The organism is Actinoplanes sp. NPDC049598 (assembly GCF_040675435.1).
Classification (GTDB): domain Bacteria; phylum Actinomycetota; class Actinomycetes; order Mycobacteriales; family Micromonosporaceae; genus Actinoplanes.
Window position 1 is genome coordinate 59,465 of the sequence record NZ_JBFAOX010000029.1, and the last position, 53,826, is coordinate 113,290.

56 protein-coding genes are annotated in these 53,826 nt (G+C 72.4%); 30 read left to right on the plus strand and 26 right to left on the minus strand.

The features are described from left to right. Positions 1-551: 551 nt before the first annotated feature. The 4 genes from AB0J66_RS41500 to AB0J66_RS41515 are packed head-to-tail and all read right to left on the minus strand — an operon-like array spanning position 552 to position 3,872. Positions 552-1,331 carry an HAD-IIA family hydrolase gene (locus tag AB0J66_RS41500; protein ID WP_364672865.1) on the minus strand — a complete coding sequence of 260 codons (780 nt, stop codon included), beginning with the start codon at positions 1,329-1,331 and terminating at the stop codon, positions 552-554. Then, positions 1,331-2,356 (minus strand): ferrochelatase, encoded by a 1,026-nt coding sequence (locus AB0J66_RS41505; RefSeq protein ID WP_364672866.1) that lies wholly within the window; start codon positions 2,354-2,356, stop codon positions 1,331-1,333. The genes AB0J66_RS41500 and AB0J66_RS41505 overlap by 1 nt, the downstream gene beginning before the upstream one ends. Positions 2,357-2,376: 20 nt before the next feature. Further along, entirely contained in the window at positions 2,377-3,144 is a 768-nt protein-coding gene (fabI, locus tag AB0J66_RS41510) for an enoyl-ACP reductase FabI (protein ID WP_364672868.1), read from the minus strand. A 23-nt stretch (positions 3,145-3,167) separates the two neighbouring features. Further along, positions 3,168-3,872, minus strand: a complete 705-nt coding sequence (locus tag AB0J66_RS41515) for a beta-ketoacyl-ACP reductase (RefSeq protein ID WP_364672870.1) — start codon at positions 3,870-3,872, stop codon at positions 3,168-3,170. 88 nt (positions 3,873-3,960) lie between these two features. Here AB0J66_RS41515 and AB0J66_RS41520 point away from each other — a divergent pair, with 88 nt between their 5' ends. The 3 genes from AB0J66_RS41520 (at position 3,961) to AB0J66_RS41530 (ending at position 6,860) form a co-directional block, all read left to right on the plus strand. After that, entirely contained in the window at positions 3,961-5,160 is a 1,200-nt protein-coding gene (locus AB0J66_RS41520) for a histidine kinase (protein WP_364672872.1), read from the plus strand. Next, entirely contained in the window at positions 5,157-5,804 is a 648-nt protein-coding gene (locus AB0J66_RS41525) for a response regulator transcription factor (protein WP_364672873.1), read from the plus strand. Before AB0J66_RS41520 ends, AB0J66_RS41525 begins: the two co-directional genes overlap by 4 nt. Positions 5,805-5,867: 63 nt before the next feature. Continuing rightward, complete coding sequence (locus AB0J66_RS41530; RefSeq protein WP_364672875.1) at positions 5,868-6,860, plus strand: alpha/beta hydrolase; 993 nt, start codon at positions 5,868-5,870, stop codon at positions 6,858-6,860. 394 nt (positions 6,861-7,254) lie between these two features. On the opposite strand, the gene AB0J66_RS41535 is transcribed toward AB0J66_RS41530, so the two are convergent. Genes AB0J66_RS41535 through AB0J66_RS41545 form a run of 3 tightly spaced genes read right to left on the minus strand, consistent with a single transcriptional unit; the run spans position 7,255 to position 10,321 of the window. After that, on the minus strand, positions 7,255-8,205 hold the full coding sequence (locus tag AB0J66_RS41535) for a VWA domain-containing protein (protein ID WP_364672876.1): 951 nt from the start codon (positions 8,203-8,205) through the stop codon (positions 7,255-7,257). After that, positions 8,202-9,209, minus strand: a complete 1,008-nt coding sequence (locus tag AB0J66_RS41540; protein ID WP_364672878.1) for a DUF58 domain-containing protein — start codon at positions 9,207-9,209, stop codon at positions 8,202-8,204. The genes AB0J66_RS41535 and AB0J66_RS41540 overlap by 4 nt, the downstream gene beginning before the upstream one ends. Beyond that, positions 9,191-10,321 carry a MoxR family ATPase gene (locus AB0J66_RS41545; RefSeq protein WP_364672880.1) on the minus strand — a complete coding sequence of 377 codons (1,131 nt, stop codon included), beginning with the start codon at positions 10,319-10,321 and terminating at the stop codon, positions 9,191-9,193. Before AB0J66_RS41545 ends, AB0J66_RS41540 begins: the two co-directional genes overlap by 19 nt. Positions 10,322-10,592: 271 nt before the next feature. Here AB0J66_RS41545 and AB0J66_RS41550 point away from each other — a divergent pair, with 271 nt between their 5' ends. The 4 genes from AB0J66_RS41550 to AB0J66_RS41565 all read left to right on the plus strand — a co-directional run bounded on the left by AB0J66_RS41550 (position 10,593) and on the right by AB0J66_RS41565 (position 13,517). Next, a complete protein-coding gene (locus AB0J66_RS41550) occupies positions 10,593-10,820 on the plus strand; it encodes a hypothetical protein (RefSeq protein WP_364672881.1) in 228 nt (75 codons plus the stop codon). 10 nt (positions 10,821-10,830) lie between these two features. Further along, positions 10,831-11,346, plus strand: coding sequence for a PH domain-containing protein (locus AB0J66_RS41555; protein WP_364672883.1), 516 nt, complete (start codon positions 10,831-10,833; stop codon positions 11,344-11,346). A 134-nt stretch (positions 11,347-11,480) separates the two neighbouring features. After that, positions 11,481-13,073 carry a PH domain-containing protein gene (locus AB0J66_RS41560; RefSeq protein WP_364672963.1) on the plus strand — a complete coding sequence of 531 codons (1,593 nt, stop codon included), beginning with the start codon at positions 11,481-11,483 and terminating at the stop codon, positions 13,071-13,073. A gap of 51 nt (positions 13,074-13,124) precedes the next feature. Then, positions 13,125-13,517, plus strand: a complete 393-nt coding sequence (locus AB0J66_RS41565; RefSeq protein WP_364672885.1) for a hotdog domain-containing protein — start codon at positions 13,125-13,127, stop codon at positions 13,515-13,517. Here the strand turns inward: AB0J66_RS41565 and AB0J66_RS41570 are convergent. Next, positions 13,514-14,452 carry a carbohydrate kinase gene (locus AB0J66_RS41570; RefSeq protein ID WP_364672886.1) on the minus strand — a complete coding sequence of 313 codons (939 nt, stop codon included), beginning with the start codon at positions 14,450-14,452 and terminating at the stop codon, positions 13,514-13,516. The genes AB0J66_RS41565 and AB0J66_RS41570 overlap by 4 nt on opposite strands. Before the next feature lie 104 nt (positions 14,453-14,556). Here AB0J66_RS41570 and AB0J66_RS41575 point away from each other — a divergent pair, with 104 nt between their 5' ends. Then, the gene (locus tag AB0J66_RS41575) at positions 14,557-15,204 is read left to right on the plus strand and encodes a superoxide dismutase family protein (protein ID WP_364672888.1); all 648 of its coding nucleotides are present in this window, start codon (positions 14,557-14,559) and stop codon (positions 15,202-15,204) included. 94 nt (positions 15,205-15,298) lie between these two features. Next, positions 15,299-16,792 (plus strand): aminopeptidase P family protein, encoded by a 1,494-nt coding sequence (locus AB0J66_RS41580; RefSeq protein WP_364672890.1) that lies wholly within the window; start codon positions 15,299-15,301, stop codon positions 16,790-16,792. A gap of 6 nt (positions 16,793-16,798) precedes the next feature. Here AB0J66_RS41580 and AB0J66_RS41585 read toward each other — a convergent pair whose 3' ends face one another. After that, entirely contained in the window at positions 16,799-17,521 is a 723-nt protein-coding gene (locus AB0J66_RS41585; protein ID WP_364672891.1) for an aminoglycoside adenylyltransferase domain-containing protein, read from the minus strand. A 74-nt stretch (positions 17,522-17,595) separates the two neighbouring features. On the opposite strand from AB0J66_RS41585, the gene AB0J66_RS41590 reads away from it, so the two are divergent. After that, positions 17,596-18,336: a metallophosphoesterase gene (locus AB0J66_RS41590; RefSeq protein WP_364672893.1), complete on the plus strand. Its 741-nt coding sequence runs from the start codon at positions 17,596-17,598 to the stop codon at positions 18,334-18,336. Here AB0J66_RS41590 and AB0J66_RS41595 read toward each other — a convergent pair. Together AB0J66_RS41595 and AB0J66_RS41600 are read right to left on the minus strand one after the other, a co-directional pair. Beyond that, a complete protein-coding gene (locus AB0J66_RS41595) occupies positions 18,318-19,217 on the minus strand; it encodes an SDR family NAD(P)-dependent oxidoreductase (protein WP_364672895.1) in 900 nt (299 codons plus the stop codon). The genes AB0J66_RS41590 and AB0J66_RS41595 overlap by 19 nt on opposite strands. A gap of 34 nt (positions 19,218-19,251) precedes the next feature. Beyond that, positions 19,252-19,746: a hypothetical protein gene (locus AB0J66_RS41600; RefSeq protein ID WP_364672897.1), complete on the minus strand. Its 495-nt coding sequence runs from the start codon at positions 19,744-19,746 to the stop codon at positions 19,252-19,254. A 246-nt stretch (positions 19,747-19,992) separates the two neighbouring features. Between AB0J66_RS41600 and AB0J66_RS41605 the strand changes: the two genes are divergently transcribed. Then, positions 19,993-20,412, plus strand: a complete 420-nt coding sequence (locus AB0J66_RS41605; RefSeq protein WP_364672899.1) for a YciI family protein — start codon at positions 19,993-19,995, stop codon at positions 20,410-20,412. After that, positions 20,385-21,632 (plus strand): sigma-70 family RNA polymerase sigma factor, encoded by a 1,248-nt coding sequence (locus tag AB0J66_RS41610; RefSeq protein WP_364672901.1) that lies wholly within the window; start codon positions 20,385-20,387, stop codon positions 21,630-21,632. The genes AB0J66_RS41605 and AB0J66_RS41610 overlap by 28 nt, the downstream gene beginning before the upstream one ends. Here AB0J66_RS41610 and AB0J66_RS41615 read toward each other — a convergent pair. From AB0J66_RS41615 to AB0J66_RS41625, 3 genes are all read right to left on the minus strand, one after another. Beyond that, on the minus strand, positions 21,629-22,381 hold the full coding sequence (locus AB0J66_RS41615; RefSeq protein WP_364672965.1) for a methyltransferase domain-containing protein: 753 nt from the start codon (positions 22,379-22,381) through the stop codon (positions 21,629-21,631). The genes AB0J66_RS41610 and AB0J66_RS41615 overlap by 4 nt on opposite strands. A 92-nt stretch (positions 22,382-22,473) precedes the next feature. Beyond that, positions 22,474-25,686, minus strand: coding sequence for a pullulanase-type alpha-1,6-glucosidase (gene pulA / locus AB0J66_RS41620; RefSeq protein ID WP_364672903.1), 3,213 nt, complete (start codon positions 25,684-25,686; stop codon positions 22,474-22,476). Between the two features lie 113 nt (positions 25,687-25,799). Further along, positions 25,800-26,189, minus strand: a complete 390-nt coding sequence (locus AB0J66_RS41625) for a hypothetical protein (protein ID WP_364672905.1) — start codon at positions 26,187-26,189, stop codon at positions 25,800-25,802. 191 nt (positions 26,190-26,380) lie between these two features. Here AB0J66_RS41625 and acnA point away from each other — a divergent pair, with 191 nt between their 5' ends. The 3 genes from acnA to coaD all read left to right on the plus strand — a co-directional run bounded on the left by acnA (position 26,381) and on the right by coaD (position 31,487). Continuing rightward, the gene (gene acnA / locus AB0J66_RS41630; RefSeq protein ID WP_364672906.1) at positions 26,381-29,155 is read left to right on the plus strand and encodes an aconitate hydratase AcnA; all 2,775 of its coding nucleotides are present in this window, start codon (positions 26,381-26,383) and stop codon (positions 29,153-29,155) included. A 99-nt stretch (positions 29,156-29,254) separates the two neighbouring features. After that, on the plus strand, positions 29,255-31,075 hold the full coding sequence (locus AB0J66_RS41635; RefSeq protein ID WP_364672908.1) for an ATP-binding protein: 1,821 nt from the start codon (positions 29,255-29,257) through the stop codon (positions 31,073-31,075). 4 nt (positions 31,076-31,079) lie between these two features. Then, positions 31,080-31,487 carry a pantetheine-phosphate adenylyltransferase gene (gene coaD / locus AB0J66_RS41640; RefSeq protein ID WP_364672910.1) on the plus strand — a complete coding sequence of 136 codons (408 nt, stop codon included), beginning with the start codon at positions 31,080-31,082 and terminating at the stop codon, positions 31,485-31,487. Here coaD and AB0J66_RS41645 read toward each other — a convergent pair. Continuing rightward, the gene (locus AB0J66_RS41645) at positions 31,484-31,900 is read right to left on the minus strand and encodes a DUF6069 family protein (RefSeq protein WP_364672912.1); all 417 of its coding nucleotides are present in this window, start codon (positions 31,898-31,900) and stop codon (positions 31,484-31,486) included. The genes coaD and AB0J66_RS41645 overlap by 4 nt on opposite strands. A gap of 133 nt (positions 31,901-32,033) precedes the next feature. Here AB0J66_RS41645 and AB0J66_RS41650 point away from each other — a divergent pair, with 133 nt between their 5' ends. The 3 genes from AB0J66_RS41650 to AB0J66_RS41660 are packed head-to-tail and all read left to right on the plus strand — an operon-like array spanning position 32,034 to position 34,168. After that, on the plus strand, positions 32,034-33,179 hold the full coding sequence (locus AB0J66_RS41650; protein WP_364672914.1) for a histidine kinase: 1,146 nt from the start codon (positions 32,034-32,036) through the stop codon (positions 33,177-33,179). Beyond that, entirely contained in the window at positions 33,176-33,865 is a 690-nt protein-coding gene (locus AB0J66_RS41655; RefSeq protein WP_364672916.1) for a response regulator transcription factor, read from the plus strand. The genes AB0J66_RS41650 and AB0J66_RS41655 overlap by 4 nt, the downstream gene beginning before the upstream one ends. A gap of 57 nt (positions 33,866-33,922) precedes the next feature. After that, positions 33,923-34,168 (plus strand): DUF2630 family protein, encoded by a 246-nt coding sequence (locus AB0J66_RS41660; RefSeq protein ID WP_364672917.1) that lies wholly within the window; start codon positions 33,923-33,925, stop codon positions 34,166-34,168. Between the two features lie 52 nt (positions 34,169-34,220). Here the strand turns inward: AB0J66_RS41660 and AB0J66_RS41665 are convergent, their stop codons facing one another. Continuing rightward, the gene (locus AB0J66_RS41665) at positions 34,221-35,105 is read right to left on the minus strand and encodes an RIO1 family regulatory kinase/ATPase (RefSeq protein WP_364672966.1); all 885 of its coding nucleotides are present in this window, start codon (positions 35,103-35,105) and stop codon (positions 34,221-34,223) included. Positions 35,106-35,319: 214 nt separating this feature from the next. Continuing rightward, positions 35,320-35,970, minus strand: a complete 651-nt coding sequence (locus tag AB0J66_RS41670; RefSeq protein WP_364672918.1) for an HAD family hydrolase — start codon at positions 35,968-35,970, stop codon at positions 35,320-35,322. A 165-nt stretch (positions 35,971-36,135) separates the two neighbouring features. Here AB0J66_RS41670 and AB0J66_RS41675 point away from each other — a divergent pair, with 165 nt between their 5' ends. From AB0J66_RS41675 to AB0J66_RS41690, 4 genes are all read left to right on the plus strand, one after another. Continuing rightward, the gene (locus tag AB0J66_RS41675) at positions 36,136-36,714 is read left to right on the plus strand and encodes a helix-turn-helix domain-containing protein (RefSeq protein ID WP_364672920.1); all 579 of its coding nucleotides are present in this window, start codon (positions 36,136-36,138) and stop codon (positions 36,712-36,714) included. A gap of 136 nt (positions 36,715-36,850) precedes the next feature. Further along, entirely contained in the window at positions 36,851-37,768 is a 918-nt protein-coding gene (locus AB0J66_RS41680) for a TIGR04222 domain-containing membrane protein (RefSeq protein ID WP_364672922.1), read from the plus strand. Then, complete coding sequence (locus AB0J66_RS41685; RefSeq protein ID WP_364672924.1) at positions 37,761-38,579, plus strand: DUF692 domain-containing protein; 819 nt, start codon at positions 37,761-37,763, stop codon at positions 38,577-38,579. The genes AB0J66_RS41680 and AB0J66_RS41685 overlap by 8 nt, the downstream gene beginning before the upstream one ends. A gap of 101 nt (positions 38,580-38,680) precedes the next feature. Further along, positions 38,681-39,277, plus strand: a complete 597-nt coding sequence (locus AB0J66_RS41690) for a hypothetical protein (RefSeq protein WP_364672925.1) — start codon at positions 38,681-38,683, stop codon at positions 39,275-39,277. A gap of 1 nt (position 39,278) precedes the next feature. Here AB0J66_RS41690 and AB0J66_RS41695 read toward each other — a convergent pair whose 3' ends face one another. Beyond that, positions 39,279-39,689 carry a hypothetical protein gene (locus AB0J66_RS41695; protein ID WP_364672927.1) on the minus strand — a complete coding sequence of 137 codons (411 nt, stop codon included), beginning with the start codon at positions 39,687-39,689 and terminating at the stop codon, positions 39,279-39,281. A 149-nt stretch (positions 39,690-39,838) separates the two neighbouring features. On the opposite strand from AB0J66_RS41695, the gene AB0J66_RS41700 reads away from it, so the two are divergent. Further along, positions 39,839-40,567 (plus strand): SDR family oxidoreductase, encoded by a 729-nt coding sequence (locus tag AB0J66_RS41700; protein ID WP_364672929.1) that lies wholly within the window; start codon positions 39,839-39,841, stop codon positions 40,565-40,567. On the opposite strand, the gene AB0J66_RS41705 is transcribed toward AB0J66_RS41700, so the two are convergent. Beyond that, positions 40,564-40,902 carry a nuclear transport factor 2 family protein gene (locus tag AB0J66_RS41705; protein ID WP_364672930.1) on the minus strand — a complete coding sequence of 113 codons (339 nt, stop codon included), beginning with the start codon at positions 40,900-40,902 and terminating at the stop codon, positions 40,564-40,566. The genes AB0J66_RS41700 and AB0J66_RS41705 overlap by 4 nt on opposite strands. A 112-nt stretch (positions 40,903-41,014) precedes the next feature. Here AB0J66_RS41705 and AB0J66_RS41710 point away from each other — a divergent pair, with 112 nt between their 5' ends. Genes AB0J66_RS41710 through AB0J66_RS41725 form a run of 4 tightly spaced genes read left to right on the plus strand, consistent with a single transcriptional unit; the run spans position 41,015 to position 43,617 of the window. Beyond that, entirely contained in the window at positions 41,015-41,719 is a 705-nt protein-coding gene (locus AB0J66_RS41710) for a helix-turn-helix transcriptional regulator (protein ID WP_364672932.1), read from the plus strand. A gap of 22 nt (positions 41,720-41,741) precedes the next feature. Further along, positions 41,742-42,503 carry an SDR family oxidoreductase gene (locus AB0J66_RS41715; protein WP_364672934.1) on the plus strand — a complete coding sequence of 254 codons (762 nt, stop codon included), beginning with the start codon at positions 41,742-41,744 and terminating at the stop codon, positions 42,501-42,503. Then, complete coding sequence (gene mug, locus AB0J66_RS41720) at positions 42,500-43,039, plus strand: G/U mismatch-specific DNA glycosylase (protein WP_364672936.1); 540 nt, start codon at positions 42,500-42,502, stop codon at positions 43,037-43,039. Before AB0J66_RS41715 ends, mug begins: the two co-directional genes overlap by 4 nt. 20 nt (positions 43,040-43,059) lie before the next feature. Beyond that, complete coding sequence (locus AB0J66_RS41725) at positions 43,060-43,617, plus strand: TIGR03086 family metal-binding protein (RefSeq protein ID WP_364672938.1); 558 nt, start codon at positions 43,060-43,062, stop codon at positions 43,615-43,617. Here AB0J66_RS41725 and AB0J66_RS41730 read toward each other — a convergent pair. The 4 genes from AB0J66_RS41730 to AB0J66_RS41745 all read right to left on the minus strand — a co-directional run bounded on the left by AB0J66_RS41730 (position 43,614) and on the right by AB0J66_RS41745 (position 48,695). Continuing rightward, the gene (locus AB0J66_RS41730) at positions 43,614-45,536 is read right to left on the minus strand and encodes an ABC transporter ATP-binding protein (RefSeq protein ID WP_364672967.1); all 1,923 of its coding nucleotides are present in this window, start codon (positions 45,534-45,536) and stop codon (positions 43,614-43,616) included. The genes AB0J66_RS41725 and AB0J66_RS41730 overlap by 4 nt on opposite strands. Positions 45,537-45,632: 96 nt before the next feature. Continuing rightward, the gene (locus AB0J66_RS41735; protein WP_364672939.1) at positions 45,633-46,427 is read right to left on the minus strand and encodes an enoyl-CoA hydratase/isomerase family protein; all 795 of its coding nucleotides are present in this window, start codon (positions 46,425-46,427) and stop codon (positions 45,633-45,635) included. Continuing rightward, a complete protein-coding gene (locus AB0J66_RS41740) occupies positions 46,424-46,651 on the minus strand; it encodes a helix-turn-helix domain-containing protein (RefSeq protein ID WP_097322431.1) in 228 nt (75 codons plus the stop codon). Before AB0J66_RS41740 ends, AB0J66_RS41735 begins: the two co-directional genes overlap by 4 nt. A gap of 439 nt (positions 46,652-47,090) precedes the next feature. Next, positions 47,091-48,695: an ABC-F family ATP-binding cassette domain-containing protein gene (locus AB0J66_RS41745; protein WP_364672941.1), complete on the minus strand. Its 1,605-nt coding sequence runs from the start codon at positions 48,693-48,695 to the stop codon at positions 47,091-47,093. Between the two features lie 211 nt (positions 48,696-48,906). Here AB0J66_RS41745 and AB0J66_RS41750 point away from each other — a divergent pair, with 211 nt between their 5' ends. After that, entirely contained in the window at positions 48,907-49,818 is a 912-nt protein-coding gene (locus AB0J66_RS41750) for a neutral zinc metallopeptidase (protein WP_364672943.1), read from the plus strand. Here AB0J66_RS41750 and AB0J66_RS41755 read toward each other — a convergent pair. Then, complete coding sequence (locus AB0J66_RS41755; RefSeq protein ID WP_364672945.1) at positions 49,815-50,447, minus strand: acVLRF1 family peptidyl-tRNA hydrolase; 633 nt, start codon at positions 50,445-50,447, stop codon at positions 49,815-49,817. The genes AB0J66_RS41750 and AB0J66_RS41755 overlap by 4 nt on opposite strands. Before the next feature lie 32 nt (positions 50,448-50,479). Between AB0J66_RS41755 and AB0J66_RS41760 the strand changes: the two genes are divergently transcribed. Further along, on the plus strand, positions 50,480-51,160 hold the full coding sequence (locus AB0J66_RS41760; RefSeq protein ID WP_364672947.1) for a DNA alkylation repair protein: 681 nt from the start codon (positions 50,480-50,482) through the stop codon (positions 51,158-51,160). On the opposite strand, the gene AB0J66_RS41765 is transcribed toward AB0J66_RS41760, so the two are convergent. Further along, a complete protein-coding gene (locus AB0J66_RS41765) occupies positions 51,157-51,750 on the minus strand; it encodes a LysE family transporter (protein WP_364672949.1) in 594 nt (197 codons plus the stop codon). The two genes, AB0J66_RS41760 and AB0J66_RS41765, sit on opposite strands and share 4 nt — an antisense overlap. Before the next feature lie 159 nt (positions 51,751-51,909). After that, positions 51,910-52,641 (minus strand): MBL fold metallo-hydrolase, encoded by a 732-nt coding sequence (locus tag AB0J66_RS41770; RefSeq protein ID WP_364672950.1) that lies wholly within the window; start codon positions 52,639-52,641, stop codon positions 51,910-51,912. 117 nt (positions 52,642-52,758) lie between these two features. Between AB0J66_RS41770 and AB0J66_RS41775 the strand changes: the two genes are divergently transcribed. Continuing rightward, the gene (locus AB0J66_RS41775; protein WP_364672952.1) at positions 52,759-53,736 is read left to right on the plus strand and encodes a helix-turn-helix domain-containing protein; all 978 of its coding nucleotides are present in this window, start codon (positions 52,759-52,761) and stop codon (positions 53,734-53,736) included. Positions 53,737-53,826 lie beyond the last annotated feature (90 nt).

The following is a 53,826-nucleotide window of genomic DNA, read 5'->3' on the forward strand; positions in this document are numbered from 1 at the left end:
GCGGGAGGGTCCCGCGCAACAGGGGGCCGCCCGGGCGGGAGGGTCCCGCGCAACAGGGGGCCGCCCGGGCGGGAGGGTCCCGCGCAACAGGGGGCCGCCCGGGCGGGAGGGTCCCGCGCAACAGGGGGCCTCGTGGCGGGGAGGTTCCGCGACCCGGAGGCCGCCGGGGCGCGGAACGGGTGCGCGGGGCGGACAAGGCACCGAAAGGCGTTCGCTGAACAATGCCGGCGCCATTGCCGACGAGACCTCGTCCGCCGACGGAGGCGCCCGGGTAGGGCCGTGGCCGGGAGTTCAGGCACGGGGCGGCCGGTGGCTTCCGGTCGGCCGGGCGGCGAGGTTGGGTTTGGTCTTGGGCGTAACCACTTACGCACGTCGCCGTGGTGGGGTGAGCGCTCTGGGCGCGCCAGCGCCCTGCTCGGCCCGCCGCGGCCCTCGGCGTGAGCGACGGTCTGTACCCACCACCCCGCCACGACCGCGGTCCTGTGATCTTTATCGGTCGTGACGGGAGCAGAGACGGTGAGTAGAGACCGTGCGCTTGCCGTCGAGGAGGGTCAGATCTCGGGGATCAGGTCGGCCACCGAGTTGACGACGCGGGAGGGGCGGAACGGGTAGCGGTCGCTCTCCTCGCGGGTGCTGATGCCGGTCAGGACGAGGATGGTCTCGAGGCCGGCTTCGAGGCCGCAGAGGATGTCGGTGTCCATCCGGTCGCCGATCATGGCGGTGCTCTCGCTGTGGGCCTCGATGGTGTTCAGGGCCGAGCGCATCATCATCGGGTTGGGCTTGCCGACGAAGTACGGGTCGACGCCGGTGGCCTTGGAGATCATGGCGGCCACGGAGCCGGCGGCGGGGAGGGCGCCCTCGTTGGACGGGCCGGTGGCGTCGGGATTGGTGCAGATGAAGCGGGCGCCGCCGTCGATGAGCCGGATGGCCTTGGTGATGGCCTCGAAGCTGTAGGTGCGGGTCTCGCCGAGCACCACGTAGTCCGGTTTGAAGTCGGTCAGCACGTAGCCGGTCGCGTGCATGGCCGTGGTCAGGCCGGCCTCGCCGATGACGTAGGCCGTGCCGCCGGGGCGCTGGTCGTGCAGGAACTGGGCGGTGGCCAGGGCGGCGGTCCAGATCGACTGCTCGGGGACGTCGAAGCCCATCCGGTTGAGCCGGGCCTGCAGGTCGCGCGGCGTGTAGATGGAGTTGTTGGTCAGGATGAGGAAGGGCTTGCCGGACGACTTCATCTTGTTGACGAACTCGGGCGCGCCCGGGACCGGCACACCTTCGTGGACGAGCACGCCGTCCATGTCGGTGAGCCAGCTCTCGATGGCTTTGCGCTCAGGCATCATGCTCCTCGTCGCCGTGGTGGTGGGCAGCAGTTCACCGGGCAGTCGTCCCAGACCGGCAGCGTACCGAGCCGCTGGAGCGGGGCGCCGTCGGTGCGCTCCCGGACCAGCTCGCGAACCATCGCGACGAAACGGGGGTCGGTGTTCGGCGTCGCGGCGCGGGCGTAGCCGAGGCCGAGCTTCTGGGCGGTCTCGGCGGCCTCGTTGTCGAGGTCCCAGAGCACCTCGAGGTGGTCGGAGACGAAGCCGATCGGGCTGACCACGACGTCGGTGACGCCCTGCTCGGTCAGGGTCTCGAGGTGGTCGTTGATGTCGGGCTCGAGCCACGGCACCTGCGGCGGGCCGGAGCGGCTCTGCCAGACCAGGTCCCAGGGCAGGTCGGCGGCGGCGCGCTCGTGCACCAGCTTGGCCGTCTCCTGCAGCTGCGCGGTGTAGCGGCCGCCGGTCGGCCCGGCCGTCTCGGCCATGCTCACCGGGATGGAGTGGGCGGTGAAGACGAGCTTCGTGGTGGCGCGGCGCGACTCGTCGAGGGTCGCGAGGGCCGCCCGCACGGCGTCGACGTTGGGCTCGACGAACCCGGGGTGGTCCCAGAACTGGCGGATCTTGGAGATCACCGGGGCGCCGGGGCCGACCTTGGCCCGGGCGTCGGCGATGTCCTCCCAGTACTGCTTGCAGGAGGAGTAGCCGCCGTAGGCGCTGGTGGCGAACCCGAGCGCGTGCTTGATGCCGTCGTCGCGCATCTGGGCGACGGTGTCGGTGAGCATCGGCTGCCAGTTCCGGTTGCCCCAATAGGTCGGCAGGTTGATGCCGTTGGCCGAGAAATCGGCGTTGATATGAGCCAGCAGGTCGCGGTTCTGCTGGTTGATCGGCGAGACCCCGCCGAAGTGGTAGTAGTGCTCGGCCACTTCGGCCAGGCGCTCGTCGGGGACGCCGCGCCCGCGCACCACGTTGCGCAGGAACGGCATCACGTCATCGGGCTTCTCGGGCCCGCCGAAGGACAGCAGGACGAAGGCGTCGTAAACCACTCGCCAATACTGTCACCGGGTCACGCACCGAGCGCGTGGTAACCCCCGTCGACGTGCACAACCTCACCCGTGGTGGCCGGGAACCAGTCGGAGAGCAGCGCGCAGACGGCCTTGCCGGCGGCCGAGGTGTCGTGCAGGTCCCAGCCGAGCGGCGCCCGGTCGGCCCACGCGTCCTCGAACTGCTCGAAGCCGGGGATCGACTTGGCCGCCATCGTGCGCAGCGGGCCGGCCGAGACCAGGTTGCTGCGGATGCCCTGCTGGCCGAGGTGCAGCGCCAGGTAGCGGGAGGCGGACTCGAGACCGGCCTTGGCCACGCCCATCCAGTCGTAGACCGGCCACGCCTTGGTGGCGTCGAAGGTCAGGCCGACGATGCTGCCGCCGGTCTGCATCAGCGGCAGGCAGGCCACCGCGAGCGACTGGTACGAGTACGTGGAGACCTGGATCGCCTTGGCCACGTCCTCCCACTTGGCGTTGAGGAACTCGCCGCCGAGCACGCTCTGCGGCCCGAAGGCGATCGAGTGGACGACGCCGTCGATGCCGTCGACGTGCTCGCGGACCTTGCCGGGCAGCGCGGCCAGGTGATCAGGATCGGTCACATCGAGCTCGATGACCGGGGGCGGCGACGGCAGGCGCTTGGCGATGCGCTCGACCAGGGACATCCGGCCGAAGCCGGTCAGCACGACGGTGGCGCCCTGCTCCTGCGCGATCTTGGCCACCGAGAACGCGATCGAGGCGTCGGTGATCACGCCGGTGACGAGCAGCCGCTTGCCGGCCAGCAATCCAGACACGAGAAAACTCCTTAAGAAAACCGTCAGTGGCCCATGCCGAGGCCGCCGTCGACGGGGATGACCGCCCCGTTGATGTACGCCGCCGCGTCGCTCGCCAGGAACGTCACCGCCGCCGCCACCTCATCGGGGCTGGCGAGCCGCCCCGCCGGAACCGCCTTGATGATCTCCGCCTGGCGGGCCTCGGACAAGACCGCTGTCATCTCCGTCTCGATGAAGCCGGGCGCCACCACGTTCGCCGTGATGTTGCGGCTGCCGAGCTCACGGGTGATGCTGCGGGCCATCCCGACCAGGCCGGCCTTGCTCGCCGCGTAGTTCACCTGACCGGGGCCGCCGTAGAGGCCGACGACGGACGAGATGAAGATCATGCGGCCCCACTTGGCCCGCAGCATCTTGGAGCTGGCCCGCTTGGCCACCCGGAACGAGCCCTTGAGGTTGGTGTCGATCACCCGCTCGAACTGCTCCTCGCTCATCCGCAGCAGCAGGGTGTCGTCGGTGACGCCGGCGTTGGCGACCAGGACCTCGACCGGGCCGAGCTCCTTCTCGATCTCGGTGAAGGCCGCGTCGACCTGGGCCGGGTCGGTGATGTCGCACTGCACGCCGAACAGTCCCTCGGGCGCTCCGGTGCCCCGGTGGGTCACGGCGACCCGGTCACCCTGCTTGGCGAACGCCCGCGCGATGGCGAGGCCGATGCCCCGGTTGCCGCCAGTCACCAATACCGTGCGAGCCACGACGAAACGCTCCTCATACCCAGGTAGGGGGTGCCGGGTGGCACCTCGGGGGCACGACGGCGCCTCATCAGCGCCGTAACCTGCCGGGATGGAGACTATCGGCCCGGCCGCGGGGCGCAACGCCATGGGGCCGTTACGCCGGCTGGTCTGGGCCCAGGAGGTGCCGCGGCCCACTCCCCGTGGTCCGCTCTGGCTGTACGCCGTGCCGCTCGGCCTTCTCGCGCTGGCCGGCCTGGCCCTGATCGCGGGCGCGTACCTGCAGGAGAACCGGGATCTGCCGCTCTGGCTCATCGTGGTCATCGCCATCGGCTCGGTCCTGCCCGTGGTGGTGACCGTCCGGCGGCCCGTGCTGGCCTGGCGGCTGGGCTTCCTGATGATGTTCGTCGGCTCGATGTCACCCGGCCGGACCGAACCGTGGCCGTGGAACACCGTGGAGATCCTCGGCTTCCTGGTCGTGCTGGGCCGATTCGCGGTCACCCAGGACTCGTCGATCACGGCCTGGGCCACCGCCCTGAGCCTGGTGCCGGTCTTCGTCTACGCCCCGGACGCCAACGCCTGGGGCGCCGCGGTGCTGCTGGTGGCGATCGCCGCGCTGGGCGACATCGTGTCCCGGCGGCGGCGCACCCGCCAGCTGCTGGCCGAGAAGGAGGAGCTCACCGAGCTCGAGCGGGCCAAGCGGGCGGTGCTGGAGGAACGCACCCGGATCGCCCGCGAGATGCACGACGTGGTGGCCCACCACATGTCGATGATCGCCGTACGGGCGGAGACCGCGCCCTACCGGCTCGACGCGCTGCCGCCGCAGGCGCGGGAGGAGCTGGCGTCGATCGCCACGGCGGCCCGCGAGGCGCTGACCGACATGCGGCGGCTGCTGGGCGTGCTGCGGGCCGAGGGCGGCCAGGCGCCGACCGCGCCGCAGCCGGGCTTCGCCCAGATCAACGAGCTGGTGGCGACGGCCCGGGCGGCCGGGGTCGAGGTCTCGCTCTCGTCCTCGGGCGTGCCCGCGCTGCCGGAGACGGTGGGCCTGGCCGCGTACCGGATCGTGCAGGAGGCCCTGGCCAATGCCGCGCGCCACGCGCCGGGGGCGGCGGTGCGAGTGGTCGCGCGGGGCGTTCCCGACCGGCTGGAGCTCGAGGTGAGCAATCCCGCCGACGGCCCGGCCGGCGACGCCGGGCACGGCCTGTCGGGGATGCGGGAACGCGCCACACTGCTCGGTGGCACGCTGACCGCCGGGGTGGCCGGCGGGGCTTTCGTGGTGCGGGCGGTCCTACCGGTGGAGGCGGGCGAGTGATCAAGATTCTGATCGCGGACGACCAGGCGATGGTCCGCGAGGGCTTCGGCGCGCTGCTCGGCGCCCAGCCGGACATCCTCGTCGTGGGCGACGCGGCCGACGGCTCGCAGGCGGTGGCCCGCTGCCGCGAGCTGCGGCCCGACGTGGTGCTGATGGACGTGCGGATGCCGGTCATGGACGGCCTCGAGGCCACCCGGCAGCTCTCCGCCGGCCACTCGAAGATCATCATCCTGACCACGTTCGACCTGGACGACTACGTGTACGCCGCGCTGCGCGCCGGCGCGAGCGGCTTCCTGCTCAAGGACGCCCCGGCGGCGGATCTCATCCAGGCCGTACGCATCGTGGCCGCCGGCGAGGCGCTGCTGGCCCCCTCGGTGACCCGCCGGCTGATCGCCGAGTTCGCGGCCCGCCCGGCCACCGACCGGCCCCGGCCGGCGGCGCTGAACGCGCTGACCCCGCGCGAGACCGACGTGCTGCGGCTGATCGCCCGTGGACTGTCCAATCAGGAGATCGCGGCCGATCTGGTGGTGGCCGAGCAGACCGTGAAGACCCACATCGGCCGGATCCTGGCCAAGCTGGGCCTGCGGGACCGGGCCCAGGCCGTGGTCTTCGCCTACGAGACGGGCCTCGTGATACCGGGGTAGGACATCGATGTCCGGTCCGTGGGGTGACGATCCGGGGGCCGTCGCCGCGGGACGTTGCGGCCCATGCGAATCCTGCCGCTCGCCCTGGTCCTGTCCGCCCTCGCCGTTTCGGTCCCGCCACCTGCCGGCCCCTCCCCCGCGGCCCGGCTCACGGGCGCCGCGCCGGTCCCCGCCTCCCAGCCGCCGGCCGCCGGGCCGGCGCCGCTCCGGTGGGCCTTCGCCGGCGCGTACCGCGAGACCGCGGTGCGGATGCTCGCCGCCGGGTGCCCCTACGCCACCTGGGCCGCTCAAGGACGTCACTTCCTCTCCTTCGACCCGGCCGGCGACGGGCGGGCGGTGGAGGTGCTGGGCGACCTCGCCACGGCATCGAGGATCGCCGTTCTCGTGCCCGGGGTCGGCACGACGCTGGCCGACTTCGACCGCGGGCTCGGCGGGGTGCCGCGCCGGGCCCCCGGCGTTCAGGCCCGCGCGCTCTTCGAGCATCTCAGCAAGCGCTATCCGCACACGGCAGTGATCGCCTGGCTGGGCTACGACCCACCGGAGGGCCTCGGGACGGCCGCCGCCACCTACGGGCGGGCCCGGGCCGGCGCTGCCGCGCTGGTGGCCTTCGTGCGGGATCTGCTACGGCAACGACCCGGGCTCGCCGGGCCGGCCGGCCATCAAGCCGGGGGCGCGGGCGCGGTGACGCTGATCGGGCACAGCTACGGCGCGCTGGTGGCCGGGCTGGCCGCGCCGGACCTCCCGGCCGTCCGGGATGTGATCACCCTGGGCGCCCCCGGCATAGGCGCCGGCCACGCGGCCGATCTGGGTGGCGCGCGGGTGTGGTCGGCGCTCGCCCCCACCGACTGGATCCGCCGGATCCCCGAGGTGCGCTTCCTCGGCGTGGGGCTCGGCCGGCGCCCGTCGAATCCCGGCTTCGGAGCGTTTCCGCTGCCCACGGATGGGGTGGCCGGGCACGACTACTACCTGACGCCGGGCAGCGCGACCCTGCGCGCGGTCGGCGATGTCATCCTGTCGGGTGTTGCGCGCCACGACGCGACGGGGGATGTTTCTTAGCGGAACCTTAAGGGGTATTGTGCCATCCGGCCCTGACGCCGAAACGACTCTCGGGAGGTGATCGCTGTGCGAGATAGCGATCCTCCTAGTCGCGGCCGGGCCGTTGGTCAGCCCCGCCGCTGACCCCGTTCCTTCACCGCCCCGCATCCACCGGCGCCGTCACGTCCCGTGCGGCCCCGGTCCAGTCGTGTGCACCGCGACGCCGGATGCGCGGGTGCCGGCCGCGACGTGACCGTGTGCGCTTCCCATCGCCCGTCACCGCGCGGAAGTAGCCCCCGACATGAAGAACTTCGTCGCCCCCCTGAGCTTCACCATCGCCGCCGTCTGGGTGGTCGTCCTGTTCGTCCTCGTGCACGGCAACCCGTGACCCGCCGGCCGCCCGTGACCGCCTCGGTCAGGGCAGCCGGGACGTCCACAGCAGGCTCGAAGCGGCCGCCGTCAGGCCGAGCAGCAGCGCCACCCCCGCGTACCACTGGGTGACCTCGCGCGGCTCCACACGGTGGCCGATCGAGCTGCCCATGTCCTCGTAGACCTTCTTGAGCTCGCTGACCGACGCCGCCTCGTAGAAGTAGCCGTCGGTCTTCTCCGCCAGCTGCTGCAGCGACAGCCGGTCGACCGGCACCCGCTGCAGCGCGCCGCGGATGTCGACCACACCCGTGTCGGTGCCGAAGGCGATCGTCGAGACCGGCACGTTGGCCTGCGAGGCCGCCGTCGCCGCGTCCTCGATCGAGCGGCCCGAGGTGCGGTAGCCGTCGGAGAGCAGCACGATCCGGGCCGGCGGGGCGCCGTCGGCCCCGTCCGCGGGCACCGAGCGGATGGCGTCGAGCGAGGTGAAGACCGCTTCACCGGTCGCGGTCGCCTCGGCCAGGGTCAGCCCGTCGATGCCGGAGACCACCTCGGACCGGTCCTTGGTCGGCGACACCAGCACGTTGGCCGACTTCGCGAACGACACCAGGCCCAGGTTGTAGGTCGGCGGCAGCTCGTTGACGAACGCCTTGGCCGCCTCCTGGGCCGCCTCGATCCGGTTCGGGGCGACGTCGTCGGCCTCCATCGACAGCGACACGTCGATGGCCAGCATCACCGTGGCCCGCTCCAGCGGCTCCTGCTTGTCGACCGACGGGCGGGCCAGCGCGGCCCCCAGGGCCAGCAGGGAGAGCAGGAACGCGGCCGCCGAGACGTGCCGGCGCCAGCCCAGGCCCTTGGGGGCGAGGCTGCGCAGCAGGTTGACGTTGGTGAAGCGCATCGCGTACTGCTTGCGGCGGAACTGCCGGAACACGTAGACGCCGGCCACGATCAGCACGGGCAGCAGGGCCAGCAGCCACCAGGGCTCCAGGAAACGGATCATCGCGTGGTCCCCCGGGTGCGTGCGTGTCGCTGGGCGGCCACGAATCGGACCACGTCCAGCAGCCAATCGGTATCGGTGCGAAGGCGCAGGTGGGCGGCGCCGGCGGCGCGCAGGGCGCGGGCGATGTCGCCGCGCTGCTCGGCGGCCGCCTCGGCGTAGCGGGCGCGCAGTTTCGGGTCGGCCGTCTGCACCTCGTGCAGCTCGCCCGTCTCGGGGTCGGCCAGGGTGAGCACGCCGACGTCGGGCAGCTCCAGCTCGCGCGGGTCGACCACCTCGATCGCGAGCACGTCGTGCCGCACGGCCAGCTTGCGGACCGGGCGCGACCAGCCGTCCACCGGCGCCATGAAGTCGCTGATGACCACGGCCACGCCCCGGCGCCGCGGCGGCCGGTTGAGCATGTCGATCAGCGCGCCCAGGTCGGCCCGGCCGGGCCGGATCTCGGTGCGGGCGACCGCGCGCAGCAGCCCCTGCGCCTCCTTGCGGCCCGGCCGGGCCGGCATCCGGACGACCTCGCTGCCAGCCTCCGGTTCGGGCGCCCGCTTCCGGCCCCACCGGCGGCCGCTCGACGCGCGCACGCCGGAGCCGGTGCCGACGACCGCGCCGATGCGGTTGCCGCCGCGCACGGTCAGGTGGGCCATCGCGGCCGCCGCGGCCAGCACCAGATCGCTCTTGAGCCACTGGGCCGTGCCGAACTCGAGGCTGGCGCTGAGGTCGACCGCCATCCACGTCTCCAGCTCGCGGTCGGCGACCGTCCGGCGGACGTGGGGCAGCGTCGTGCGCGCGGTGACCGGCCAGTCCATCCGGCGCACGTCGTCGCCGGGGCGGTACTCCCGGGACTCACCGGCCTCGCTGCCCGGGCCCGGCAGCAGCCCGACGTAGTCGCCCTGCAGCAGGCCGTCGAGCTTGCGGGTGACCAGCAGCTGCAGCCGGGAGAGCACCGCCTCGGCGCGGGCTGTCCCGGTCTCGCCCTCGGGCGCCAGCCCGGCTAGTGCTGGGCCGGCCATGCCGCTCCGTTCTGCGCGGGCGCGCCCTGCGGAACTCCGCTCACCGGCGCCGCTGACGGGTGGGTGCCGTTGGGCGAGGTGCCCTGGCGGGCCGCGACCGAGGGCAGCGGCACGCTCTGCATGATGCGGGCGACGATGTGGTCGGCCGGGACGTCGTCGGCCAGCGCGTCGTAGCTGAGCACCAGGCGGTGACGCAGGATGTCGGGCGCGATGTCCTGCACGTCCTGCGGGAGCGCGTAGTCGCGGCCGCGCAGCAGGGCCAGGGCGCGGGTGGCCCGGACGATGCCGAGCGAGGCGCGCGGGCTCGCGCCGTACTGGATGAGCTGGGCGACGTCGGGCATGCCGTGCTGGGCCGGGGCGCGGGTGGCCAGCACCAGCCGGACCGTGTAGTCGACCAGGGCGTTGTGCACGAACACCTGGTCGGCCCGGCGCTGCAGGCCGAGCAGGTCCTCCGGGGTGAAGACCGGCTTGGGCTCGGGGGCGCTGACGCCCATCCGGTAGACGATCTCCCGCTCCTCGGCGTCGGTCGGGTAGCCGACCAGGATCTTCATCAGGAAGCGGTCGCGCTGGGCCTCGGGCAGCGGGTAGACACCCTCCTGCTCGATCGGGTTCTGCGTGGCCATGACCAGGAACGGGTCGGGCACGGCGTGCGACTGGCCGCCGATCGACACCTGGTGCTCGGCCATCACCTCGAGCAGCGCCGACTGCACCTTGGCCGGCGCGCGGTTGATCTCGTCGGCCAGCAGGAAGTTGACGAAGACGGGGCCGAGCTCGACGTCGAACTTCTCGCTGCTCTGCCGGTAGATGCGGGTGCCGACGATGTCGGCCGGCACCAGGTCGGGGGTGAACTGCACCCGGGAGAACGTGCCGCCGACGACCCGGGCCAGGGTCTCCACGGCGAGCGTCTTGGCCACGCCCGGCACGCCCTCGAGCAGGCAGTGGCCGCGGGCCAGCAGGGCCACGAACATGCGCTCGACCATCCGGTCCTGCCCGACGATCACCCGCTTGACCTCGAACATCGCGCGCTCGAGCTGCGAGGCGTCCTGTGCCGGGGGCACCGGCGCAACCGCGCCGTTGTTGGTCTCGGTCTCGGGCGTGAGCGGCTGAGCCACCGGTCCTCCACAGCGGTCGAAAATGCCATCGACTCCTCGCGCCGGCGTGCTGCCGACGCTCAAGACTTACACGACCGACCTGAGAGCGCGCTCGTGGTGTCGCATTACGCGCCGTCCCGGACCGCCACCATGGTCCAGACGTGTCGATCTTTCTGCGCGATGCGCCGGATCGGGCACCCGAGCCGGGTGGATGCATCACGCCGTGAACCGTGTAACATTCATCGCGTCGCCGGGCGACTTCCCCCGTGGTCGCCCGGCGCATAATTCTTCGGTGAGTTCCCCCGAAGTTCTTGAGCCCCAGTGCTCGGCCAAAGGCTGCCGCGCCGACGCCGTCTGGCAGCTGCGGTGGAACAACCCCAAGCTGCACGCCCCCGATTACCGCAAAACCTGGCTGGCGTGCGCCGAACACCGCGAATCGCTGGGCAACTTCCTCGATCTCCGGGGATTCCTGCGCGAAGTGGCGCCCTTCGGTACGGCGTCCGATGCATCCATCTCCTAGGCTCACTGGTGTGACCGAGCCGGAGTACGCCGCCGCCGTCGATGCCCTGGAGCCGTGGCCCGACACCGTCGAGTGGCGCCCGGTCTCCCCCAAGCTGATCACTGTGGAGCTGATCGTCCGCGTCACCTGGTCGCTGGTGCTGATCGCCGGCCTGGCCGTGGGCTGGGTGTGGCAGGGCCACTGGCTGTGGCGCCTCGGCATCGCGCTGGTCGTCCTCAACGCGATCTGGCGCTCCTTCGTCACCGTCCGGGCGGTGCGCGCCTGGGGCTACGCCGAGCGCGACCAGGATCTGCTGGTCCGCCACGGCCTGCTGGTCCGCCGCCTCTCCATCGTCCCGTACGCGCGGATGCAGTTCGTCGACGTCACCGCCGGCCCCCTGGAACGGGCCTTCGGCCTGGCCACGGTGCAGCTGCACACGGCCGCGGCGGCGAGCGACGCCCGCATCCCGGGCCTGCCGCCGGCCGAGGCGGCCCGGCTGCGCGACCGGCTGACCGCCCTCGGCGAGGACCGGGCCGAGGGCCTGTGACCACCCCCGGCTCCCACCCGCCCGGCCCGCCCGCCACGCCCGGCGACCAGCTGCCCGGCCCGGCCGGCCCATCCGCCACCCCCGGCTCACAGCTGCCCGGCCCGGCCGGACCGCCCGCCATCCCCGGCGCCCAGCTGCCCGAGCAGTCCGCCGCTTCCAGGGGGCCGGAGCCCACGTCGCCCGCGCCCGCCGGTGAGGCCGAGCCGCGGCGGCGGCTCCACCCGCTCAGCCCACTGCTGCACGGGGCCAAGAGCATCGCGGTGATCGTGGCGGCGCTGTCCTGGCAGACCCTGTCGCGGGTCGGTCTCGAGCGGTTCTCGCTGGTCGTGGCCGTCATCGCGGTCGGCGTGGTCATCTTCTCCCTGGTCGGGTGGCTCACCACCGGCTATCAGGTCGTCGGCCGTGAGCTGCGCATCTCCGACGGCGTGATCTGGCGCCGCAACCGGGCCATCCCGCTCGAGCGGCTCCAGGCCGTCGAGCTCCGCCGCCCGCTGCTGGCCCAGCTGACCGGCCTGGCCGAGCTGCGCCTGGAGGTGATCGGCGGCGGCAAGACGGAGGCCCCGCTGTCGTTCCTGACCGTGCGCGAGGCCTCGGCGCTTCGGGAGCGCCTGCTCGCCCTGGCCGGCCGCGCGGCCGGCGGCCGGCCCTCCGCGGCGGCCCCGCCCGCCGACGGCACGGCGCCGGTCTTCGAGGCCCCCGCCGTCGAGCGCCCGCTGCTGCGGGTCGGCAACCGCGACCTGGTGGTGAGTCAGCTCCTCACCCCGCAGGCGTTCTTCCTGCCGGTCGGCGTCGCCTTCGTGGTCATGCAGTTCGTGCTCGAGGGCTCCTGGAGCTTCATCGGGATCGCCAGCACGGTCACCGCCATGGCCGGCGTGCTGCTGCAGCCGGTGCGCCGGGTCCTGCAGGACTGGGACTTCCGGCTCGGCCGCGACCCGGACGGCCGTCTCGTGGTGCGGTTCGGGCTGCTCGAGACCCGCAGCCAGATCGTCCCGCTGAACCGGGTGCAGGCCGTGGGCGCCACCTGGCCGCTGCTGTGGCGCGCCCAGGGCTGGCTGCACCTGCGCCTCGACATCGCCGGTTACGCGGGCGAGGGCGGCGGCGAGAACAAGAGGTCCGACCGTCTGCTGCCGGTCGGCGACTTCGCGACGGCCCGGGCCCTGGTCTGGGACGTGCTGCCCGGCGTCGACCTGGCCACCCTGGCCACCTCCCCGCCACCGAAACGGGCCCGCTGGCTCAACCCGGTGTCGCTGCGCTACATCGGCGTCGGCCTGGCCCCGGAGGTCTTCGTCAGCCGCTGGGGCCTGCTCACCCGCGAGATGCACATCGTGCCGTACGCCCGCCTGCAGAGCGTCCGCGTCGTCCAGGGCCCGGTGCAGCGCCTGCTCGGCCTGGCCACCGTCTACGCCGACACCGCCCGCGGCCGCTCCGGCCAGGCCAAGGACCGGGATCTCGCCGAGGCCTGGGCCCTCGCCGGCGAGCTGGCCGAGCGGGCCCGCCGAGCTCGGCAGCCGGCCCCGCTGACCACCGACCGCCTCGACCCGTCCGCCGTCCCCGTGCCGTCATCGGGCTCGGGCGCGGTCTCCGGCGCGCCCGCCTCCCCGGGCCTGCCTGTCGGTCCCCCGCCCCAGGTGCCGTGGTCGACGCCGGCCCCGAGCCCGGCCCCCGGCGCCGCGCCGTCACAGTCCACCGAGGATGACGCGTATTGGCGGCGGCCCGAGCAGCCTTGAGCCCTCCCGCCGGCTCGGCGTGACCCACCCGGCAGGCCCTAAGCTCGGGACATGGAGCTTCCGGAATTCTCGCCCGGTCTCAGTGCCCGCGTGGAGTTGACCGTCACCGACGCCGACACGGCCCAGGCGATGGGCTCGGGGGACGTGCCCGTGCTGGGCACGCCGCGGGTGCTGGCGCTGGCCGAGGCGGCCACCGTGGTCGCCACCGCCCGGATCCTGCCGGGCGGCCTGACCACGGTCGGTACCCGGGCCGAGGTGGAGCACCGGGCGCCCACCCCGCTCGGCCACCGGGTCACCGCGCTGGCCACCCTCGCCAAGGTGGACGGGCGCAAGCTGATCTTCGATGTGGCCGTGCGCGACGGCGAGGACCTGGTGGCCGAGGTCCGGGTCGAGCGCGTGATCCTCGACCGTCAGCGCTTCATCGCCAAGGCGCTGGGTGATTAGGCCAGCGTCCCCCAGCGGGCGTTGACCTCCTCGTGGGTCGGCATCGCCACCGCGCCGCCGCGGCGCTCGCAGACCAGCCCGGCCACGGCCAGCGCGAACCGCACACTGCGCTGCCAGCTGTCGAGGTCCTTGGGCAGGCCGTCGGCGAGCAGCCGGCGGATCAGGGCCCCCATCACCGAGTCGCCGGCCCCGGTGGCGTCGATCGCGTCGACCTTCGGCGCGGGCAGCGTCGCCGCGCCGTCCTCGGCGGCCACGTAGGCGCCCTGCGAGCCCCGGGTCACCACCACGGCCTTGGCGCCGAGCCCGCGGATCCGCTCGGCCGCGACCTCCGGGGCCGCCCCGTCGTAGAGCACCTCGGCGTCGGCCGCGCTGAGCTTGACCAGGTCGGCGGTGGCGAAGAACTCCTCCGACAGCTCCCGCAGCGCGGTCACCGCGGCCCCGTCGGGCAGCAGCGTGGGCCGGGCGTTGGGGTCGAAGACCTTGAGCGGGCCGGGCACGGCCCAGGCGGCCCGGGCGGCGGCCCGGAACGGCTCGCGCAGCAGGCAGATCGACCCGGCGTAGAGCACGTCGGCCCCCCGGACCGCCGCCGTGTCGACGTCCGAGGGGGCGAGCAGGGAGTACGACGGAGGCTCGCCGTAGAAGGTGAAGGTCGGCTCGGCCCCGACGAACGTGGTCACCGCGAGGGTGGTCGGCACGGCGACCCGCTTCACCCCGCCCACGCCGACCCCGGCCTCGCCCAGGAAGGCCGCGATCCGGTCGCCGAGCACGTCGTTGCTGAGCGAGCCCACGTAGCGCACCTCGCCGCCGAGCCGGGTCGCGCCGACCGCGACGTTGAGCGGCGCCCCGCCGATCGCCTGCCGGTAGACCACCCCGCCGTCGTGCTCGGCCTCCTGCAGGTCGATGAGCGCCTCACCGAGCACCACCGCATAGCCCATGCCGTCACCCCTGTTGACTTCGCCGTCGTTACCGCCAGCCTTGCGCCCCGGAACGCGCAGCGCCAGTACTCGCCCGATAAGTACCTTTTTGAGAGGATTGCCGGATGATCCCCCGCGTCCTCGTCCTCGCCCTCCCCGCCGCCCTGCTCACCGCCTGCACGAACTCGGTCGAGGTCGGCCCGGCTGCCTCCGGCCCGGCGACCGTCTCGGCCTCCGCCTGGACCATCTACCAGGGCGGGGCCAGCCCGTCCCCATCGCCGTCGTGGGCGCCCGACACCGTCGCCGCCGGCACTTTCCTGCCCTACCGCCCCGGCTCCACGGCCATCACCTACGAGCCGACCGTGGTCCCGCCGGGCGCGCGGGCCGAGGTCGGCATCGCCCGCAACACCGCCGGCATGATCGTCCGGCTGACCACCAGCGGCCTGATCCCCCGCCGGTCGTACGGCGCCCACCTGCACACCGCGCCCTGCACCGCCGCGCCGGACGGCGCCGGCCCGCACTACCAGCACTCCAAGGACCCGAAGACGCCGTCGGTCAACCCGTCCTACGCCAACCCGCGCAACGAGATCTGGCTGGACTTCACCGCCGACGCCGCGGGGGCGGCCACCGTCACCAGCGAGCAGCGCTGGAGCTTCGCGGCCGGCAATGCGCCCCGCTCGCTGGTCGTCCACGCGCTCACGACCCGTACCGCCGCCGGAGTGGCCGGAACGGCCGGCGAGCGAGTCGCCTGCCTCAGCCTGCCCGCCCGCTAGACCGCGCCCTGTTGATCATCGTCTGCCCGGGACTGCCTCCGGCCGGAGGCAGACGGTAACGTCGGGGGCGGATCGACGATCGGAGGCATCACCCATGGCCGACCAGGGCACCGCCCAGACCCAGGGCACCGCCAAACCCCAGGCGCCGGCGAGGACGGAGTCCCACGACCCCGGCTTTCCCGAGGCGTTCCTGCAGTTCATGCGCACCGGGTGGCGTGAGGACCCGATCGCCGTGACCCCGCGGCCCGAGGCGCCGAACTACGCCAAGCGCCGGGCCGCGCTCTCCGAGGCGTTCCCGGGCGAGACGCTGATCATCCCGAGCGGCAACGAGAAGGTGCGCGCCAACGACACCGACTACCCGTTCCGCCCCGGCAGCGACTTCGTCTACCTGACCGGCGACCGGGACCCCGACAGCGTGCTGGTGCTGCGGCCGAGCGGCTCCGGCCACGACGCCGTGCTCTACACCCACCAGCGCAACTCGAAGGACACCGACGCCTTCTTCCGCAGCCGCAACGGCGAGCTGTGGGTCGGCCGCACCCACACCCTGGCCGAGAAGTCGACCGAGCTGGGTCTCGAGACCGCCCCGCTGGGCGAGCTCGGCGCCACCCTGGCCACCTCGGCCCCCGGCCGCACCAGGGTGCTGCGCGGCTTCGACGCCAACGTCGACCGCGCGATCCTGGCCTACGAGCCCGACCGGGACAAGCCCCGCGACCGCGAGCTGGCCTGGGTGCTCTCCGAGCTCAAGCTGGTCAAGGACGAGTGGGAGATCGCCCAGCTGCAGGCCGCCATCGACGCCACCGTCCGCGGCTTCGAGGACGTCGTGCGTGTCCTGCCGGCCGACCGCGGGGTCAAGGAGCGTCTGCTCGAGGGCGTCTTCGGCCTGCGCGCCCGGCACGACGGCAACGACGTCGGTTACGGCTCGATCGTCGGCGCCGGCGCCCACGCCACGATCCTGCACTGGGTGCGAAACACCGGGGTGACCAAGCCCGGCGAGCTGCTCCTGATGGACATGGGTGTCGAGGGCGACAACTTCTACACCGCCGACGTGACCCGCACGGTCCCCGTCTCGGGCACGTTCACGCCGCTGCAGCGCCAGGTCTACGACATCGTCCACGCGTCACAGCAGGCCGGCATGGACGCGATCCGGCCCGGCGTCGAGTTCCGCGAGGTGCACAAGACCTGCATGCGGGTCCTGGCCGAGGGCCTCGACGACCTCGGGCTGCTCCCGGTCAGCGTGGACGAGGCGATGAGCGAGGAGAGCACCGTCTACCGCCGGTGGACCCTGCACGGTTTCGGCCACATGCTCGGCATCGACGTGCACGACTGCAGCAACGCTCGCAACGAGACCTACCGCGACGGCGAGCTCAAGGAGGGCTACGTCCTCACGGTCGAGCCGGGCCTGTACTTCCAGCCCGAGGACGACCTGGTCCCCGAGGAGCTGCGCGGCGTCGGCGTCCGCATCGAGGACGACGTCCTGGTCACCGCCGACGGCTGCCGCAACCTGTCGGCCGGCCTGCCCCGCACCTCGGCCGACGTCGAGGCGTGGATGACCTCCCAGCGCGAGGCCGGCCCCCGGCTCCCGGGCTGAGGGCCGCTACGCCGTCTCGCGCAGGACGGTCTCGAGCACGACGGCGACTCTCGCCGGGTCGAACGGGGTGGGGTCGTCCCGCTCGATCCGGCGGATCGCCTGCCGGACCGCGATCAGCGACGGCCGCCGCCCGAGGGCCCAGCGGCCGGCGGCCACCTTGGGCAGATGTGAGCCCTCGGCCGCGAGGTGCCAGATGCGGCAGGCGGTCAGGACCATGAAGGCGGCGTGCTCGTCGTCCTCGGTCAGCCCCAGCCAGGTCCGGAGCCACTGCCGGCCACGCTCCACGATCCACCGGACCGGCACCTCCCCGATCACCTCGGCCGGCGGCGCTCCCCGGAGCGCCTTCCCGTCGGCGCGGGCCATGGACAGCTCGGCCAGCAGGTCGGGCGCCGCGGCCGCCCTCCGCTCCACCTCGACCATTCCGGTGTGCCGGCTGGCGTGCAGCTCAAGGGGCGGCTGCCGGGCCGGCGCGGCGGCGGCCGCCGCCAGCACGACGTCGAGGTCGATGCCGGACGCCTCGCTGCCGAGATCGGCGTCACGCACCAGGCGCTCCAGCGCGTCCATCTGCCCGTCGGTGATGGGCTCGGCGGTGACGGCGAGCAGATCGATGTCGCTGCGGCCCGGCCGGAAGCCGCCGGCGGCCAGCGAGCCGTGCAGGATCACCGAGCGGGTGGCCGGTCCGAGAACCCCGGCCACGGCCGCCGCGATCTCCTCGACGGGAACGGTCATCGGCGAGGTTTGTTGCCGGTAAGCCGACAGAGCGAGCAGTCCACAACGACGCAGCCTAGCCATACGATTGCGGCGTGAAGGTGATTGCCCACATCAGCGACGTCCACATCGACAGCGAGGACCGCAGCGTCGACCGCGCGGAGCGGGTCATGCGCTACCTCGCCGGCCTTCCGACCCCGGTCGACGTCCTGCTGGTGACCGGTGACATCGCCGATCACGGCGTCGCCCAGGAGTACGAGCGGGCCCGCCAGGTGCTCGACCTGCCGGTGCCGACGCTGCTGCTGCCCGGCAATCACGACGTCCGCGAGGCGTACCGCAAGATCCTGCTCGAGGAGACGCCCAGCGGCGAGCCGATCAACTCGGCCCACCGGGCCGGCGGCATGTTCTTCGCGATGTGCGACTCCAGCATCCCGACCCGCAACGACGGCCTGCTGGCGGCGGAGACGCTCGACTGGCTCGAGGCCGAGCTGACCGCCGCCGCCGACCTGCCGGCGTTCGTGTGCTTCCACCACCCACCGGTCAAGCTCCAGGTGCCGTTCATCGACGAGATCCGGCAGTTCTCGACCGAGCGGCTGGCCGAGATCGTGGCCGGCCACGACAACGTGGTGGCGGTGCTCTGCGGTCACGCCCACACGGCGGCGGCGAGCCTGTTCGCCGGCAAGCCGATGCTCGTCGCGCCGAGCGTCGCGTCGACCCTGCGGCTGCCGTTCGAGAGCGGCAATGTCATCGACCGCGAGCTGCCCTCGATGCTGGCCTTCCACTTCCTCGACGAGGACGACCGCCGGCTGACCACCCACTACCGCGTGGTGCTCTGACGGGGGTCGAGCCCGGTCAGCGACGCCGAGAGGTTCCAGAGCCGCTCCGCCTCCGGCCCGTCGCCCGGGTAGGTCTCGGTGGCCGCGCAGTCGCGGCAGTAGGAGCCGCCGAACGGCTCGGCCGCGGGCGAGGTCGCGGCCCAGACCGGGGTCGCGGCGCCCTGCGCGGCGCTGCGGAACAGGCCCGGCGCCGGCTCGCCGTCGGCGTCGATCCAGCCCGCCTCGGCCATCTCCGCCCGGGTGAGGTGGCGCTGCAGGGGTGACAGCACCCAGCCGGGGCTGGCCGAGAAGGCGCGCACCCCGAGCTTGTCCAGGTGGTGGGCGAACAGGACGGTGGCGAGCTTCGACTGCCCGTAGGCGGCCCACTTGTCGTACCCCTGGGTGAAGTGGACGTCGTCCCAGCGCATCCGGTCCTGCGGGGACCGGCCGGAGGCGACCATGACCACCCGGGGCGCCTCGGCCGCCCGCAGCGCGCTCCACAGATGGGCGACCAGCGCGTAGTGCCCGAGGTGGTTGATCGCGAACTGGGCCTCCCAGCCCGGGCCCACCCGCGTCTCGGGACAGGCCATCACTGCCGCGCTCCCGATCACGATGTCCACCGCGGCGCGCTCGCGCCGCACCTCGTCGGCGAACTTCTCCACGGAGGTGAGATCCGCGAGGTCCATCGGCCGGATGTCGATGCGCCCGTCGCGCAGCGCCTGCCGGGCCACCTCCGGGCGGCGGGCCGGGACGATCACGTACGCCCCGGCGGCGGCCAGGGCGAGCGCCGCCTCCCGCCCGATCCCGGAATAGCCACCGGTCACCACGGCCGTCCGGCCGCTCAGGCCGACGCCGGAGAGGACGTCGGCGGCCGTGCTCTGCGCATCGAACTCAGTCGTCATGCCGGCGAAGCTAGGACTTCGAGCGCACTCGAAGTCAAGGGGTGAACTCGCTCACGCCCCAGCACTCGGCCCCGCTCGGGCCCTCGTCCGAGACATCGATCATGACTTTGACCGGCACCCCCTGGGCGGTGAAGGTCTTGGTGACCTGGCCGCCGTCGTCCTCGGCGGTCTGGGCGTTCTCCAGCAGCTGGCCGAGCGTGAAGGCGTCGATCTCCTCGCCCTGGTCGCCGGTCACCGGGCCGAGATCGACGTCGCTGGAGGCGGCCGGCGCGGCGGCCGAGGCATCCAGCCGCTCGGTCGAGGCGACCGCGCCCGCCTTCACGGTCACGCGGTAACGACCCAGCGGCTTGGCGTCGTCGCAGCCGCGGGTCAGCACATAGGTGTAATCGGCCGGCTCCGTCCACGGCGGCGCCGACGTGATCACCGACGGGGACGGGGTCACGAACGTCGAGGGCCCCGGCTCATCCGACGTACATCCACCGATCGCCGCCACCAGGGCGATCCCGCCCAAGGCCCATCCGAGCCGCACTGTTGCCTCCGAGAAAGTCACGCGAGCCCCGCAATCTAGCGCAGGCCCGCACGCCGGCCGTCGTCACTATGGAGTTGTCAAACAACGAGGTGCCGCCCAGCTTGCCCGGCGACAGCGCGGGCGGGGAGATACCAAAGTAGGGCTTCGAAAAAACTTTGGTATGTCCGTCGATCGGCGGCTCCCCCGCTCGACCTGTGGGTGAGAAGGTCGACCGGCGACCGCCGAAAGACGCGAGGAGACACAGCGATGGCCAAGTACATGCTGATCATGCGGGGCACCGACGAGGTCTACGCGAAGATGATGGAGACGCCCTTCGAGGAGATGCTCGAGACGATGGGCCGTTTCAACGACGAGCTGATCAAGGCGGGGGTCCTGATCGCGGCCGAGGGGCTCGAGGACGCCGCCCAGGGCGTGGTGGTCGACTACACCGGCGAGACCCCGGTCGTCACCGACGGGCCGTACGGCGAGACCAAGGAGCTCTTCGGCGGCTTCTACATCCTCGACGTCGCCTCGAAGGAGGAGGCCGTCGCCTGGGCCAAGCGCATGCCGGCGTTCCCCGGGTCGAAGACCGAGATCCGCCGGGTGCCCGGCATCGACGAGTTCCCGCAGGACAACGAGTTCGTGCAGAGGGAGCGGGCGTGGCGCGAGCAGACCGGCCAGCTCTGACCAGGACGCTGGAGGCGGTCTGGCGCATCGAGTCGCCCCGCATAGTGGGCGCCCTCGCCCGCTACACGGGTGATCTCGAGCTCGCCGAGGACGTGGCCCAGGAGGCGGTGGCCGAGGCCCTCGTCTCCTGGGCCCGCGACGGCGAGCCGGACAACCCGGTGGGCTGGCTGCTGGCCACGGCCCGGCGCCGGGCCATCGACAGCTTCCGGCGCCGCACGGCCCGCGACGAGCGGTACGCGTTGCTGGCCGAGGAGGCGGCCCAGGGCGACGATCTCCTGTGGGATCCGGACCGGATCGACGACGACGTCCTGGCGCTGATGTTCGTCGCGTGCCATCCGGTGCTCTCCCCGGAGGCCCGGGTGGCGTTGACCCTGCGTACGGTCGGCGGGCTGACCAGCGAGGAGATCGCACGGGCGTTCCTGGTGCCGGTGCCGACCATCCAGGCCCGCATCACCCGGGCCAAGAAGACGATCGCGGCGGCCCGGGTGCCGTTCGCGGTGCCGCCGGCCGGGGAGCGCCGGCCGCGGCTGGGCGGCGTGCTCAGCGTCCTCTACGTGATCTTCACCGAGGGCTCGACGGCGACCTCCGGCGATCGCCTGCTGCGCACGGATCTCGCCTACGAGGCCATCCGCCTGGCCCGGATGCTGGCCGCGCTGCTTCCGGGCGAGTCCGAGGTGTACGGGTTGCAGGCGCTCTTCGAGCTGACGGCGGCCCGCTTCCCCGCCCGGACGGGGCCGGACGGCGAGCCGATCCTGCTCGAGGATCAGGACCGGCGGCGCTGGGACTTCTCGGCGATCAGGCGCGGGCAGGCCGCGATCGGCCAGGCCACCGCGATGGGCAAGGGCCTCGGTCCGTACGGGTTGCAGGCCGCCATCGCCGCCTGCCACGCCACCGCGGCCTCGGTCGCCGAGACCGACTGGCACACGGTCGTCCTGCTCTACGAGGCGCTGGGCCGGGTCGCGCCGTCCCCGGTGGTCGAGCTCAACCGGGCTGTGGCCGTGGCCATGGCGAGCGGCCCGCGGGAGGCCCTGGCCATCGTGGACGATCTCGTCGCCCGCGACCGGCTCCCCGGCTCCCACCTGCTCCCCTCGGTGCGCGGCGAACTGCTCACGCGCCTGGGGCGCACGGCCGAGGCCCGGGCCGAGCTCGAGCTGGCCGCCCGCCTCTGCGCCAACACGCGGGAGCGGTCGGTCCTGCTGCGGAAGGCGGACCAGCTCTAGACGCGGGAAAGGACGAGCAGGTCGCTCTCCTCGTCGACCGGGCGGGGCTCGCGCTCGGTGGCCACCGCAGCGTCGAGCGCGGCGAACCCGGAGAGGATCTCCTCCTCGGTGAGCCGCTCGAACGTCGACGAGCCGCGCAGGCGCAGGCGGTCGGCGTAATCGGAGAGGCTGTCGGCTATCCGCTCCTGCACCCGGTCGACGGTCACGAAGGCCAGGCCGGCCTCGGCGAAGTCCTCGATCAGCGGGTCCATCCGCGGGAAGACCTGCTCGTCGACGAGGCGGGCGCCGGGAAAGTAGCTGTACCAGAGCAGCTCGGGCATCCGGTCGGGGAACGAGCTGCGGATCAGGACCCGGCCGCCGGGGCGCAGCACGCGCGCGATCTCGGCCGCGGCCGCCCGGTGGTCCTTGACGTGGTGCAGCACGAGGAAGAGCAGCACCAGGTCGCAGCTCGCGTCGGGCAGCGGGATCTCGGTGGCCGAGCCGTCGAGATAGGTCACGGCCGGGTGGGTCGCGCCGGCCTCGGCCACCGCGCGCATGCGGACGGAGGGCTCGACGCCGTAGACCGGCCCGCCGAACTCCCCGGCCAGCATCGGCGTGAACCGGCCGGTGCCCGAGCCCAGGTCGAGCACGGTCAGCGGGCGCTGCGCCGGCGCGTGGCGGGCGAACGCGTGCAGCCACTCGGTCATCGTGGCGGGTGGCAGCGTCCTCGCCCGGGCGTAGACCAGATGCTGCCGCTCGTCGTAGTTCACCTCACGCAACGGCTCCCCCTTCCGCGCTGGGTGTACCGGCCCATTCTCGACGAGTGGTCAGCCGCGCGCATCCCCCGATGCGTTAACGAGACTCACGGCACGTCGGCCACGAAGACCGCGACGGTGCGGCCGGGCACGGTCAGCAGGTCACCGGCGGCGGTGGCCGTGCGCAGCAGCGGGTCGGCCGAGCCGGCCAGGTCGGGGTGCAGGCGCAGGTCGAGGCCGGTCAGCGCCGGCACCTCCTGCTGGGTCGTCTCGGTGGTGGCGTTGAAGACAACCACGATCGTGCTCCACCGCGGGTCGAGACCCGTGCCGTCCAGGCACATGACGATCACGCCGGGGGTCTCGGCCGGGCCGCCCAGCGGGAACGTCAGCCGGCGTTGCACCTCCTCGGCCGTCGGCAGGCCGAAGACGGGCGACGAGCGCCGCACCCGGAGCAGCTCGCGGTAGCGCTCGGCGGTCATCTCGATCGCGTCCGGCGGCGCGATCAGGGCCGGGTCGGCCAGCAGCGGCCGGGCCCGGTCCCAGTGGTCCTCGTTGTCCGGGGCGGGCGGCAGGCCCAGGCCGAAGCCGTTGCCGAGGGCGGGATCCCAGCGGATCTGGTTGAACCAGTCGCCCGAGTTGAACGAGTTGCGGTCGAGCGATTTGGAGCGCAGCCGCTCGCTGCCCATCGCCACGAAGCCGACGCCCTGGCCGAGCACGACCAGCGACAGGGCCAGCACCTGCATGCGGGCCCGGTCGGCGGGCGAGGTCGACCGGGGCAGCTTGAACGCCATCGCGTCGTACAGGATCTCGTTGTCGTGGGCGTCGACGTAGTTGACCGTCTCGCCCGGCGACAGCGCGTACCCGCTGGGTGAGCCGTTGTAGTCGATCTGGGCGCCGCTGAGCTCGGCGCCGGTGTGGGTGACGAAGCGGTACGTGGACAGGGCGCCGGACAGGCCCACCTTGATCTCGTCGTGGAGGTACAGCGGCGTGTGCGAGCCCAGCCCGGTCGCGAAGCCCGGCACGGACGGGTCGCCGAACGAGCCGCCGCCGCGGGCCGCGTCGCGCAGCCGGTCGTTGAAGGTGCCGATGCCCGTACCGGCCATGTTGATCTGGGTGGCCTGGGCGAACCGCGCGTCGTAGGCGACCTCGCCGAAGTTCCACCCCTCGCCGTACAGATAGATGTCCTTGCCGTGGGGCAGATGATCGAGCGTCACCCGCACCTCGAGGATGTTGGCCCGGGGATGGTGACCCATCAGGTCGAAGCGGAACCCGTCGACCTTGTAGTGCCGGGCCCACGTCTCGATCGAGTCGACCACCAGGCGGCCCATCATCATGTGCTCGGTGGCCGTGTTGGGGCAGCAGGTCGACTCCGCGGTCGTGCCGTCGGCCAGGCTGCGGTGGTAGTACCCCGGCACGATCTTGTCGAGCACGCTGAACTTGCCCAGCCCGTCGTGCATCGTGTGGTTGTAGACGACGTCCATCACCACGCGCAGGCCCGCCTCGTTCAGGGCGGCGACCATCGAGCGGAACTCGAGGACCCGGGACGGCCCGGCCGGCTCGACCGCGAAGCTGCCCTCGGGCGCGGTGAAGTGCCACGGGTCGTAACCCCAGTTCCAGCCGTCCTCGTCGGCCACCGCCATGACGGCCGCCTGCTGCGACGGCGAATCGGGCGGGAACGATGCCAGGTCGCAGGCGGGCACGGCCTGGTCGGACCGCCGGTCGGGCACGGTCGCGAAGTCGAAGGCCGGCAGCAGGTGCACGTGGGTCAGGCCGGCCTCGGCGAGCGACCGCAGATGGCGCATCGACGCCGAGGAGGGATCGGTGAACGCCCGGTAGGTTCCGCGGAGCTCGGCCGGAAGGGACTGGTCGAAGATCGAGAACTCCCGGACCGACACCTCGCTGATCTGCATCCGCGCCGGGGCCACGGGGGCCGGTTTCGCCAGCTCGTCCCACCCGGGCGGGGCCAGCGCCGGATCGTCCAGATCGACCAGCAGGCTGTGCGTCGAGTCGGCCGCCAGGGCCAGCGAGTACGGATCGGTGACGCTGGTCGTCACGACCCGCTGGGCCGCCGGATGCCACACCTCCACGCGGTACCGGTAGTAACGCCCCAGCCACTTGCGTTTCACGCCGAGCGACCACACCCCGGTCACCGCGTCGCGCTCCATCGGCAGGACCTTGGGATCGTCGGCCGGCGTCCGGAACAGCTCCAGCGCGACCGACCGGGCCGTCGGCGCCCACACCGACAGCGACGGCCGTTCGGCGTCGAGCACCAGGCCGAGCTCGGCGTCCGCGGCGTCGGCATAAAGATCATCCAAGACCCCGGGCAGCTGTACGGCGGTGAGCACGGCGACCCGCTCGCCGGCGTCCCGGCCGATCACGAGGAGCCGCCCGCGCAGCAGCGACCCGAGGGCCGCGTCGCCGAGCTCCCGCACCGAGAACGCCCGGTAGGCCCGCAAATGGGGGAACTTGCGGCTCTGGGCCTGGAACAGCCCGCCCGGCCGCGGGGTCAGCGGCACCACCACGTCGTCGCCCACCAGCGCGAAATCGCCGGCCCGGTCGGCCAGCGCCCCTGGCAGGGCGATGGTCGTCCGGTCGACGAAGACCGCCAGCGCGCGGGCCGGGTCGAGCTCGGGCCCCAGCGTGCCGAGGTCGGGCCGGACCGGCGCCACCGTGCCCGCGACCAGCCATGCCTCGCGGGCCACGGTGAGGTCGAGCCGCTGGTCGTCGGGCAGGTCCTTCTCCTCGCCGCGGTGCAGCACGAACCGCAGCCCGATCGCGTCCGGCCGGACCGGCACCTCGAACACGGCCCCGAACGCGTCGAAGCGGGCCGGCATCAGCGGCGTACGCCAGACCGGTTTCGACTCCGTGCCCTCCCAGGCGTGCAGGCCCCAGCCCGCGTAGTCGCCGTTCGGGCGCCGGTAGTGCAGCACGACGTCCTCGACCTGCGAGACGTCGGAGGCGCGGGGCGAGGTATAGATCTCCGGATCGCCCGGCCGCAGCCAGATCTCCGCGACCACCGCGGGATCGACGTGCCGGTCCTCGGGCACGTCCTTGACACCGGACTGGTCGACCAGCACGAAGCCGACGTCACGGGCGCCCGGCGTGAGGGCGACCCAGGCGAACCGCCCGTACGCGTCCTCGCCGGCGAACGGCCGGCCACCCGGATAGCCGTCGATCTGCCCCGGCTCGATGTCGCCCCAGGCGTGCAGCCACCAGCCCGCGTAATCGCCGTCGGGCCGCACGTAATGCACGAGCAGCCACCGCGGCGACGACGGGACCAGGGACGAAGGGGCGACGGAGTCGATCTCGATCGTGGTCACCGGGACATCCTCGCACCGGCGTACGACAGAGTGAGGATTATTCAGGGCGGTGGAGACCCAGGCGGTATCCTGCGGCGGGTCGTCGGTCCGGGTAGGCCCTGAACAACCCTCATTCAGTGCGTCGCGACGACCGTGGTGATCCTCGGGCCGTGGGCGTCGAGGCGGAGCAGATAGCGGTAGCGCTCGCCGGGGACCGCGTTGCCCGAGCTGTCGAGGTACTCCCACTCGACCGCGACCATCGTGAGCTGGGCCGACAGCGGCTGCACCTCGGTCAGCTGGGCGTGGGCGGCGACGATGCGCTGCTCCTGGTAGGCCGGGGCGGCGCCGAGGAACGACAGCGCCACGGCGGCCGGCGAGGCGAACGTGAAGCTGTACGAATCCGCCACCACCATGCCCGGCAGCGCGTAGCAGTTCGCGATCGCCGAGACGTCGCCGCTGGTCAGGGCGGTGCCGTAGCGGTCGAAGAAGTCGGTCAGCTCGTCGGAATCCGTGGGCGCCTGCACGGTTCGAGGTGTGCCCGCCGCCCAACCCGAGTAAACGTGAGGGGACGACCGACCCCCGCCTTGCGCGGCCTTACAAGACGGACGTACGGTTTACGGGAAACGTGAACCGAGAGTTAGGTATGCCTAACCCGAAGGCCGCTCATTCGGTGCGAAAGACTTGTCCGACGATCGCTGGGTGTGAAGGAGATGACGTGGCCAGCCTCGACACCTTTGGTGCGAAGAGCGAGCTGCGCGTCGGTGACGCGAGCTACGAGATTTTCACGATCGACAAGGTCGAGGGGCACGACCGCCTGCCCTACTCCTTGAAGATCCTGCTGGAGAACCTGCTGCGGACGGAGGACGGCGCCAACATCACCGCCGACCACATCCGCGCGCTGGGTGGATGGGACCAGACGGCCGATCCCAGCGTCGAGATCCAGTTCACCCCGGCCCGGGTGCTGATGCAGGACTTCACCGGCGTCCCCTGCGTGGTCGACCTGGCCACGATGCGGGAGGCCGTGAAGGAGCTGGGCGGCGACCCGACCAAGGTCAACCCGCTCGCCCCGGCCGAGCTGGTCATCGACCACTCGGTCATCGCCGACCTGTTCGGCCGCGAGGACGCCTTCGCGCGCAACGTCGAGCTCGAGTACCAGCGCAACCGTGAGCGCTACCAGTTCCTGCGCTGGGGCCAGACCGCGTTCAACGAGTTCAAGGTCGTCCCGCCCGGCACCGGCATCGTCCACCAGGTCAACATCGAGTACCTGGCCCGTACGATCATGGAGCGCAACGGCCAGGCGTACCCCGACACGGTCGTCGGCACCGACTCGCACACCACGATGGTCAACGGCCTGGGCGTGCTGGGCTGGGGCGTCGGCGGCATCGAGGCCGAGGCCGCGATGCTCGGCCAGCCGGTCAGCATGCTGATCCCGCGGGTCGTCGGCTTCAAGCTCAGCGGCGAGATGCCGGCCGGCACGACCGCGACCGACCTGGTGCTGACGATCACCGAGATGCTCCGCGAGCACGGCGTGGTCAGCAAGTTCGTCGAGTTCTACGGCCCCGGCGTGAGCGCCGTGCCGCTGGCCAACCGGGCCACCATCGGCAACATGTCGCCCGAGTACGGCTCGACCGTCGCGATCTTCCCGATCGACGACGAGACCATCAAGTACCTCAAGCTCACCGGCCGCTCCGAGCAGCAGGTGGCGCTCGTCGAGGCGTACGCCAAGCGCCAGGGCCTCTGGCTCGACCCGGCCGCCGAGCCCGACTACTCCGAGAAGCTCGAGCTCGACCTGTCGACGATCGTGCCCTCGCTGGCCGGCCCGAAGCGCCCGCAGGACCGGGTGCCGCTGAACGCGGCCAAGCCGATGTTCCGCGAGGCCCTCACCAACTACGTGACCGACCAGGGCCCGGCCGACGAGGCGAGCGAGGAGTCCTTCCCGGCCAGCGACCCGCCGGCCAACCACGAGGACTCGGCCGCCGACAAGCCGCACCACCTGGTCAGCGCGGCCAACGGCGCCGAGGGCCGCCCGTCCAAGCCCACGCTGGTCAAGGGCGAGGACGGCGTGGAGTACGAACTCGACCACGGCGCCGTGGTGATCGCCGCCATCACCTCCTGCACCAACACGTCGAACCCGCAGGTCATGATCGGCGCGGCGCTGCTCGCGAAGAAGGCCGTCGAGCGCGGCCTGACCCGCAAGCCGTGGGTCAAGACCACCCTCGCCCCGGGCTCCAAGGTCGTCTCCGACTACTACGACCGGGCCGGCCTCACGCCGTACCTGGACAAGATCGGCTTCAACCTCGTCGGCTACGGCTGCACCACCTGCATCGGCAACTCGGGCCCGCTGCCCGAGGAGATCTCGGCCGCCGTCAACGAGGCCGACCTGACCGCGGTCAGCGTGCTCTCCGGCAACCGCAACTTCGAGGGCCGGATCAACCCCGACGTCAAGATGAACTACCTGGCGTCGCCGCCCCTGGTCGTGGCGTACGCCCTGGCCGGCACCATGGACCTGGACATCACGACCGAGCCGCTCGGCATCGGCTCGGACGGCCGGCCGGTCCACCTGGCCGAGATCTGGCCCAGCGCCCAGGAGATCGACGACGTCATCGCCTCCGCGATCGGCGCCGAGGGCTTCAGCACCGCCTACTCCGACGTCTTCGCGGGCGACGAGAAGTGGCAGTCGCTGCCCACCCCCGAGGGCAAGACCTTCGAGTGGGCGGACGAGTCGACGTACGTCCGGAAGCCCCCGTACTTCGAGGGCATGGCCGCTTCGCCTCAGCCGGTGGCCGACATCTCGGGCGCGCGGGTGCTGGCCAAGCTGGGTGACTCGGTCACGACCGACCACATCTCGCCGGCCAGCTCGATCAAGGTGGACTCCCCCGCCGGCAAGTACCTCGCCGAGCACGGCGTGCCGCGTCACGAGTTCAACAGCTACGGCTCGCGCCGCGGCAACCACGAGGTCATGATCCGCGGCACCTTCGCCAACATCCGGCTGCGCAACCAGCTCGTGCCGGGCGTCGAGGGCGGGTTCACGGTCAACCACCTCACCGGCGACCAGACCACGATCTACGACGCCTCGGTCGCGTACCAGGAGGCCGGCGTCCCGCTGGTCATCCTGGCCGGCAAGGAGTACGGCTCCGGCTCGTCGCGGGACTGGGCGGCCAAGGGCACCATGCTCCTCGGCGTCCGCGCCGTCATCGCCGAGAGCTACGAGCGCATCCACCGCTCGAACCTCATCGGCATGGGCGTGCTGCCGCTGCAGTTCCCGCCGAAGACCAACGCCGAGTCGCTGGGTCTCACCGGCACCGAGACCTTCACGATCACCGGCGTGACGGCGCTCAACGACGGCGAGACCCCGCGTACGGTCAAGGTCCGTACGGACACCGGCATCGAGTTCGACGCCGACGTCCGCATCGACACGCCGGGCGAGGCCGACTACTACCGTCACGGCGGCATCCTCCAGTACGTCCTGCGCAAGATGCTCAACGCGTAAGCAGCACTTCCGGGCCCCCGCCCTCCGATCGAGGAGGGCGGGGGCTCTCTTTGGCCTACCGGCGCTCAGCCCTGTCGCGGTGATGCCGATCGGGTAGGGGTGAGGGCTCTTTCCAAGCGTCAGGCTTGGGCCTGGACGGCCGTGGTCGTGGTGCTCGGCGTCCTGGCCAGCATCGGCGCCGGCCTGACCCTCCACGGCCAGCAACGGCAGGGCTTCGACGCCGTCATGGACCGGCGGGCCGGGCTCGTCGCGCAGGCCGTCACCATGCAGGCGGCCCGTTACGTCGACACCCTGCGCACCACCGCCGGCGCGATCAGCGCCTTCGAGGAGCTGACGGCCGGGAAGTTCGCCATGACCGCCGCCCCGCTGGCCCGGCTCGAGCTGGCCGGCGCCACGTCGCTGACCTACCTGGTTCCCGCCGACGATCGCGAGACACCGGCCACCCAGGCCAAATGGCGCTCGCGGGAGCTGCCGAACCTGGTTCTCAAGCCGGACCGGAACCTCTCCCGGCACTACTTCGCGATCTTCTCCGAACGCCTCGACGGCACCACTTCGGGAGGCGGCGGCGGTGATCTCGCGGCCAGCGCGGTGCCGTCCGCCGCGCTCGAGGAGGCCCGCCGCACGGGCGACGTGATCATCTCCGCCCCGTACGTCCTGAGCCGTGACCGCTCGCTGCCCGAGGAGGAGCGGCAGAGCTCCTTCGTCCTGGCGACCGGTTTGTGGGGCCCGGCCCGTGAGGGCCGGACCCGGCCGTTCCGGGGCTGGCTGATGATGGGGCTGCGCAGCGAGACGTTCCTCGGCGACAGCCTGGGCCTGGTGGCGCAGGGCGGCATCGACGTCATCCTGCAGACCCGCGGCGTCGACGGCCTGCCCGCGGTGGTGGCCACGCTGCGGGGCCAGACGCCGGGACTGCGCGCCCTGCAGCGTACGGTCACCGTCCCGGTGGCCCAGCGGCACTGGACGCTCGTCGTCGCCTCGCCGAGCGGATCGGTGCCCGGCACGAAGAGGCTGCCCGCGGCCGTCACGTTGGCCGGTCTGCTCTTCACCGCCGCCCTCGCCGTGCTCGTGCACGTCCTGGCCACCGGTCGGGCGCGGGCCGAGGCCCGGGTGGTCGCGGCGACCGCCGACCTGCGGGCCACCCAGGTGGTCCTCCGCCAGCAGACGGCGGATCTCACCGCGTTCGCCGGTGTGGTCGCGCACGATCTCAAGGCGCCCCTGGCGACCGTACGGGCCCACGCGGAATTCCTCGACGAGGAGTTGGACGGCCGGTCGGCGGTGGACGCGGCCGAGATCCGCCCCGACCTGCGGAAGATCACGGCCGGGGTGGCCCGGATGGGCACCCTCATCGACGACCTGCTCACCTACGCCGCGGCTCGGGAGGGCGGCATCAAGCCGGTCGACCTGGACCTGCACGCGCTGGCCGACGAGATCGCCATCGCGCACCTCGACGCCGCCAGCGCGGCCCGCCGCCCGCTGCCGACCATCTACGTCGGCGACCTGCCACCCGTCGCGGCCGACCCGGCCCTGGTCCGGCAGCTGCTGAACAACCTGATCGGCAACGCCGTCAAATACACGGCGCCGGGCCGGACGCCGCGGGTCGACGTCACCGCCCACGCGACCGAGGACGGCCGCCGGGTCGTCGTCCAGGTCGCCGATCGCGGCCTCGGCGTCCCGGCCGGTCAGCACGAGGCGATCTTCGACGGCTTCCACCGCGCCCACCTTTCCTCCGGCATCCCCGGCACGGGCCTGGGCCTGGCCATCTGCCACCGCATCGTCGAACGGCACGGCGGCGTCATCACCGCCGAGGACAACCGGGGCGGCGGCACGATCATCACGTTCTCGCTGCCCGGCGCGACCGGCGTCCCGCCCGCACCCGCTCCGGTGGTCGCGGACGTGCCGCAGACCCAGGCGTTAATCTGAGCCGATGTTGCGCGCGGTCTATCCCGGCACCTTCGACCCGCTCACGCCCGGGCATCTCGACATCGCCGACCGGGCCCGCCGGGTGACCGACCATCTGACGCTGCTCGTGGCCGTCAACAGCGCCAAGCACCCGGCCCGGGCCGAGGCCGAACGGGCCGTCGCGGTCCGCGCCGCCCTGCCGCCCGGGTGGGGCGACGTCGACGTGGTGGCCTGGGCCGGTCTGACCGCGACGTACTGCCACGAGCACGGCATCGACGTGATCGTCCGTGGTGTCCGCAACGCGCAGGACATCCGCCACGAGCAGGAGCTGGCCGCCATGAACGAATCCCTCGGCGTCAGCACCCTGCTCCTGGCGGCCCGGCCGGCCCTGGCCGCGGTCTCCTCCACGGCCGTCCGGGCTCTCGGTCTTTAGCGGCACGAGCGGCGGCCGGGGAGGCCGACGATCAGCGCGATGCCGACGGTCAGGTGCATGCCCAGCAGCACCAGCTTGCTGCTGAGGCCCACGCCGCTGCCGAGCGGGCCGGCCAGCGAGATCAGCAGCACGACCAGCGCGATGATCCGGAACGTGCGGACGGGGTGCGCGGCCTTGCGCTCCAGCAGCGCGAGCAGACCCCAGGCGGCCAGGCCGGCGAGCAGGGCGGTCACCACGACGGCGGCCGCGCCGATCTCCTGGACCGAGCCGCCCTGGCGGACGGCCAGGTCGATGCCGCCCCACGGAACGTTGACGGCCCAGAGGAGCAGAGAGCCGGCCGCGCCGGCGGCGACGGTGATGGCCCGGCCGGTGCGGCGGGCGGTGGTCCTGGTCTCGAGCATCTCGTTCGTCATGCCGATGAGCTTGCGGCCGGGCGCCGGGTGAGCACATCGGACTTCGGACACCCGCCGGCCCCTTCCAAGGGAGGGGCCGGCTACAACTTTGGTAGGTGTCGCGCTTCGGCCCGCACCGGCTAGCGTCGCCGGCGTGACCGTCACTCCCCGCCGTCCCGGCGCCGCCGCCGTCGTCGCGATGGTGGCCGTGTCCGGCGTGCTGATCGCCTCGACGATCTTCACGCGCTGGGGCGGGCGGGCGCTCGGCCCGCTGTTCGCGCTCGACCTGGTGGCCGGCGTGCTGAGCTGGGCCGTGACGCCGCTGCTGGCGTGGCGGCCGGTCGCCGGCACGACCGTGCTGACCGTGCTGGCCGCGGTCTCGCCGGCCGCGACTCCGCCCGCCACGATCGGCGCGCTGCAGGTGGCGTGGCGCCGTCCGTTCCCGGTGGCGATCACGATGGCGCTGGCCGGCGTCGCCGCGCACGCGGTCCAGGGCGCGTGGCGGCCCAACGGCGCCATGCCGTACGGCTGGTGGCTCGTGCTGATCACCATTGGTTACGGCGCCCTGCTCGGCTGGGGCGCGTGGGGCCAGGCCCGGGTGGCGCTGATCCGCTCGCTGCACGAGCGGGCCGAGCGGGCCGAGGCCGAGCAGGGCCGCCGGGTGGCCGAGGCGCGCATGCTGGAACGCCGCAAGATCGCCCGGGAGATGCACGATGTCCTCGCCCACCGCCTGTCGCTGCTGGCCACCTTCGCCGGCGCGATGGAGTACCGGCCGGACTCCTCCCCCGAGAAGCTGTCCCGGGCCGCCGGCGTGGTGCGCGACGGCGTCCACCAGGCGCTCGAGGAGCTGCGCGAGGTGATCTCGCTGCTGCGCGACGACGGGCCACCCGGCGGTGACGGTGTCCACCCGCAGCCGGTACTGGCCGACGTGCCGCGCCTGGTCGAGGAGTCACGCGGCGCCGGCGCCGAGGTGCTGCTGCGCGAGACCGTGCGGGAGCCGGCCGAGGCGCCGCCGACGGTGGCCCGCACGGCCTACAGGGTGATCCAGGAGGGCCTGACCAACGCTCGCAAGCACGCGGCCGGCCAGCCGGTGCGGGTCGCGCTCACCGGCGGTCCCGGCACGGGTCTGGAGGTCGAGGTGTGCAACCCGCTCGCGCCCGCCGGCGCGCCGCCCGGGTGGTCCGGCGGGGCCGGGCTGGTCGGGCTCACCGAGCGGGTGCAGCTGGCCGGCGGGCGGCTCGACCACCAGGCCGCCGGGGGCGAGTTCCGGCTGCGGGCGTCGCTACCATGGCCGGCATGACACAGCCGCGGGCGGGCCTTGGCGCAGGCGCCGACGGCGCCCCGGTGCGCGTGCTCGTGGTCGACGACGACGCGCTCGTCCGGGCCGGGCTGACCATGATGCTCGACGGGGCGCCCGGCATCGCCGTGGTCGGCGAGGCCGCCGACGGCGACCAGGCGCAGTCCGCGGCCGACGCCCACGCGCCCGACGTCGTGCTGATGGATCTGCGGATGCCCCGGGTCGACGGCATCACCGCCACCCGCCGGCTGCGGGCCCGCCCCCGGCCGCCCGAGATCATCGTGCTGACCACGTTCGACACCGACGACAACATCCTGCACGCCCTGCGCGCCGGCGCCAGTGGCTTCCTGCTCAAGGACACGCCGCCGGCCCGCATCGCCGAGGCGGTCCGGCAGGTCGCGGCGGGCGAGCCGATCCTGTCCCCGCGGATCACCCGGCGCCTGATGGACCGGGCCGCCGTCCAGGCCGGGGCCTACGCGAGCGCCAAGGCCGCGCTGGCCACGCTCAGCCCCCGCGAGCACGACGTCGTCGTGGCCGTCGGTCAGGGCCGCAACAACGCCGAGATCGCCGGCGCGCTCGACATGACCCTGGCCACCGTCAAGACCCACGTCTCGCACATCCTGACCAAGCTCGATCTCGACAACCGCACCCAGATCGCCCTGCTGGCCCATGACGCCGGCCTCGCTTGACGGCCGTCACAGGCTGACCGGGTGAGGGCGGGATCGGCGGGCGCTTAGGCTTTCGGCATGGATGACAACACCGTTCTGAGCAAGATTCACGGGCTGGTCGACGAGGAACACAAGCTGCGCCAGCAGCTGAGCAAGGGCGAGATCTCCTCGAGCGAGGAGCACGCGCGCCTCAAGGACCTCGAGGAGGCGCTCGACCAGTGCTGGGACCTGCTGCGCCGGCGCCGGGCCGCCCGTGAGGTCGGCAACGACCCGAACTCCGAGCAGGCCCACAGCGTCGGCGAGGTCGAGGGCTACCTGCAGTGACGCGGCTCCGGCCGCGGGCGCCGAGGTTTCGGCGGCCGCGGGCCGGGCCGTCTCATTTCAGCCCCGCTTCGTAAAGCAGCCGCTCGACCAGCTCGTCGGCGTCCACCGGCAGGCCGCGCTGGGTGAACCAGCCGGCCACGTTGCGCACGTCGCGGGCGATGAAGTCGGCTCCCTGCGGGTTCGCCACCACGTCGACGATCTGCGGCAGGTCGATCAGCACGAGCCGGCCCTCGTGCACCATCGTGTTGTAGGGCGAGAGGTCACCGTGCGCGACCTGCGCCCGGGCCAGCACCGACAGCGCGTCGGTCATCTGCCCCCACAGATCGGCCAGCTGATCCTTCTCGGCCCGGACCTGCGCGAGCCGGGGCGCCGCCTCGCCGGTCTCCCAGTCGCCGATGAACTCGAGCATCAGCTCGGTGCCGATGATCTGCACCGGGTACGGCACGCGGACCAGGCCGCTCTCCTGGCCGACCTGCCACAGGTGGGACAGGGCCCCGAACTCGGCGATGGCCCATTGACCGGAGATCATCTCCTTGCCGAAGGCCGTACGGTTGTTCATCGCCCGCATCTCGCGGGACCGGCGGACCCGGCGGCCCTCGAGATAGCCGGCGTCGCGGTGGAACAGCCGGTGGTCGCCGTCGCGGTACCGCTTGGCGGCCAGCATGCTGACCCGGTCGGTGTCGGGGACGGCCCGCCGGACCAGGAAGACGTCGGCTTCCTTGCCCGTCTTGAGCATGCCCAGCTCGGTGTCCACGGCGCCGTGCTCGGTGCGCACCCAATCGGGTCTCGGCTCCGGGCCGTGCAGCGCGCCGTCCCACGTGGACCAGCGGTCGCCGGTCTCGGGCAGGTCGGGATCCTCGTGCAGCTGCGGCTCGAGCCGCCCGCGCTTCAGGAAATTCGGTTCGTCGTCGTCGAACTTGCGACGGCCGCGGCGCATGGTGGCCGGGCCGAAAGAGTCGTGCTCTCGCACTGGAGGGTCTCCTCGGAGAAGAAAGAACGAAGGAAGTCGGGAATCCGGGCAGCAGTCATCACAAAGACAGCCATGGAGTCCACCCCCTTCTTCTCTCGCCTCATGCCGAGGACCTCTCCGCCTCCACCGGAGGCGACGCGCCCACTCTGCCGACCCCGCGGCGGCGGCGCAACCTATTTATTCAGCGGGCGGTCGCCATGATCGCCGAGAGGCCCTGGATCACGTTGCCGGCCACCCGGGTCGGCGCAAACCGCTGATCCATCCACTCCCGGCCGCGGTGCAGCCACACGCTGGGCAGGCCCATCGCCGCCGCCCCGCCGATGTCGGCCTCGGGGCTGTCACCCAGCACCCAGGCCCCGCCCAGGCGCATCCGCACCCGCTGGGCGGCCATCGCGAAGATCCGCGGGTTCGGCTTGCTCACCCCGGCCCGCTCGGAGATCACCCAATCGGCGACGTAGCGGTCGAGACCCGTACGCCTGATCCGGGCATCCTGGAGGTCGGCCTGCCCGTTGGTGACCACCACGGGCACGAAGCCGGCGTCGGTGGCGATCTGCAGCGCGCAGCCGACCAGCGGGTCGAGCTTCTCGTAGGCCAGCGGGCCCTCGTGCAGCTCGTCGACGATGTCGATCGAGGGAATCCGCAGGCCGTACCGCTCGCGGATCAGGTCGGCCAGGTCCCAGCGTGGGGTCAGACCGTCGGCATCCACGGAGAGTAACCAGTCGAGATCTTCCTGTGGTGCCCCGATCTCGTCCAGAAACCCCTTCGCCCACAGCCTGAAGGCACCGCTGCGGTCGAGCAGGGTGTCGTCGAGAGCGATCAGGACGAGAGGCACGCGGGCACTTTACGTGACCGAACGGGCGGGCGAACAGTCCGGGTTTGTAAACAAGTTACGGGCTCGATGGGGGAATTTGCAGCATCCGCCCGACGACCGTGGCGTGTCTGGCAAGACGTACGTACGGATTGCATGGCCGCCACGCCCCGTGACACGATCCAGAACGTGCCCAGAGTAAGCCAGGACCAGCTTGACGCGCGCCGACACGAGATCCTCGCCGCCGCGCGCGACTGCTTCGCGCGGTTCGGCTACGAAGGGGCGACGGTCCGGCGGCTCGAGGACGCGACCGGGCTGTCCCGAGGGGCGATTTTCCACCATTTTCGCGACAAGGAATCGCTGTTCCTCGCCGTGGCCGAGGACGACGCGGCCGCGATGGTCTCCACGGTCGCCCGCAACGGCCTCGTTCAGGTGATGCGCGACCTGCTCGACCGGGCCACCAACAGCGACGGTGACACGGCCGGGTGGCTCGGCAGCCAGCTCGAGGTGTCGCGCCGGCTGCGCACCGACCCGGCCTTCGCCAAGCGCTGGGCCGAGCGGTCGGCCGCCATCGCCGACGCGACCCGCGAGCGCCTCCAGCGCCAGCGGGACGCCGGCGTCCTGCGCGACGACGTCCCGGTCGAGGTGCTGACCCAGTTCCTGGAGCTGGCGTACGACGGGCTCGTGCTCCACCTGGCCACCGGGCGCCCGCCGGGTGAGCTGAGCCGGGTGCTCGACGTGGTCGAGGAAGCCGTCCGCCGGTCCTGACCGTCTCGGGCCGTTGTCCACAGGACATTTCGGGCGGCCTTCGCGTTGTCCACAGATCGCCGGCTGGCTCTCCCGCGACGTTGCGCGCATCTGCACAATGAGGCCACAGACGCGACGAGCACGGGAGGCAAAGCCCATGAACGACACGTGGGGGATCTCCGGCCCGACCTTTCTCACCTATTACGTCACCGCCATGGTTCTCGTGGCCCTGCTCGCCTTCTTCCACCGCAAGGCCCTGTTCCGCGGCATCCGGTTCGCCCGGGTCGACAACCTCGGCCCGCAGCAGGTCGCCTATCTCAACGGCGGCGACAAGCTGGCCGTCTACTCCGCGATGGGCGGTCTGCGCGCCGCCAACGCCATCGGGACCGGGCCGGGCCGGGTGCTCGTGCAAACCGGCCCGCTGCCCAGCGGGGTGACCCCGCTCGACAGCGCCATCTACAACGCCGCCGCCCGGGGTCTGCGCGCCCGGGAGGTCTTCACCGAGCAGTCGGTCGTCTCCGCGCTCGAGCAGTTGCGCGACCACCTCGAGGCGAGCGGCCTGGCGATCAGCGAGGCCAAGCTGCGTGAGGCCCGCGCGTGGGCGCTGGGCGGCCTCGCGCTGGTCCTGCTCGGGGTCGCCCGCATCATCGACGGCACGGCCAACGACAAGCCGGTCGGCTTCCTGATCCCGCTGGTCTTCTTCGCGGTGATCCTGACGATCGCCCTCTACACGCGCCGGCGCTGGGCGACCGACGCCGCCCGCCGTCAGCTGCGCACCATGCGCAGCCAGCACAGCCACCTCTCCCCCAGCCAGTCGCCGTCCTACGCGACGTACGGGGCCACCGGCGCCGCCATGGGTGTCGCCCTGTGGGGCTCGGCCTCGCTCTACACGATGGACCCGGCGTTCGCGGCCGAGGCCGAGGTCCAGCGCATCGCCGCCACCGGCGGCGCCTCCAGCTCGCTCGGCGGCGGGGGCGGCGGCGACGGCGGCGGCTCCTCCAGCAGCTGCGGCAGCGGCAGCTCGTCCTGCGGCGGCGGGGGTGGCTGCGGGGGCGGAGGCGGTTGCGGTGGCTGAGACGTACGGGGTCGGCATCGGCTGGCGGCCGGAGATCGCCGGGTTCGTCGCCGGGCTGCCGGGGCTGCGCTTCGCCGAGGTGGTCGCCGAGTCGGTGCACGCGCACGGCGAGCTGCCCAGCGGGCTGGCCGACCTGCTGGCCCGCGGGGTCACGGTGATCCCGCACGGGGTCCGGCTCTCGCTCGGCGGGGCCGAGCCGGTGCCGGCCGAGCGGGTCGAGCACTTCGCCGCCGTGGCCGAGCGGCTCCAAGCCCCGCTGGTCAGCGAGCACATCGCCTTCGTGCGGGCGGGCGGCATCGAGGCCGGGCATCTGCTGCCGCTTCCCCGCAGCCGGGAGGCGGTGGCCGCGGTGACGGCCAACGTCCGGCGGGTGCAGGAGTCGCTGAGCGTCCCGATCGCGCTGGAGCCGATCGCCGCGCTCTTCGACTGGCCCGACGACGAGCTGACCGAGGCGCAGTTCCTCACCGAGATCCTCGACCGGACGGGCGCGCTGCTGCTGCTCGACGTGGCCAACGTCTACGCCAACGCCCGCAACCGCGGTGACGACCCGGAGGAGCTGCTCGACCAGCTGCCGCTCGACCGGGTCGCCTACTGCCACGTGGCCGGCGGCGCCGAACACCAGGGCCTCTACCACGACACCCACACCGACGCCGTGCCCCCGGCCGTCCTCGACCTGGTGACGTCGCTGTGCGCACGCCACCGCCCACCGGCCCTCATGCTCGAGCGCGACGGCGACTACCCACCGGCGGCCGAGCTCCACGCCGAGCTCGACGCCATCGCCCACGCCTCCGGCTACCCGGCCATCACATGACCACGCCCGGCCCGCCCGCCCCCGGACCCCTCCCCACGGCCGCTCCCAACACGGCCCCCTCCGACCCACTCCCCATGGCCGCTCCCGGTCCAGTCCCGCCCATGCCCGGCACGGCCGCCCCCGGCTCGCTCTCCACGGCCGTTCCCGGCACGTTGCGGCCCACGCCCGGGCCCGACGCCGACGACCGGCCGAGCGGCGACGACGCGGCCGTCGGCGCGGGAGCGCCGGAGGGCGACCATGCAGGACAGCCCGGCGGCGGACCGGGGAGCCTGGCCGAGCGCCAAGCCGCCCTCGTCGAAGCGCTCACTTCCCAAGGATCCGTACCTCCTGGGTTTGACGCTTTTCGCTTCGAGGCGGCGCGAGTGGCGTTGCTGCGCAAGCGGGCCGGGGAGGTCTCCCGGCAGTGGCCGATGCTGGCTGCGGGCTTCGGTGATCGGTGGAAGCGAGAGTTCGCCGAGTGGGCGGCGGCTCGGCCGACGCAGGGGTCATTGCGCGACGGGTGGGACTTCGCGCGGGAGTTGGTGAGGCAACGGGCGTTGCCCGCGATCGCGGCGGCCGAGTTGGCCGAGCGGGAGGCCACAGTCCGCTACGACGGGCTGTCGGCGCCGAAGCCGCGCCGTGGACCCGCGGTGGGCGTGGCCGCAGGCGCCGTCGTGGTGCGGGCCGGCCGAAAGGTGTGGGTCGTGCGCCGCTCCTGATTCAGGCGCGCCGGCGTCTGGGCCGCCGGCCGGCACGGCGGCGTAATGCCTCGAACGCCAGGCCGGTGAGGGAGGCCGACGCGATCACCCCGGCCAGGCTCACGGCGTCGTGCGCGCCGACGCGACGGGCCACGGACGGGTGGGTGGGCGAATACTCGATGCGAAGGCGATCACCCACCGAAGCGGGAGTGCCCCACCACGGCTGCTCGACCCACGCCGTGCGCTGAAGGTCGCCGGCGGTGAAGGCGACCTCGGCGCTGCCGGGGCCGCGTACCGAGGTGGAGGTCTCCACGACCGGGCCCTCCGCGATGTGGTGGCGAAGGTCGAGCATGATTTCCGCACGGCTCACCATGACCAAGGCGAAGCACAGCACAAGCAAACAGAGACCGGTGAAGCCGAAGGCCGCATACATGCCTAGTGTGTTCAGCCACGGCGGCACGCGGGACAGCTCGACTACGGGGCCGGCGGGACCGGGTGCCAGCCCACGACGCTTACGTGACGGCGGCGCCTTCTTCACGCGTCGCCGGCTCACGCTTTCATGATCGCTCAGGAGGCAGTGGCATGGGAGTCGCGCTGGTCACAGGGGCGTCCCGGGGGCTGGGGGCGCACATCGCGCGGCGGCTGGCGGTGGACGGGTGGGCGGTGGCGGTCAACTATCTGCCCGACCCGGAGGATGCCGAGCGGGTGGTGGCCGACATCGCCGCGCGGGGCGGGCGGGCGGCGGCGTTCCGGGCCGACGTGACCGACGAGGGCGATGTGCGGCGGCTGGTGGCCGCGGTCGAGGAGCAGCTCGGGGTGGTCGGGGTGCTGGTGCCCAACGCCACCGGGCCACAACCGGTGGTGCCGGCGCTGGAGCTCACCTGGCAGGACCACCTGGACCAGCTGCGGTTCTTCGTGAAGAGCCCGACGCTGCTCATGCAGGCCGTGGTGCCGGGGATGCGGCAGCTCGGTGGTGGGCGGATCATCCAGATCGGATCGGATCTGTTCGAGCGGTCCGAGCCGGGGATGTCCGCCTACAGCGCGGCCAAGGGGGCGCAGTTCTCGCTCACCCGCACGTGGGCCCGCGAGCTCGGGCCGCTCGGAATCACGGTCAACGTGGTCGCGCCGGGCTGGATCCCGGTCGAGCGGCACGCCGGGATGGACCATGCGGCCTACCTCCGGGACGTGCCGCTCGGCCGGATGGGCACCCCGGCCGACGTCGCCGACGTCGTCGCCTTTCTGGCCTCCGACGGTGCCCGCTTCGTCACCGGCGAGCGGATCACCGTCAACGGCGGGCACGCGATGGACTAGGAACGGTCCAGGAAGCCGAGGACGTTGGTGATGCGGCCGTCCGCGTCTAGTTCGGCCACGTCGAAGCCGGCCGCCGCGCCCAGGGTCCAGGTGAAGCGGACCTGGTCGTGGTGGCCGTCGATCAGGCCGCCGGGGGCGAACTTCTGGCCGGGGAAATGCTGCTGCACGCCGCCGATCAGCTCGGCCAGGGCGGCACGGCCCTCGACCGCGGCGAGCGGGTCGACGTAGCGGACGTCCTCAGCGAACAGGTCGTCGATCGCGGTCCGGCGGGCCCCGGCGTCGGTCTCGTTCCACGCGGCCAGGTAGCGGTCCACCACGGTGTCGAAGTCGGTCATCGTTGCGTCCTTTCGTCGTCGATGGGGACCACCGTCGCCGAACGCGGGTAGGGCCGTCGATTACCTCGGAGGTCATGGCCGTGATGACCGGGCGCGCCTAGGGTCGGCCGGTATGAGCGACGTGGGGCAGCGGCTGCGCGAGTGGCGGACCGGGCGGCGGATGAGCCAGCTGGAGCTGTCGGTGCAGGCCGGCGTGTCGACGCGGCATCTGTCGTTCGTCGAGACCGGGCGGTCGCGGCCCACCCGCGACATGATCCTGCGCCTGGCCGAGGAGCTCGACGTGCCGTTGCGCGGGCGCAACGAGCTGCTCGTGGCCGGCGGTTTCGCCCCCGCCTACTCCGAGTCGGCCCTGGGCGGGGCGATCCTCGCGTCGCTCCGGGACGTCCTGAAGGGCCACGAGCCCTGCCCGGCGCTGCTCGTCGACCGGCACTGGACGATGATCGACGCCAACGCCGCGGTGGCCCCGCTGACCGAGGGCTGCGCTCCGTGGCTGCTCGAACCGCCGGTGAACGTGCTGCGCCTGTCCCTGCACCCGGACGGGCTGGCCCCACGGATTCGCAACCTCGCCGAATGGCGCGGCCACCTCCTTCATCGGGTGACGGATCTCCCGGAGCTGCACGCCGAGCTGTCGGCCTACCCCGGCGGTACGCAACCGCCGGGTGACGGCCTCGTCGTGCCGCTGCGGATCGACGACCTCAGCTTCTTCAGCATCACGTCCGTGCTCGGCACGCCGCTGGACGTCACCCTGGCCGAGCTGGCGATCGAGTCGTTCCTGCCGGCCGACGAGGCGACCGCCGCCGCCCTGCACCGCCGCTGAGCCGCGATGGCAGGATCAGGCCATGGATCTCGGACTGGCCGATCGCGTCTACGTTCTCACCGGTGCCTCCCGCGGGCTCGGGTTCGCCACGGCCGAGGCGCTGGTCGCCGACGGCGCCAAGGTGGTCATCTCGGCCCGCGACAGCGGCCGCGTCGACCAGGCCGTCGAGCGGCTGGGCGGCGACGAGCGGGCGGCCGGGGTGGTGGCCGACCTGGCCGACCCGGAGGCGCCCCGCCTGCTGGCCGACACCGCGGTCGAGCGGTTCGGCCGGTTCGACGGCGCGCTGATCTCGGTCGGCGGCCCGGCCCACGGCACCGCGGCCGAGATGACCGACCAGCAGTGGCGCGACGCGTTCGAGACGGTTTTCCTAGGGTCGGTGCGTGCGGCCCGGGTCTTCGCAGCGGCGCTGCCGGAGAGCGGCGCCATCGCGTTCGTGCTCTCCACCTCGGTCAAGACGCCGCTGGCCGGGCTCGGCCTGTCCAACGGTCTGCGGCCTGGCCTGGCCATGGTGGCCAAGGAAATGGCCGACGAGTTCGCGCCACGCGGCATTCGCATCGTCAGCCTGCTCCCGGGCCGCATCATGACCGACCGCAACCAGGAACTGTTCGCCGCGACCGGTGACGCGTCGGCCGCCGCGGCCGAGGCGGTCGCGAAGATCCCGCTGCGCCGCCTGGGTGAGCCGGCCGAGTTCGGCCGGGTCGCCGCGTTCGTCCTGTCCCCCGCGGCCAGCTACCTGACCGGCGCCGCCATCCCGGTCGACGGCGGGATCACACGCGCCCTGTGAAACCGACACCTGATCAGATCGCGGCCGCCGCGAACCGCACCATTCCCGACGTGGTCGGGCCGAACCTGCGGGTGCTGTTCTCGGGCATCAACCCCAGCCTGTACTCGGCGGCGACCGGCCACCACTTCGCCCGGCCCGGCAACCGGTTCTGGCCGGCGCTGCACCGCTCCGGCTTCACCGACCGGCTGCTGCACCCGTCCGAGCAGTTCGAGCTGCCCGCGATGGGTCTGGGCATCACCAACGTGGTCGCCCGGGCCACCGCCCGCGCGGACGAGCTGACCCCCGGCGAGCTCCGCGACGGCGGTGAACGACTCGCGGAAAATGTCCGAAAAGTCGCGCCGCGGATCCTGGCTGTGCTCGGCGTGACGGCCTACCGGGCGGCTTTCGGCCGGCCGAAGGCGAAAATGGGCCTCCAGCCCGAGGAGGTCGGTGGCGTCCCGGTCTGGGTCCTGCCCAACCCGAGCGGCTTGAACGCCCACTACACGGTGGACACCCTGGCCGAGGCGTTCGCCGCACTACGCGTTGCGCCGGCCTGATTCTGGGTACGGTCGTCGCCATGACGACCGAGATCAGTACGTTGTTGGCGGCGGCGGCTGACCGGACCCTCCCCGTGATCCGGGCGGTCCGCGACGACCAGCTCGACGAGCCGACCCCCTGCGCCGAGTTCCGCGTCCGCGACCTGCTCAACCACCTGCACCAGGTGATCGTCAACTTCCAGGCCCTGGCCGTGCACGAGAAGCCCGACTTCAGCACCACGCCCGACGCGCTCACCGGCGACTGGCGGCAGAGCTTCGCCGAAGAGACCGCGACCCTGGTCGAGGCGTGGTCCGACCCGGCCGCCCTGGAGGGCATCTCGCCCGGGATGGGCCTGCCCCAGGCCGTCGTCGGCAACCTGGCGCTGGTCGACCTGACCGTGCACGGCTGGGACCTCGCCCAGGCGACCGGGCAGCGCTACGAGCCCGACCCGGCCGCCGTGGCGGCCGTGACCCCGGTCATCGGGCAGATGGCGCCGCAGGGCCGTCAGATGGGCGTCTTCGGCGACGAGGTCGACCCGCCGGAGGGCGCGAGCGACTTCGTCCGGATCCTCGCCGTCAGCGGCCGCGCCTGCGTCTAAGGCTCGATCGTGCGGGCCGGCACGGTGACGACCTCCACCTCCTCGGCGTACCGGGCCGGGGAGGCCTCAGCGAACTGGGTGCGGTAGAGCTCGGCGTAGAGGCCGCCGGCCGCGACCAGCTCCTCGTGGCGGCCCCGCTCGACGATGCGGCCCTGGTCGAGCACCAGGATCTGGTCGGCGTCGCGGACAGTGGAGAGCCGGTGCGCGATGACCAGCGCCGTGCGACCCTGCAGGGCCGTGGTCAGCGCCCGCTGCACGGCCGCCTCGGACTCGCTGTCGAGGTGGGCCGTGGCCTCGTCCAGCACGACGATGGAGGGCCGCTTGAGCAGCAGCCGGGCGATGGCCAGGCGCTGTTTCTCGCCGCCGGAGAAGCGGTAGCCGCGCTCGCCGACCACCGTCTCCAGGCCGTCGGGCAGGCCGCGCACCAGGTCTTCGACCTGCGCTCCGCGCAGCGCCGCCCACATGTCCTCCTCGGTCGCCTCCGGCCGGGCGTAGCGGAGGTTCTCGGCGATCGTCTCGTGGAAGAGATGGGCGTCCTGGGTGACCACGCCGATGGTGTCGCGCAGCGAGTCGAGGGTGGCGTCGCGCACGTCGACCCCGCCGACCCGCACCGCGCCCTCGGTGACGTCGTAGACCCGGGACAGCAGCATCGAGGTGGTCGACTTGCCCGCGCCGGACGGGCCGACCAGCGCGACCAGCTGCCCCGGCTCGACGGTGAAGTCGACGCCGCGGAGCACGGGCGCCTGCTCGGTGCGGTCGAGGGTGACCACGTCCTCCAGCGTCGCCAGCGACACCTCGTCGGCGCTCGGGTAGCGGAAGTGCACGTCGCGGAACTCGACCCGGCCCGCCCCGTCGGGCAGGTCGACCGCATCGGGCTTCTCCTCGATGCCCGGCTTGAGGTCGAGCACCTCGAAGACCCGGTCGAACGAGACGAGCGCGCTCATCACGTCCACCCGCACGTTGCTGAGCGCCGTCAGCGGTCCGTACAGCCGGGTCAGCAGCAGCGCGAGCGTCACGACGGTGCCGGCGGTGACGCTGCCGTTGACCGCCAGCCAGCCGCCCAGCCCGTACGTCAGGGCCTGGGCCAGCGAGGCGACCAGCAGCATGGCCACGAAGAACGTGCGCGAGTACATGGCCTGCTGGACGCCGATGTCACGGACCCGGGCCGCCCGCTCACCGAAGCGCGCGGCCTCGGTCTCGGGCCGGCCGAACAGCTTGACCAGCATGGCGCCGGAGACGTTGAAGCGCTCGGTCATCGTCGCGTTCATCTTGGCGTCGAGGTTGTACGACTCGCGGGTGATCTCGGCCAGCCGCTTGCCCACCCGGCGGGCCGGGATGATGAACAGCGGCAGCATGACCAGCGAGAGCACGGTGATCTGCCAGGACAGGCTGAACATCACGGCGGCGGTGAGCACGAGCTGGATGACGTTGCTGACCACGCCGGAGAGGGTGGACGTGAAGGCGCGCTGCGCCCCGGTCACGTCGTTGTTGAGCCGGCTCACCAGCGCGCCGGTCTGGGTGCGGGTGAAGAACTGCAGCGGCATGCGCTGGACGTGGTCGTAGACCCGGGTGCGCAGGTCGAGGATGATGCCCTCGCCGATCCGGGCCGAGTACCACCGCTGGGCCAGCGACAGGAAGGCGTCGACCACGGCCAGGGCGCCGATCAGCAGCGCCAGGCGGATGACGAGCGCGGCGGCCCCGGCGCCGCCGCCGGTGATCGCGTTGACCACGTGACCGGCGAGCAGGGGCGTGGCCACGCCGATGCCGGCGGCGATGACCACGGTGAGCAGGAAGACCAGGATGTCCCGCCGGTACGGGCGGGCGTAGCGCAGGATCCGGCGGGTGGTGCCGCGGCGGAGGCGGTGCTCGGCGACCCGGTCCTTGTTCTGGATCGAGCGCAGCATGCTCCAGCTGGACATGCTCATCTCGTCACCTCCCGGGCGGTCGTGAAGTACGGGCAGGGACAGTCTGCCCGCGGGGTACGACAACCCGGGCGGTGCGAGAATTCCTCAGGCCTACTCGCCGCTCCCCAGAAGCTCTCGGACGCGGCGGGTCTGTGCCTCGCGTTCGGCCCGGTCCTGCTCGGGATACGAGCGCAGCCCGGCGCCGGAGAGCAGCGCCTTGATTTCGCTGACAGCGGAGGCGTCGGCGGCCAGGACGGCCGCGGTGAGGTCGGCGACCGTGGCCGACAGCTCACCGGCCGGCACGACCGTGGTGGCCAGGCCGATCCGCTCGGCCTCGTCGGCCGGGATGCGCCGGCCGGTCAGGCAGATCTCGAGCGCCCGGGACGGCCCGACGAGCTCGGTGAGCCGCTTCGTCCCGCCCAGGTCGGGCACGAGCCCGAGGGTCACCTCGGCCATCGCGAACTTCGCGTCGTCCGCGAGCACCCGGAGGTCGCAGTTGAGCGCCAGTTGAAAACCGGCCCCGATCGCATGACCCTGAACCGCCGCGATCGTCACCAAGGACGGGTTACGCAGCCAGGTGAACGCGGCTTGGAAGCCGGCAATCCGATCCGCGCTCTCCTCCGGTGACAACTGCGCGAGCTTCACGAGTGAAGAATCGCCATCACCTCGCGCGACCGACAGATCCAGGCCCGCGGAAAAGGAGCGTCCCTCACCACGGACAATGACGACTCGTACGTCGCCCGGTAATTTCCGCGAAATGTTAGCCAGCTCGGCCCACATCGCGGGGGTCTGCGCATTGAGCACCTCGGGCCGGGACAACGTCACCGTTGCCACCGGCCCGTCCAGGTCGTAGCGAACGCCCGACTCGTCGGCGGGGGTGCCGGGTGCGGCGTCGTCGGTCGTCACGCCTTCTTGCGGCGACGCGCGCCGCCACGCTGGCGGAGCTGCACACCGGATTCGGTGAGCACGCGGTGCACGAATCCGTAGGAACGGCCGGTCGATGCGGCGAGGGCGCGAATGCTCTCACCGGAGGTGTAACGCTTGACCAGATCCTTCGCTAACGACTGGCGCTCTGTGCCGACGATTCGCCGACCCTTCTCGGTGCTGCTGGCGGTGCCCGTGGCTGGCATGCTGAATCCTCACATCCGGAGACTGTGCGGTTCGATACGGTCTCACCTATTAGACCGCCTCCAACGATCATGCGCTAGGTATCCAGGCTTAGCCAACGTGCCCATTTACCACTGTCAGGAACTTGACGATGACCACGGCCATCAATGTCAGACAGTTAACTGACGTTAGGGGCGGAACCTTTCCGACGGCCGCGTCCACATCGGCACCAGTCGGACCAAGACCATCGATCACCTGCGGAAACACTCGATCGAGGACGGCCGAGATCAAGACATGACGCAGCGTCGATACCTCGCGCACGGTGTGCTCCGAACGCGAGTGTGCCAACTTCGCCGTGACCGGGGCCGTGCCCGACCTGACCGCAAACGCCCGAACGTCGCACTGTCTGTGTGGGCACTGGTTGACAACAGACGATGGCGATGATTGCCGATCCGGGCCCGCTCAGGCGAGCTCGACCAGCTCCAGCAGGTCGTCGCTCCATGCGTCCTCGTCGCCGTCGGGCAGCAGGATCGCCCGGTCCGGCTTGAGCGCCTGTACCGCGCCGGCATCGTGCGTGACCAGCACGATCGCGCCCGGGTAGTTGGCGATCGCGTCGAGCACCTGCTCCCGGCTGACCGGGTCGAGGTTGTTCGTCGGCTCGTCGAGCAGCAGCACGTTGGCTCCGGAACAGACCAGGGTGGCCAGGGCCAGACGGGTTTTTTCACCACCTGAGAGGACACCCGCCGGCTTGTCGACGTCGTCCCCCGAGAAGAGGAACGCGCCCAGGATCTTGCGCAGCTCGGTGTCGGTCTGCTCGGCGGCGGCGCTGCGCATGTGCTCCAGGATCGTGCGGTCGACGTCGAGCGTCTCGTGCTCCTGGGCGTAGTAGCCCAGACGCAGGCCGTGCCCCGCCCGCACCTCTCCGGTGTCGGGCTCGAGCAGGCCACCCAGCATGCGCAGCAGGGTCGTCTTGCCCGCGCCGTTGAGGCCGAGGATGGCGACCCGGGAGCCCCGGTCGACGGCCACGTCGACGTCGGTGAAGATCTCGAGCGAGCCGTACGACTTCGACAGGCCGCTGGCCGTCAGGGGCGTCTTGCCGCAGGGGGCCGGGCTCGGGAACCGGACCTTGGCCACCTTGTCGGAGACGCGCTGCTCCTCCAGGCCGCCGAGCAGCTTCTCGGCCCGGCGGGCCATGTTCTGCGCGGCCACGGTCTTGGTGGCCTTGGCCCGCATCTTGTCGGCCTGGGCCATCAGGGCGCCGGCCTTCTTCTCGGCGTTGGCCCGCTCGCGGCGGCGCCGGCGCTCGTCGGTCTCGCGCGACTCGAGGTACTTCTTCCAGCCGACGTTGTAGATGTCGACCACCGAGCGGTTGGCGTCGAGGTACCACACCTTGTTGACCGCGGCGTCGAGCAGCTCGACGTCGTGGCTGATCACGACGAGGCCGCCCTTGTGCTGCGCCATGTAGCCGCGCAGCCAGGCGATCGAGTCCTGGTCGAGGTGGTTGGTGGGCTCGTCGAGCAGCAGGATGCCCTTGCCGTTCTGCCCGGAGTCGGCGAACAGGATGCGGGCGAGCTCGATCCGGCGGCGCTGACCGCCGGAGAGGGTGCCGATGGTCTGGGCCAGCGCCCGGTCGGGCAGGCCGAGGTTGGAGCAGATGCGGGCGGCCTCGGCCTCGGCCGCGTAGCCACCGAGGGCGGAGAACTGGTCCTCCAGGTGGCCGTAGCGGCGGATCAGCTTGTCGTCCGCGCTTTCCTCGAGCTTGATCTCGAGCTTCTGCATCTCGGCGATGATCGCGTCGAGGCCGCGGGCGCTGAGCACCCGGTCGCGGCCGGTCACGTTCAGGTCGCCGGTGCGCGGGTCCTGCGGGAGGTAGCCGACCTCGCTGGTGCGCTCGACCGCGCCCGCGTACGGCTGGCCCTCGCCGGCCAGGACCTTCAGGGTGGTCGTCTTGCCCGCGCCGTTGCGCCCGACCAGGCCGATCCGGTCCCCCGGCTGCACCCGCAGGGTGACCGGGGAGAGCAGGATGCGGGCGCCGGCGCGCAGTTCTAGTCCGGTGGCGGTGATCATGTTTGACAGGCTCGCTCTCGAGATCTGGAAGGGCTGACTCCGGACACGCGAAAACGCCGGCCATCAGACATGACGACGGTCGGCGCGGGGCAGGTCAGTCTTCGCAGAGCAGCACCCGGCCATACTACTCGGCCCCCGCCGTCACCTCCCACCCGATTAACGATCAAGATCAACGGGTACACGCCGGGCACTCAGGCCTAGTGAGGGTGGAATGGAACTCAACGAGAACGCCGACATCGATACCAGTCAGGTCGAGGATCGACGTGGATCCGGTGGCGGAGGCGGTGGTGGCCTGGGCGGCCTGCCGATCCCCATCGGCGGCGGCGGCCTCGTCGGGATCATCATCACGCTGGTCATCGCCGTGGTCGGCGGCTACTTCGGCATCAACGCCATGGGCGGCGGCGGTTCCGAGCAGGCCGACAACGGCAACATCAACCAGGAGTGCAGCGACAAGGCGAGCGCGACCAAGCAGCTCGACTGCCGCAACGTGCTCTACGTCAACTCCATCCAGGCGTTCTGGAAGCAGGAGACCCCCAAGGCCTTCGGCACGCAGTACGAGCCGGCCAAGACCGTCTTCTTCTCCAACCGGGTCAACACGGCCTGCGGCGCCGCCGACTCCGGCGTCGGGCCGTTCTACTGCCCCGGCGACAACCTGGTGTACATCGACCTGACCTTCTACCAGGTCCTGGCCAAGCAGCTCGGCGCCCCGGGCGAGTTCGCCCAGCCGTACGTGCTGGCCCACGAGTACGGCCACCACATCCAGGACATCACCGGCACCGAGGCCAAGATGCGCCGCGCCCAGCAGGGCGCGAGCAACGAGGAGAAGAACGCGCTCTCGGTCAAGCTCGAACTGCAGGCCGACTGCTACGCCGGCGTCTGGGCCAAGGCCGCCAGCAGCACGACGTCGGCCAACGGCCAGCGCATCTTCAAGAGCCTGACCGAGCAGGACATCCAGGAGGGCATCCAGACGGCGGGTCAGATCGGCGACGACACGCTGCAGAAGCAGGGCGGCGGCACGGTCAACCCGGCCGAGTTCACCCACGGCACGTCGGCCCAGCGCCAGCAGGCGTTCAGCACCGGCTACAACACCGGCGAGCCGAAGAGCTGCGACACCAGCTTCTAAGGCTCTTTCACCAGCACGGACACGGCTCGGGCCCCGGCCACTGCGGACATCAGCACCGCGTGCCGGGGCTCGGGCACATCCAGGAACCGCTCGGCCCGCGCGGCGGCCACCGGGGCCAGCTGGGGTGCGGCCAGGATCGCGTCCACGGCCGTACGGTCACCGCCGGTGACGAGCGCGGCGAGACCGCGTACCTCCGGCAGGAGAATGCGCCCCACTATGCCGGCGCCATCGGCAGTAGCCGCTTTTGCCTGGTTGTCCCGGCGCCGGGCGAAACGCTGCTGAGACCAGCCACCCGCCGCCGTGCGCCCCTGCACGTAGTTGCGGTCCACCTTGGACGCGACCAGCTCGTCACCCTCAGCGATGCCCACCGCGACCGCGCCTTTACGCGCCAGGAGCAGCCCGAGTCGCCGCGGCTTGCTCGCCTCCGCGATCAGCTCCTCGATCGTCTCGACCGGCGGGGCCCCCGGCGGCACCTGCCATTCCGCGCTGGCGCCGTCCTCCGCGATCAAGGTCAACCCCCTGCGGCGGTACGCGCCGTGACGGCGCTCGAAGTTCTCGAGCCACCGCGGCAGCCGCCCCGGCGCGACATCGACCCATTTCCCGCCGCCGGCGGCCGCCCGTTCGCCCATTCTTGTCAGACTACGGTGGCAGGATCGCGGGCGTGACCGAGCTGACCCTGGCCCTGCTGGGCCGCCTCGACGCCGAGCTGCGCCCGGCCGCCGATCCCGTGCGGGCCGCGGGCCAGGCGAAGTACATGCGCGACCAGTTCGACTTCCTCGGACTGCCCGCGCCCCTCGTGCAGAAACTCGGGCGCGTGGCCCTGGCCGGCCTGCCCCCGCCCACCGAGGACGATCTCCGGTCGGCGGCCCTGGCCCTGTGGGAGCGCGACGAGCGGGAGTTCCAATACGTCGCCTGCTCCTACCTGGTGCGTCACGTCGGCGTGCCCGGTCCCGGCTTCCTCGACGTCGTGCGCACGCTGGTCACCACGAAAAGCTGGTGGGACACGGTCGACCCGCTGGCCACCCGCTTCACCGGTGGCCTGGTCCGGCGCCATCCGAAGCTCACCGAGGCGATGGACCAGTGGGCCCGGGACGACAACATGTGGGTCGTCCGCACGGCGATCCTGCACCAGCTGCACTACGGCGCCGACACCGACACCTCGCGCTTGTTCGGCTACTGCGCCGCGCAGGCCGGGCACCCCGACTTCTTCGTGCGCAAGGCCATCGGGTGGGCCCTGCGGCAGTACGCCCGGACGGACCCGGACGCGGTTCGCGCCTTCCTCGACGAGAACCGCGCGCGGCTCTCCGGTCTGTCGATCCGGGAGGCCGCCAAGCATCTTTAGCCGACCAAGAGCTTGACGGCCAGCACGGCGATCACCGCGCTGGAGACCAGAGTGGTGATCATCCGGCCGCGCTCACCGGTCAGCCACCGCCCGACCAGCGAACCACCCCCGGCGATCACCAGTTGCCAGCTGGCCGAGGCCAGCACCACGCCCGCGACGAACCACATGCCGCCACCGGCGCCGCCCCGCCCGAGCACCAGCGCCGCGAAATAGATCACCGTCGCCGGGTTGAGAAGCGTCAGACCCAGGACCCCGGCGTACGCCCGGAGCGGTGTCGCCGGATGCTGATCCCGCTCGGCCCGGGCCCGAAAGGCGGACCGCGCCGTCAGCGCGGCCAGCATCAGCAGCACGACCGCGGCCACCCAGCGCAACGGCGCCGCGATCGGCTCGATGAGAGTGGCCACCGCCGCTCCCCCGGCCACCGCGACCGCCGCGAACACCCCGTCGGCCGTCGCCGCCCCGAGCCCGGCGGCCGCCCCGACCTGCAGCGAGACGCGGGCGCTGAGACCCGCGATGAGCACGCCGATCGCCCCCATGGGCAGCGCGACCCCATAACCGGCGACGAGACCGGCCAGAAACGCCCCGCTCATGACGGCGGGAGAGGGACCGCCGATCGACCCGGCCCAGCCTGCTGCTGCCGCCCGGCCCGATCGGCCGGAGCGACAGAGACAGCTGAGAGAGCAATCGGCTTGGTCACGGGCTCATGATGCGCGGCGATCGCGGTTGATCGCGAGCCATATACCGGCCGGCTACTCGGCGGGGGCCGGTTCGTGGAGGCGGTCCGACAGGCCGGCGGCGGCGAAAGCGGCGCGCACGTCGCTGATGCTCTCGGTGAAGTGGGCCCAACTGTCGACGTGGACGGGGACCACGACGGCCGCGCCCAGGATGTTGGCGGCCTCGGCCATGTCGGCCGCGCTGAGGGTGAGGTTGTGCGGGCCGACCAGGGGTGTGCGAGCGGCGCCGCCGAAGAGGACGGCGGTGTCGATCTGCGGGAAGCGGGTCGCGATCTCGCGGACGACGTCGAGGGAGGCGTTGTCCCCGCTGACGTAGACGGTCCGGCCCTCGGCCTCCAGGACGAAGCCGGTGACCGGGCCGACCAGGTGCTCGGTGCCGTCCGGGCCGTGCTGGGCCGGGACGGCGGTGATGCGGACACCGCCGACGGTCGTGCTCTGCCCGGGGTCGAGACCGCGGGCGTTGCCACCCAGGCGTTCCGCGCCGGCGGGCGTGGTCAGCACCAGCGGCGTGCCGGCGGCGAAGGCGCGGCCGGCGCGGTCGAGATTGTCGGGGTGCTGGTCGTGCGAGAGCAGCACGACGTCGACCGGTCCGGCCGTTTCCGGTCCCGCCGCGGCCGGGGCGGTCTTGGTCAGGGTGCGGTCGCCGATCGGATAGTCGCCTGCCTCGTCGAAGGTCGGGTCGGTCAGGAACGTCAAGCCGCCGAGCCGGAACGTCACGGTGGGGCCGCCGAAGCCACGAAAGTCCATGGCCCCACCCTCCCGGTTCGCCGCCGGGCCGGGCAGTGGCTGGAAAGCCATCCTGCGATAGGTTCCAGCCATGACCTGTCGCCTCGCCCTGCTGAGCGCCTCCGGGCTGGTCCTCGCATGACGCGAGATCCGGCCACGATCGGTGTTCTGATCGGCGACGGCGCCACGATCCTCGAGGTGGCCGTGGCGCCGCGCGTCTTCGAGATCGATCACGGGCCGCGTGGTGGGCCGACGTTCGAGCTGGTGACGGCGGGCGAGCATCCCGGGCCGCTGACGACCACCGGCGGCATCACCCTGACCGCACCGCATCCGCTGGCCGCCCTCGACCGGGCCGGGACCGTCATCATCCCCGGCTGGCGCCGGCCCGGCGGTCCTCCGGTCGCCGAGCCCGTTCTGGCCGCGCTGCGCCGGGCGTACGACGAGGGCGCCACCGTCGTCGGGCTCTGCCTCGGTGCGTTCGTGCTGGCCGAGGCCGGCCTGCTCGACGGCCGGCGCGCCACCACGCACTGGGTGTGCCTGCCCGAGTTCGCCGAGCGATTCCCGAAGGTCGAGGTCGTGCCGGACGCCCTCTTCGTCGACGAGGGCGCCGTCGTCACCAGCGCCGGCAGCGCGGCCGGGCTCGACGCCTGCCTGCACCTGCTGCGCCGCGAGTACGGCCCCGCGGTCGCCAACGCCACCGCCCGGGCCCTGGTCGTGGCCCCGCAACGGGCCGGCGGGCAGGCCCAGTTCGTCGAGCGGCCGGTGCCCGCGATGGCCGGCGCCGACCCGGTGACCACCGCGATGCGGTACGCCCTGGAGCACCTCGAGGACACCGCCCTCGACATCGACCGGCTCGCCGCGGCGGCCCGGCTGAGCCGCCGCAGCTTCGACCGCCGCTTCCGCGAGACCGCCGGCTGCTCACCCCTGCAATGGCTGCTGCACCAGCGCGTCCTGCGGGCCCAGCAGATCCTGTCCACAACGGACCTTCCGATGAACGCCGTGGCCCGCGCCAGCGGCTTCACCGACGGCGTGACCCTGCGCCCGCACTTCCGCCGCCTGGTCGGCGTCCCACCCCAGACCTACCGGGCCGGCTTCCGCCCCACCGCGCCGCTCTGACCCCGCCGCCCCGCTCCGACCCCGCCGCGCCGCGCCGCTCTGACCCCGCCGCCCCGCCTTGAGGACCTGCTCGGTGCCGATCTTGGCGGC

What these genes read in the sequence shown, in the direction of transcription:
- AB0J66_RS41540 (WP_364672878.1), bottom strand. Translation starts at nt 9,209, where the DNA reads ATGGCCGGCCCAGCACTAGCCGGGCTGGCGCCCGAGGGCGAGACCGGG.
- AB0J66_RS41535 (WP_364672876.1), bottom strand. Translation starts at nt 8,205, where the DNA reads ATGATCCGTTTCCTGGAGCCCTGGTGGCTGCTGGCCCTGCTGCCCGTG.
- AB0J66_RS41695 (WP_364672927.1), bottom strand. Translation starts at nt 39,689, where the DNA reads ATGTATGCGGCCTTCGGCTTCACCGGTCTCTGTTTGCTTGTGCTGTGC.
- AB0J66_RS41690 (WP_364672925.1), top strand. Translation starts at nt 38,681, where the DNA reads ATGCCCGGCACGGCCGCCCCCGGCTCGCTCTCCACGGCCGTTCCCGGC.
- AB0J66_RS41655 (WP_364672916.1), top strand. Translation starts at nt 33,176, where the DNA reads ATGACACAGCCGCGGGCGGGCCTTGGCGCAGGCGCCGACGGCGCCCCG.
- AB0J66_RS41605 (WP_364672899.1), top strand. Translation starts at nt 19,993, where the DNA reads ATGGCCAAGTACATGCTGATCATGCGGGGCACCGACGAGGTCTACGCG.
- AB0J66_RS41660 (WP_364672917.1), top strand. Translation starts at nt 33,923, where the DNA reads ATGGATGACAACACCGTTCTGAGCAAGATTCACGGGCTGGTCGACGAG.
- AB0J66_RS41700 (WP_364672929.1), top strand. Translation starts at nt 39,839, where the DNA reads ATGGGAGTCGCGCTGGTCACAGGGGCGTCCCGGGGGCTGGGGGCGCAC.
- coaD (WP_364672910.1), top strand. Translation starts at nt 31,080, where the DNA reads ATGTTGCGCGCGGTCTATCCCGGCACCTTCGACCCGCTCACGCCCGGG.
- AB0J66_RS41710 (WP_364672932.1), top strand. Translation starts at nt 41,015, where the DNA reads ATGAGCGACGTGGGGCAGCGGCTGCGCGAGTGGCGGACCGGGCGGCGG.
- AB0J66_RS41595 (WP_364672895.1), bottom strand. Translation starts at nt 19,217, where the DNA reads ATGACGACTGAGTTCGATGCGCAGAGCACGGCCGCCGACGTCCTCTCC.
- AB0J66_RS41765 (WP_364672949.1), bottom strand. Translation starts at nt 51,750, where the DNA reads ATGAGCGGGGCGTTTCTGGCCGGTCTCGTCGCCGGTTATGGGGTCGCG.
- AB0J66_RS41500 (WP_364672865.1), bottom strand. Translation starts at nt 1,331, where the DNA reads ATGCCTGAGCGCAAAGCCATCGAGAGCTGGCTCACCGACATGGACGGC.
- AB0J66_RS41665 (WP_364672966.1), bottom strand. Translation starts at nt 35,105, where the DNA reads ATGCGCCGCGGCCGTCGCAAGTTCGACGACGACGAACCGAATTTCCTG.
- AB0J66_RS41725 (WP_364672938.1), top strand. Translation starts at nt 43,060, where the DNA reads ATGACGACCGAGATCAGTACGTTGTTGGCGGCGGCGGCTGACCGGACC.
- AB0J66_RS41580 (WP_364672890.1), top strand. Translation starts at nt 15,299, where the DNA reads ATGGCCGACCAGGGCACCGCCCAGACCCAGGGCACCGCCAAACCCCAG.
- AB0J66_RS41775 (WP_364672952.1), top strand. Translation starts at nt 52,759, where the DNA reads ATGACGCGAGATCCGGCCACGATCGGTGTTCTGATCGGCGACGGCGCC.
- AB0J66_RS41520 (WP_364672872.1), top strand. Translation starts at nt 3,961, where the DNA reads ATGGAGACTATCGGCCCGGCCGCGGGGCGCAACGCCATGGGGCCGTTA.
- AB0J66_RS41570 (WP_364672886.1), bottom strand. Translation starts at nt 14,452, where the DNA reads ATGGGCTATGCGGTGGTGCTCGGTGAGGCGCTCATCGACCTGCAGGAG.
- AB0J66_RS41745 (WP_364672941.1), bottom strand. Translation starts at nt 48,695, where the DNA reads ATGATCACCGCCACCGGACTAGAACTGCGCGCCGGCGCCCGCATCCTG.
- AB0J66_RS41680 (WP_364672922.1), top strand. Translation starts at nt 36,851, where the DNA reads ATGAACGACACGTGGGGGATCTCCGGCCCGACCTTTCTCACCTATTAC.
- AB0J66_RS41770 (WP_364672950.1), bottom strand. Translation starts at nt 52,641, where the DNA reads ATGGACTTTCGTGGCTTCGGCGGCCCCACCGTGACGTTCCGGCTCGGC.
- AB0J66_RS41585 (WP_364672891.1), bottom strand. Translation starts at nt 17,521, where the DNA reads ATGACCGTTCCCGTCGAGGAGATCGCGGCGGCCGTGGCCGGGGTTCTC.
- AB0J66_RS41645 (WP_364672912.1), bottom strand. Translation starts at nt 31,900, where the DNA reads ATGACGAACGAGATGCTCGAGACCAGGACCACCGCCCGCCGCACCGGC.
- AB0J66_RS41715 (WP_364672934.1), top strand. Translation starts at nt 41,742, where the DNA reads ATGGATCTCGGACTGGCCGATCGCGTCTACGTTCTCACCGGTGCCTCC.
- AB0J66_RS41575 (WP_364672888.1), top strand. Translation starts at nt 14,557, where the DNA reads ATGATCCCCCGCGTCCTCGTCCTCGCCCTCCCCGCCGCCCTGCTCACC.
- AB0J66_RS41750 (WP_364672943.1), top strand. Translation starts at nt 48,907, where the DNA reads ATGGAACTCAACGAGAACGCCGACATCGATACCAGTCAGGTCGAGGAT.
- AB0J66_RS41565 (WP_364672885.1), top strand. Translation starts at nt 13,125, where the DNA reads ATGGAGCTTCCGGAATTCTCGCCCGGTCTCAGTGCCCGCGTGGAGTTG.
- AB0J66_RS41740 (WP_097322431.1), bottom strand. Translation starts at nt 46,651, where the DNA reads ATGCCAGCCACGGGCACCGCCAGCAGCACCGAGAAGGGTCGGCGAATC.
- AB0J66_RS41705 (WP_364672930.1), bottom strand. Translation starts at nt 40,902, where the DNA reads ATGACCGACTTCGACACCGTGGTGGACCGCTACCTGGCCGCGTGGAAC.
- AB0J66_RS41730 (WP_364672967.1), bottom strand. Translation starts at nt 45,536, where the DNA reads ATGTCCAGCTGGAGCATGCTGCGCTCGATCCAGAACAAGGACCGGGTC.
- AB0J66_RS41755 (WP_364672945.1), bottom strand. Translation starts at nt 50,447, where the DNA reads ATGGGCGAACGGGCGGCCGCCGGCGGCGGGAAATGGGTCGATGTCGCG.
- AB0J66_RS41530 (WP_364672875.1), top strand. Translation starts at nt 5,868, where the DNA reads ATGCGAATCCTGCCGCTCGCCCTGGTCCTGTCCGCCCTCGCCGTTTCG.